We start from the raw sequence: 57,671 nt of genomic DNA, 5'->3' as shown, positions 1-57,671 counted from the left end.
TTTTTAAATGGTTATGAAGCTGTGATTAAACCGGGAGAAACACTATATATTCCTTCAGGTTGGTGGCATTATATTCAATATGAAACAGAAGGTTATTCTGTATCAGTTCGTGCCCTGCCTTCAAGTTTATTGGAAAAATGGCGAGGTTTCAAAAATTTAGTCATCATTAGACATTTTGATAATGCAATGAGGAAAATTTTTCAAGAAAAATGGTTTAATTATAAAGTAAAAATTGCCAATAAGCGCGCTGAAAGAGCAATAAAAAGGACTGTTTGAGTTGAACGCTGGAAGTTCGATGTTAAATAAGGCTTCAATTCAACAATTTTTTCGAAATAAATTTGTCTTTATTTCTGTAATAACATCCTGCTTCCCGTTTCTCCCTATTTCTTGATAAATTTTTTAGTAAATTCTGATGTAGCAGTTTTTATCTTAATCGTATAAATTCCACTTATTAAGTCTGAAACATTTAAAATTTTTCCGTTAGAAATTCCACCTTCCTGGATATTCTTAATCAAACTTCCTTTTGCATCAAAAATTGTAATAAAACTGATTTTTTCTTCTGTTTCAATATTCAATTTTTCAGCCGTCGGATTAGGGTATATTTTTATTGATTCTTTTTTTGTGATTTCAGAAGCAGAAAGTGCTGAAAGATTATTAATCTGAATATTATCAACTCTGAAACCTGAACCAAAATCATCATAAACGAAATCGATAACCTGTACGTTTTTATTCGTTCCCAAAGTTCCTGAATAAATTTGTGCACCATTCATAAAATACTGTAAAGTATTAGTAGACTGCTTAATAACAATTTTCAAATTATACCATTGATTTTCTGTAAGAACCGGCCCGTCAACAAAACCTGTAGCATTTCTGTAACTTAAAACTCCTGTAAGATAATCTATTCTGAAAGCAGCTGTATAATCTGAAATTAATGCATTGTTGTAAATTGCAATTTCGTAATCTGAGAATTCAAGATCCGAAAAACTGTAATCAAAAGAAACCTCTACATCACCACTTGTCACCAAACTTGTGATATTTTTTTCAATCCCGCAAACATCCTGAACAGTTTCACCGCTGATCATATTGAAAGACCGGGTTCCGTCTGTAGAATTTGAATTGATAACCTGCGCATATGCTGCAGGAAGTCCGCCCCAAAGTGTCCAGCCTTGTTGACCTCCCAAATTTCCAACCGTATATCCTTCACTGCTTTCAAAAGATATTTTTTGCATCTGCGCTTTGGTGTAAAACGCTCCAAATGACATAAATGCCAGTAAAGTAGATAGAGTTTTTCTCATAGAAATATTAATTATTAATGAATCAGCAACTTATGATTTTATAAAATACAAAAGTAGTATGTTATTTTAATAATTCAAATATTTCTTATTATATTTATTTAATAATCAGTTTTAATATATTATGAATTCTATATTACTAAATATTAATATTATTTTTAAAAATAAATACAATAGAGACGATACATAAATTTGCTATTAGCCAAAATATTTTAAACAAGTAAAAGCTTTCAAAATGAAAGCTTTAGATAATATATGAATGAGATTTTACTTTTTCACGTCAATTTTTCTAGAATACGCCATGTAATGATTTATTTGCCTGTGTATTTTCATTAAACGCTGCAAAGGAAAGTTTTAAAATAACCTCTGTTTTTAAAGTATTTTAAACCGATAAATTATTTTATTCTTTCACAAATTTTAAATTCAAATTATTGATCATAATAAAATAAACTCCTTTTTCCAACACCGTAATATCAATCTTCTGGTCGGCTTTTCCTTTTTTTACCAATCTTCCGTCAGCTGTGAAAATCTGATAATCTGTTTCATTTTTTAGACCCGAAATAAATAATTCATTCTTTGCAGGATTCGGATAAATGTTGAAATCCTGGTTTTTAATATCTTTTACGCTTAAACTATTATCCTGTACAACCGTAGAATTTTTCTCTAAAATCTGATATTCGTAATTAAACTGAACAGTTGCGATTGGAAAACTCACAGTTTCGTTAAAATATTGGTTGTTTGAAGTATTGTTTAAAGCAAAAAAAGCAGTTTGCCCGCCTGTTCCTGTGACTTTAATCGGCAATGGCATTTCAAAAAAGCTTACTGAAGAATGACTTTGTGTTTGTGAAGCTTTAAAAATGACCTGATTTCCGGTTTGTTTCCACCGTATATCATACGTAGGATAACCTTGTCCATAAATCCAGTCATTAAAAAATTCTGTGAAATTTATACCGGTTGAAGTTAAAAAAGAAGCACTTAAATCTGAAGTTTTCACATAATTATAAGCTAAATTCGGTCTTGCATGATAATCTTTTAAAGCCTGATAAAATACAGTATCACCTAAAATCCATTTCATCATTCTTACCACGTAGCCGCCTTTCGAATACGTTAATCTGCCATTGAAAATAGTACCGACACTTCCCAAATTACTGTCTGCAACATACACACTTCCCCCTGTATCGCTTGTAATATAATTTTTTTCGCCTAAAAGATAATTCAGAAATTCAGTATTCGTCATAACCAATTTTTCGTAAGCAACATGCTCTCCAAAAGTGGCAAAACCTTCATTTAGCCAAATGTCATTCCATACGCCACAAGTAACTTTATCTCCAAACCATTGATGTGCTAATTCATGGGCAATCAACTGTTTGCTCCAACCTCCCATTGAAGACATGGTTTGATGCTCCATTCCGCCTCCTGCTGTGAATTCCATATGACCGTATTTTTCATTTCGGAAAGGATAGACTCCAAAATAGGTTTCGAAAGTGTTCATGACCGTTTTTGTCCACTCAATATTGGCCATACTTCCAGCATCCGCATTCGTCGAAGGATATAGATAGTTTACAAATGGAAATGGCGGAGTTCCCATTGTATCATTTAATTTAACAAAATTTGTAATTGACAGCGCCACCAAATATGCCGCTACAGGATACTGTGTTCTCCAGAAAGTACGTTTCTGCCCGTTTCCTAAAATCGTTTCCGACATCAGTTTACCATTGGAAGCAACACTATATTGAGCCGGAGTGGTTACTTTTATATCAAATTTTTCAATCTTATCGTTTAAACTTTGCTTCGTAGGAAACCAATCCTGTGCACCATAAGGTTCACTTAAAGTAGCTAGAACGGCAGTTCCGCTTTGGGTATTGGTAAAAAAAGAATTATTTGCAGCAGAAGGAGCACCATTATATTGAATCGTAAGTGAATCTAAAACATTTGCAGCCAAAGCTGATGTAAAATTAATTTTTATTTCCTTTGTTGATAGCTGTTGAAAAGTAAGATTCTGACCATGATAATTAACCTGAGACACATTCATGTTATTATTTAAATCAAAATAAATACTGCTGATTGCCTGATTCGGTTTAAAATGAGAAGTGACGGAACCCGAAATGTTATAAACAGCAGGATCAATAGAAACATCCATTCTTTGGTACTGCAAATCGTAGTTTAAAGTATTGGGATTGATATTTCCTGCAGCCATTTTTGCCGCATAAGATTTCATTTCTTTTTTGATTAAACCTTTCTTTTCGATATTCTCATTTTCATATTGAGCCGAAAAAGTATGAAAAGCAAAGATGCTTAAGCATAAAAGGTAAACATTTCTCATAGTCAGATAATTAGGGAATAAAGATAAAAAAAACCTTTCAATCGGAGATCAAAAGGTTTATATATGAAATTAAAAATTTTTATAAGTCTAAAGCCGGTTTCAGAATTGCTTCCATTTTGCTTTTTACCTGACCAACAGATCCAGAATAATTATTAACCATCAATGAAAAACAAAGCGTTCTTCCAGAGTTGGTTTTTAAATATCCTGCCAAAGTTTTCACTTTATTTAAAGTTCCTGTCTTCGCAAAAACCTGTCCGTTTCCTTCAGTTAAAAACATACTTTTCAATGTTCCGGATTGTCCACCGATTGGTAAAGAATTGAAATACGTTTTGTAATGCTTTTCATCCATCAAAGAAGTCAAGAATTTCACCTGAGAAATTGGTGTTACGTGATTGCTTCTGGATAAACCGCTTCCATCCATATAATTTAAGCCTTCCAGATCAAAAGCAATATCTTTCAGGTGACTATTTACAACCATTCTTCCTGATTCTGAAGTCTGGTCACCCATTTTAAAGTAACCCACCGTTTTTAATAAAGCTTCGGCTAATGAATTATCACTTCTTTGATTTGTATAATAGATAATATCACCCAAAGTCGGAGATTTGTAAGCAGCAATCATTTTTCTGGCTTCCGGTGAAGATTCTGTGATTTTAGGCGTTACTTTTCCGGTAACTGCCACTCCACTTTTCACCAAGCTTGCTTTGAAAGAATTTGCTAAAAAAGCCGGTGCATCTGGTAATTTTGTAGTTAAAGTTCCATTTCCGTCATATTTCTCAGCATACACCATTTGATTGGCATATGGTGAAACATAAAAATATTTTTTATCTTCGGCTGAATTCATTGATTTTTTTACGATCAGTTTTTCATTTGCCGGATTAATTTCACGGGTTGTACCAACAGGAAGATAGTAATTATTGCTTTCTAGCCACACAACATTTTCCGGAAGTCTCGAAATATTACCTTTGAAAAGCGCTGTCTGAATAATAATATCACCATTTACCTTTTTGATGCCTTCGCGTGAAATACCGCCTGCAAAATCTGAAACAATATCTTTGTAAGACCAGGCTCCTGCTTTGTTGGTTCCCAAACTCGGGTCGCCACTTCCTACAATGTAAAGATTACCATTTAAAGTTCCGTTCTCGTCGATTTCTCCCGAATATTCCAATTGCGTCATCCAACGGTAGTTTTCACCCAACATACTCATTGCAGTTTCGGTGGTTAAAAGTTTCGTTGTAGAAGCAGGAACAAGCGGAGTTTTTTCGTTATACGAAGAAATTACCTTCTTCGTTTTCGGGTCGTAAACTACAAATCCCCAAGTTGCGTTTTTCAGCACCGGATCTGCCATCATCGTGTTGACACTGATATCTACAAGTTCCTTAGGCGACAAAATAGCTTTCTCCACATACGCAGCCGGCGAAGGAAGGTTTAAGCCAATTTTTGAATTGTCGTGATTCTGAGAGTAAAGAACTGTAGAAACGGTCGATTGAGCAAGGAGAAAACCAGTAGTCAAGACCGTAATACCTGAAATATATTTTCTGAAATTTACCATCTAATTTTTCTTTTTGTCATATTTTTTGGATAGTTAAAAAAACGATTGGTTAAATCATCAATAAAAACCCAAACATATAATCAACGCCCAAATGTAGAAATTATTGTTGTAGGGTAGTTCAGTAGACTGTTATAAAACAATATAAAGTTTGTTAAATTTTGTTAAAAATCTACAAATATATCTTTTTTAATACTTTGATATGCAGTGATTTCGTCAAATTCTTTTAAACTTAATAAAACCAAACCTTTAAATTTCTCATAGTTTTTACCTCTCGGAAGCTTTAGTAAAATCTGGAATTGATATAAATTGTTTAGTCGTGCAATCTGTGCTCTTTCAGGACCCAATATGCAATCTTCGGGAAGATATTTTCTTAAAATTGAGCCTAAAAACTGTGAAGCACGATTCACTTTATCGTCTCTTCGGTGTTTCAGTTCGATCATGATTAATTTTGTGAAAGGCGGATAATTGAATTTTTGTCTTTCTGTGAGAAAATATTTATAAATTTTAGAAATATTATTCATTTTAATCAACTGAAAAACAGAATGATCAGGATTAAAAGTCTGAATTAAAATTCTGCCTTTTCCGGAAACCCTTCCCGCTCTTCCGGAAACCTGAGTGATTAATTGATAGGCTCTTTCTTCTGCTCTAAAATCCTGCACATATAGCATAGAATCCGCTTTTGGAATTGCCACCAATTCGATATGATCAAAATCCAGACCTTTTGAAATCATTTGAGTTCCGACGATGATATCGGTTTCCCTGTCCTCGATTTTCTCGTATAATTTTTCGTAAGCAAACTTTTTCCGCATAGAATCAACATCCATTCTGTCGACTTCACTTTCAGTAAAAATTTTTGAAATTTCTTCATGTATCTGCTCTACTCCCACTCCTCTTTCGTTCAGGTTTTCAGAATAACATTTTGGACAGGCTTTCGGTTTTGACGCTCTCTGTCCGCAATAATGACATTTCATTTCATTGGCAGCTTTGTGATACGTCATTACCACATCACAATTGGAGCAGTAATTGACGTAACCGCAAGATTCACATTCCAAAACACTGGCATAACCTCGTCGGTTGTGAAGAATCATCGTCTGATTTTTCTCTTCTAAAGTTTTTTTGATTTCATCAATTAGTCTCAAAGAAAAGTTACCCGAAACTTTCTTGGAATCCTGGGCTTCTTTAAAATTTATCAGTTCGAATTCAGGAAGCTTTACATTTCCGAATCTTTCATTTAGAAATACATATTTTAATTTTTCTTTTCGGGCTAAATAATAACTTTCCACAGAAGGTGTTGCCGAACCTAAAATCACATTTGCACCATAAAAATTCGCCACAACCAAAGCTGCATCTTTCGCATTGAAAAACGGAGAAACTTCTCTCGGTTTATATCCGGAATCATGCTCTTCATCCACCACAATCAACCCTAAATTCTGATACGGCAAAAACAGAGAATTTCTTGTCGCAATAAGGATTCTAATGTCGTTATTTTTAATTCTTCTCCAGACTTCAACCTTTTCAAAATCAGTTAGTTTCTGATGATAAAAACCAAGCTGCCTTCCGTATTTTTTTTCTAACCGCTGAGTAATTTGTTTCGTTAAAGAAATTTCAGGAAGCAAAAACAACACATTTTTACCTTTCGAAATACATTCTTCAATTTTCTCTAAATAAATATGCGTTTTTCCGGATGACGTAACGCCATGAAGCAAAACATTTTTACCTTCCTCAAAGGCTTCATCCACTTCAGTTTTTGCAGATTTCTGAATTTCTGTAAGCTCTTCAACCTCTTCAATTTCACCTTCGTAACTTTCAATACGGTCTTTCTGCATGTAATATTCTTCAACAAGATTTTTATCTGCCAAAGATTTAAAATGTGATCCGGCAAAATACCCGTCTTCAAACAATTCTGATTTTTTAATAAGCAAATCAGGATTTTCGGTCTGTTTTTCTAAGATATGAAGAAAAAGGTCTTTCTGTTTCTGTGCTCTTTTTAGACTTAAAAGAACCTCGGTAAGATTATTATTTTTTAAAACCTCATCAGTGATTTTCACATAAGCAACTTCTTTTGCTTTGTATTTTTCAGCAATTTTTTCATCAATTTCAATGTATTGTAAATCAATCAGTGAATTGATGGTTTTAATAATATCTTTTTTAGGAATAAAAGCTTCGATATCTGTCAAATTAATCAGCTGTCGCACTTCCAATGCCTGAATAAGGTACATTTCGTTGACATCCAGATTCTCAAATTCAACAGTAACGTTTGGCTTTAATTTAAGATAAGTTTCACTTTCCAGTTTTAAAGAAGACGGAAAAGCAAATCTGTAAATCTCACCCAAATTGCACAAATAATAATCTGAAAGCCACTTCCAGAACTTAATTTGTTCTGACGGCAAAATAGGCTGTTCGTCTAAAATACTGATGACTTCCTTCGGATCAAATTGGGTCGGTTCTTCATCGTGCAGCTCAAAAACAATTCCAGTGTAGATTTTTTTTCCGCCAAACTGCACCAAAACCCTCATCCCGGGTTGGATTGTTGAAAATAATTCTTCAGGAACTTTATAAGTAAAAGTTCCTTTTAAATTGAGCGGTAAAATAATCTGAGCGTACTGCAAGGGAATAATTAAAGTGTAAAATTAGATTTTTCTTTATTTAAACACAAAAAAGTTATGTTGGTTTTTTAATAATTAAAATTTGTATTAAAATATTCATAAATTAAATAAGTCAGACATTCCTAATAAATTTCTAATTCAAAAAAACTTTATCTTTGCGACTATGATTTTACGAGGAGAAAACTTAATTAAAGAATACGGTCCCAAAAAAGTTGTAAAAGGCGTTTCTGTACAGGTTCAGCAGGGAGAAATTGTAGGTTTGCTTGGTCCGAACGGAGCCGGAAAAACCACTTCATTTTATATGATCGTAGGTTTGGTGAAGCCTACTTCAGGAAAAATTTTCCTCGATAAACAGGAAATCACAACCGATGCGATGTATCGCCGTGCCCAAAAAGGTATTGGTTACCTTGCTCAGGAAGCTTCTATTTTCAGAAAACTATCTGTGGAGGAAAACATTATGGGTGTTTTACAACTGACAAAACTCTCAAAAAGAGAGCAACAGATAAAATGTGATGAGCTGATTGAGGAATTTTCTTTGCAACACGTTCGTAAAAACAGAGGAGATCTTCTTTCCGGAGGGGAAAGACGTAGAACCGAGATTGCAAGATGTTTGGCAACCGACCCGAGTTTCATTCTTCTGGATGAGCCTTTTGCGGGGGTTGACCCGATTGCTGTGGAAGATATTCAGAAAATTGTAAGAAGTTTAACCGATAAAAACATCGGAATTCTGATTACCGACCATAATGTACAGCAAACTTTAGCCATCACCAACAAGACCTACATTATGTTTGAAGGAAAGATCCTGAAAGAAGGTCTTCCTGAAGATTTGGCAAATGATCCACAAGTAAGAGAGGCGTATTTGGGAGAAAACTTCGTTTATCAAAGTATTTTTGACAAGCCGAGTAAAAAAAGTTATGCGTATAATATTTGGGCTGGAAATTTCGATTCTAAATCTCAATTGCAGAGTTTTGTAGAGGAAAATTTTGCTCAGTTTGATGATTTAAGATTGATGTATGGTTTTGAAGACATCAGTTTTTCGTCACTCGTAAATTCTGAAATTCAGCATATTTTTAATGATGTTGTTGATAAAAACGCCAATAATTCTTTTGTTTTCCAGAAAAAAGAAATCAACTCCAATTATTCTTTGGAGCAAGCAGAAGCAAATTCTAAAGCAGCAAGCAAAAATGAATTACATTATCTGACGACGTATGTTTTTGAGGGGTAAAATGTAATTAATTCTTGCAAAAAATGTTATTTAAAAATTTATTTAATAAAAAGAAAACTACCATTTATTCTAAAACAAACGGTCTTTCTAAAATTGAATATGTTGAAAAACATCAACTCGAAAGCCTTTTTACATTATTACATCAAGCTGAAGATTTGATTCAAGCAGTTGCTTCAACAAATTCAGACATAAAATTCTTAAAGTTTAAAAATATTTTTATTGAGGAAATTTATGAAGTAGAAGGAGACAATATTGCAGAATTTACAAAGATTTGGAATTGGTTTAAACCAAATAAAGAATGGAGCGAATTTACTGGATCTAAAGGAATTGAACTAGGTTCTCAGATTTTTGATATTGTAGCTACCTGGAAATTAGATGATGATTTTATTCCCGGAACTAAAGTTTTATTGAACAATGAATATGGAGTAGTTCTTGATAAAACAAATCATTGTAATGCCGGAATAATCAGATGGGATACAGAAAAAGAAGTAGATGTAGAAAATTGGATTGGTATGTTTGGAACATTTATACAAATTGGAGGAATAATTATTACTCAAAATTATCAGTTTAAGTTTATTAATGATGATGGCAGTTTAAAAAATCATAATTAAAGTATCTCTATTAATTTTACATGTAAAAAATTATTAAAGCACTAATCTTAATGATTCACATCCGTAAAGCTAAAAAAATCTCAAGCATAGAAATTCTTAACAAATTAACTGCCTTAAAGGTTCAAAAAAGTTTTCATCGAATAGCCTAAAGTACTTGCTGAAAAATTTAATAGAACGTACCTTTTTTTCACAGAAACGGTACGTTTTTCATTTAAACTAAATCATGGCAAAACCTTTTAACAGAAAAGTTACTTTATTCGGGATTTACAAACAGTTTTTACTTCTGTAAAACCTTAACTGTTGTTGATTTTATTTTTCAACTAATTCACTTATAACAATATAACATCTCGATTATCTTTTATATAAATAATATTTGTAAATTTGAATATAAGAATACTAAATGGACATTCAAAGCAGAAAATTAGAATTTATTCAGGAGTTTTTGAAGGTAAAAAATGAGGAATTGATCTCTCGCCTGGAAAAATTATTGAAAACGAATAATGAAGATGAGTTTATTTCATTTACAATTGATGAATTTAACTCAAGAATTGATGAATCTATGCAAGATTCTAAAAATGAAAGCATTATTGAATCTAATGAATTACTTTCTGAAATTAAGCAATGGCAATAAAAATATTCTGGACAGATTTTGCAAAAAAAGAATTAAGGAAAATTTTTAGGTATTACAGAGAAAAAACAAGCTTACAGATCGCTCAAAATTTAGTTGAAGGAATCGTTTTAAAAACAAACTCACTAGAATTTCAGAGTAAAATTGGACAAAAAGAAGAACTTTTACATGACCAAAAACAAGAATTCAGGTATTTAGTTTTTAAAAGTTACAAAATCATTTATTGGTTTAACAAAGAAAAGAAACGGATTGAAATAGTGGATGTTTTCGATGTTAGGCAATATCCTGAAAAAATAACAAGAAGCAAATAGCTGGAATTTATACTTTATAAATTTTCCATCCTAAAAAATTTAATAGAACGTACCTTTTTTTCACAGAAACGGTACGTTTTTCATTTAAAATAAATCATGGCAAAACCTTTTAACAGAACAGTTACATTATTCGGGATTTACAGGCAGTTGGTTCCATTCATAAAACCTTACCGGCCGATGATTTACGGAACTTTGTTTCTCACTTTTCTTGGTGCTTTGGCAGCTCAGGTAAACCCTTTAGTTTTAAAATATACGGTGGATGAAGTGACAAAACTAACTCATTTACCCAATCCGATGCGGAAAGGAATTCATATTTTAATTCTCATTTCGATTATTTTATTGGGAAAAGAATTGCTGAATATCTTCATCAATTTCGGACAAAAATTCTATGGTGAGAAAATCAGGATAAATGTAAGTTCAGTTTTGGCACAATCGGCAATTGACAAGATTCTTACGTACAGAGTTGCTTATTTCAATGATGAAAATCATGCATCCGGAAAACTGCAGACAAGAATCGACCGTGGAATTGAAAGTTTAACAAGACTCGTTCAAAATTTTTTCATCGATATGCTTCCGTTGTTTTCAAATGCATTTATAGCTTTGATTATTATGTATTTGCAGAATGTTTACGTCGGTTTGGTTTCTACGGTTATAGTTCCCATTTACTTTTATATAAGCTCGTTACAGGCTAAAAAATTGGGTGGCGTAAGAAGAAGGTTGAGAAATCAGCGTGAACAGAAAACTTCAGGACTTTTAAATTTAATCAATTCCATTATGGTAATTAAAAGTTTTGTCCGCGAAAAATTTGAAGGCAAAAAACAGTACGATCTGCAAATGCAGTTGATGGACAGCCAGATGTTTACACGAAAAACGAGTTTCATTTATGACGGTTTAAAAACATTTATCGAGCAGTTTGGAGTTGTTTTAATTATTCTTCTGACGGTTTATCTCGTTTTAGACCAAAAGATGACCATCGGTGCAATCATGCTCCACATTATGCTTTTTAATAATGTTTCGTCTCCCATTCGTCAGCTTCACAGAATTTATGATGATATGAACGATGCGATGATTTATGCGGAAGGTTACTTTGAGATTTTAAATGCCGAAAACGAAGAAGAACCCAACGGAACTTTTGTAGAAAATAAAATTCAGGGTAATTTTGAACTTAGAAATGTGGATTTTACTTATCCAAATGGAACAAAAGCACTCAACAATGTTTCGATGACTTTTGAAAACGGAAAAACTACTGCTTTAGTCGGATTGAGTGGTGCCGGAAAATCAACAATTATCAATCTTTTGTGTAAATTTTATCTTCCCGATTCTGGTGAAATTATTTTAGATAAAGTTAATTTAAGCCAATACAACAACACTTTTTTGCGTGACGATTTAGGATTGGTATTACAGAAAAACCACATTTTCCAGGGAAGTATTGAAGACAACATCCGTTACGGAAATATGAATGCAGGTTTTGAAGAAATCGAAGAAGCTGCAAAAAAAGCATATCTTCACGAACAAATTTTAGATCTTCCTGAACAGTATCAGCACGATGCCACCCAACTTTCCGGAGGACAACAGCAGAGAATTGCCATCGCAAGATTATTTCTGAAAAATCCACCTATCATTTTCCTTGATGAGCCAACTGCAAGTTTGGACGCCATCGCAACGGAACAGATTAAAAATTCTTTGGATGCCATAAAAGAAGGCAGAACTGTTGTGATTATTTCACATTCTCTTTCACAGATCTTAGATTCAGATAAAATTTATGTCATGAAAAAAGGACATGTTGTAGAAAGCGGAACTCACGATGAACTGGTACAGATGAATGGAACTTACAAAGAAATTTTTGATGCTTCCGCAAGGAGTTTGAATCTGGATAAATTGATCAATACATTTAAGAATTAATGTAATAATTTACCGATAATTTGAACCAATAAGTTATTTTAGTTGATAAGATTTTTTTAAGTTTCAGATAAATCTGAATTAAGCAGTTCGCTTAATGAATATCTTCAGATAATTTCTTAACCCAACTTAACAACTTAATACATCTTAATGGGTTTAAAAATTTTCAGACCACATTTGTATAATAATGAACGACCATTACCTAAAAAAACTCGACCGCGTTACCGCCATTCTTACACAACTGCAATCAAAACCGATTGTAAGAGCACAGGATTTGGCAGAAAAATTTGAGGTGAGCGTAAGAACTATTTACCGTGACGTAAAAACTCTGGAAAATGCAGGGATTCCCATTATTGGCGAGGCCGGAAGCGGATATTCTCTGATGGATGGCTACAAACTTCCACCCGTCATGTTCACTAAAGAAGAAGTTCTAAGTTTTATTACCGCCGAAAAACTGATGCAGAAATTTTCACACGAAAGTCTGGGAAATCATTATCAGACCGCAATGGAAAAAGTACGTTCGGTGTTGAGAAATTCAGATAAAAACTTAATTCAAAACATTGAAAATCAAATTGGAATTTACAATTACAATCCGAAAAAAGAAGACACGATAAAAAATATTATTCCCACAATTCTGGAAAGTATTGCAGAAAAGCAGCAGATTTTAATAGAATATAAAACAGTTGACGACAAAATTTCTAAAAGAACAATTGAAGTTGTCGGTGTATTTTTTGAATTCAATTATTGGTATATGATTGCTTATTGTACGCTGAGAAATGATTTCAGACAATTTAGAATCGACAGAATTTTAAGCATCACAAAAACTCAAAACCCTTATTTCCAGGAATACGGACAAATTAATGACTATCGCCAAAATCCCAATGGAAATAAAACCATCGTGAAACTTTTGGTTGATCCCAAAATTATCGGACATCTCAATAATTCAAAAGTTTACTATGGTTTAACTGAAGAAAAAGAAACTGAAAACGGAACAGAAATGACTTTTGAAACCGATTGGATCGACGAAGGATTTCCCCGTTGGCTCATCACTTTCGCCGACTACGCCAAAATCATCGAACCTGAATTTTTGAAAATAACCATAAAAGATTTAATCTCAAAAGTTTCAAAAAATCTTTAAATTTAAAATATTCGTTAATTCGTGGTTGAAAAAAATCTCCCACGGAGTCCACAGATCTTCACAGATTTTAAATCTGTTTCATCTTCAAAATCTGTGAGAGATAATAAAAATATTCTCTATCATCCGTGTAAATCTGGGAAATCTGTGGGAGAAATTATTTGTACATTCGTGGCGACATTAGAATCTTTCCCAGAAAAACGGGGGTTCAATTCCCAAAGCTCTTAAATAGGTAAAGCCCTGTCCACGATGATGAACTTCATTGTCAATAAAATAGAGAATATTCTGATACACCGGAAATTCATATTGCCCGAATAAATTGAATGTTTCCTGAAATCTTTCTTCAGAGATCTGATTGAAATAATGGTTGATTACTTCCGTTTCAGAATCCCATTTTGCGAGAAGTTCCTCTTTGGTTTTTGGTTTAAAAGCTTCTTCAGAAAACTCTTCAACTTGTGCGTCTACGATTCCTTTCAAAGCCGGACCTGCAATGCTTATTAATTCCACTGCCAATTTGGCAAAAGGTCTCATTCCACCAATTGAAAATTCAAATAATTCTTTCTCAGGAAAAGCTTCGATTACTCTCCTCGTCAAGTTTCTGTGACCTTGCCAATGTTCTAATAACTGTGCTGTAGAAATAAAATTCTTAGTTGCTGTTGCGGTAGTTGTCATAACGTAATTTGTTTTATTTGTTAATGTTGATACAAAGGTAATCACGGTTTATGACAACAGTTTGTCAGTAGGATTTTAAAGTTTGAAAAAATGTTTTTGAAATTTTTAAAATAAATACATATTTCTCACGTTACAATGATATCCTATACACAAATGTTTTAATTGCAAATAATGTAGAGGTAGATAAATTTTTGAATCAGACCGGTTTTTTAACCGGTCTTTTTTATTCATTCATCGCATTCCATAAGCTGATCACCTCAACTTTTTCCAAAGATTCTGTAAGCTTAATTTTCTTTGAGATTTTCGGTAATAAATCGAAGAAATTATCACTAAAATGCGTATTTCCTATTAAATAAACGTCTTTCGCCAAAACATCTGTGGAAATTTCGATCTCTGTTGAAGAGATTTTTTTAATTTGAATATTGGGTTCTGATAATTTTAAATCTTTCGGTTTTGTGAAGAAATAATTGTTTTGAGCAATGATTTTTTCGTCTTTATCTTTTAAAGTTAGTTTCAAAAACACTTCATTCTTATTGGAATCTGGAATCAGGTTTTCAATTTTAATCGGGTTAAATTTTATGATTTCTTCTAAACCTTTTCCATCTGGAACACTTATAATTTTATTGATTACCTTACCATTAAAATCAATGGCTTCAATCTCAACAAAAACCTCATCAAATGTTTTCAAACCATCATTTATTCCGTAAAAATTTAGAATTCCGTCTTTTTCTTCTGTTAAAATTACCACATTTTCAAAACTTCTTTTTACCTGATAATGCAACGCTTTCCAGTTTCCTAAATAATCAATGGACGACCACGAAACAACCGGCCAACAATCATTGAGCTGCCAATATAACGTTCCCATATTGTAAGGTTTTTTGCGGCGATGCGCTTCAATCGCAATCTGCATTCCCCGAGCCTGAAGCAATTGTGAAACATAATTGTATTTCACAAAATCCTTAGGAATTTTATAATCTCGTTTCATATACAAATCAATGATATCCCAACCTCTGGAATGCTTTTCGTGCGCTTTTATCGTTTCGTTTTGTAAACTTAAATTTGGTTTTCCTGAAAACATTGAATTTGTTGTTTCCAAAGTCGGCATTCCCTGAAAACCGTATTCAGAAGCAAATCGCGGAACTTTTTCATTAAAAATCTCAAACGGTTGCTCGCCCCACCAAACGCCCCAATAATGAGAATCGCCTTCAGTTAAACTCTCTTTGTGACCCCAACCGATGGATGGCGAACTTTCCCAATAAATCTGCTTATCATTTGACGCATATCTTTTAATCGCTTCCGGAATTACTTCATGAAAAATTTTCTTATAATCTTTCCAAACCTGCAGAGAATCTTCTTTTGAATATTTGAATTGTTTTTGGTATCCCCAGTTAACAATAGCCTCATCAATTTCATTATTTCCGCACCATAATGCCAATGAAGGATGATTTTGCAGTCTTTCAACCTGATCTTTGACTTCCAATTCTACATTTTTCTGAAAATTTTCATCAGCCGGATAAAAACTTCCTGCAAACATAAAATCCTGCCAAACCAAAATCCCGTTTTCGTCGCAAGCTTTGTAAAATTCATCATCTTCGTAAATTCCGCCACCCCAAACCCGAATCATATTCATATTGGCCTCTTTGCAGTCTCTGATGAGCTTTTCATACTTTTCTTTGGTAATTCTTGGTGTAAAACTATCGGAAGGAATCCAATTTGTTCCTTTTGCATATATCGGATTTCCGTTGACTTTAAAATAAAAAGATTTTCCTTTTTCGTCTTTTTGCTGAATTAATTCTACAGTTCTAATTCCGGTATCAACAAGTTTCTGATCGAGAATTGTATTTCTGTTTAATAGAGAAAGAGCAAATTGATAAGAATAGGCATTTCCCAAGCCATTCGGTTGCCACAATTTGGGAGTTTTTATATCAAACGGAATTGATATTAAATTCTTTCCCTTTGTTAAATTATAATCTTTAAAGATACTATTAACACTTACTGAATAATCACCTTCTTTCTCGACAAAAATTTCCGTATGAAAAACCAAATTTGCAACTTCTTTTGATATTTTTTTCTGCTCGATTTTTATATTTTCAATTTTTGCCTGATTCCAAAAATTCAATTTTATATCCTTCCAGATTCCTGCTGTAACCAATCTCGGTCCCCAATCCCAACCAAACTGATACTGTGCTTTTCTGACAAAACTTCTGGGAGATTCAGGTGTTGTAAAAGGAATTTTTTTCGCTAAATCTTTTCCTATATTTACCGAAGATTTAAATTTAATCTGTAAAATATTTTCGCCAATTTTTAAATTTTTCTTTACTGAAATTGTCCATTTTCTGAACATATTATCTGTAGATTGTAACAGTTTCCCGTTTAAATAAATTTCTGAAAAAGTATCCAATCCATCAAAAATCAAATCAATATTTTGGTTTTTTAATTCTTTTGAAGAAATTTTGAAGAAAGTCTGATAATCCCAGTCTTCATTTTCAATCCACTGAACTTTTTTTTCGTTTTCATCTTTATAGGGATCGGGAATAATTTTGTTATTCATCAAATCCAAATGCACTGTTCCAGGCACTACAGCAGTAAACCATTTATTTTCTTTAGCATTTTTGAATTGCCATTTTTCAGAAGATAAATTTCGTTCTGAAAATTGTGCGTTAACTAATATTTGAATGAGAAGTAAAGTAAGAAGTAATATTTTGTTCATCAGTAATTTGATTTTAAATAAGATCTGAACATACAGTTTGTCATCCTGAAAGGATATTACCAATAAAAATAATAAGTAATTTTTCAGTGTTATAAATATTACAAACCTTGCCTAAATCCTTTCAGGATGATAAAATGAGCGCATATTTATTGAAATAATTTAATTAAAAATCAATAGCTACAAATTAACTTTTAATTTTTTGATTTCATCTGCATTGGCAAATGATTCATAAGATAACACCGCTGAAGAATGAAAATATTTACCGTGAGTTACATTTTTCAGCCCTGAAATATTACTGGAACGGACACCGCCACCAATTAAGATTTTGATGTCATCAGAATAATCCTCAATCATTTTTTTTAAATTTTCTTTTCCTTCAACTGCAGAATTTTCTCCACCTGAAGTGAGAATTTCTTTGAAACCAAGATCAATTAATTTTTCTGTGGATTCAAAAATATTTCTGGTTCTGTCGATTGCACGATGAAAAACACAAGGCTTTCCGTTGGCTAATTCAACCAGAATTTTATTTTTCTCAATATCAATTTCTTGATTTTCATCTAAAATTCCAAACACAAAACCGTCTGCATTAGCTTTCGAAAATTCAACAATACTTTTCTGCATTTGCATAAACTCTTTGTCACTGTACAAAAAATTTCCTCCGACGGGTCGAATCATGACATGAATAGGTTTTATATATTTATCTTTTAAATATCTTAATTCTTCAAGATCGGGCGTAATTCCGCCTGAATTAATGTCTGCGCAGAATTCAATTCTGTCGGCAACAGAATTTAAAGCAATTTCAGCAGAAGTAATATCAAAAGTGGCGATTTCTAGGAACATAAGTTGATTTGAAATTTGAGGTTTGAAATTTGAGATTGGGATTCGGTGTTAAAGATTTAAGATTAAGGATTTAAAATTAAAATCTTTTACTTTTCATTTGGTTCTTTTTACTTTTTACTTGCTCTTTCCTTACTTTAAAGCAAATTCAGGTTTTTCGAGACGGTTTCCTTTTTGATCGTAAACGGCAAAATTAAATCCGTTCTGAATACAATAGGAGCCGTATTCTCCTTTTTTATTGATCGCAATAAAACCTACCTGAATATCTTTTAATTTTTTGTTTCTGGCTTTTGTAATCTTTACAATTCTCTCCACCGCCTCTTTGCAAGCCTGTTGCGGATTTCTGCCTTGACGCATTAATTCAACAACAAGATGAGTTCCAACTGTTCTGATAACTTCCTCACCATGACCTGTCGCTGTCGCCGCACCTACCTCATTATCAACAAATAAACCTGCACCAATAATCGGTGAATCTCCTACTCTTCCATGCATTTTAAAAGCCATCCCGCTCGTTGTGCATGCTCCGGAGAGATTTCCTTTTGCGTCAAGAGCAATCATTCCAATAGTATCGTGATTTTCGATGTTGACGATTGGTTGATATTTGCTGTCTTTCAGCCATTCTTTCCATTCTTTTTCAGATTCTGCTGTAAGAATATTTTCTTTTTTAAAACCTTGAGAAACCGCAAATTGCAGAGCTCCGTCACCAACTAACATCACATGAGGCGTTTTTTCCATCACCGCTCTTGCCACAGAAATTGGGTTTTTAATATTTTCCAGAGCTGCAACCGAACCGATATTGTAATTTTCATCCATAATACAGGCATCCAGCGTAACCCTTCCGTCTCTGTCGGGACGGCCGCCATAACCTACACTTCTTTCCATTGGGTCATTTTCAACAAGACGCACACCTTTTTCTACAGCATCTAAGGCTCTTCCGCCTTTTGAGAGTATTGTCCAGGCTTCTTCATTGGCTTTTAAACCAAAATTCCATGTGGAAAGAACGATGGGTTTGTTGACCAAAGTTTTTTCGTTTTCTGGAACTTCTTTTGCAATTAAATCTAGGGGATTCAATAAGAATGTAGAAGATATTAATGCTGTATTTTTTAGAAATTTTCTTCTAGAGTTCATTTTTAATAGGTATTAAGTTACAGGTTTTAAACAAAAATTAATTTGCCCCGATTTCATCTACAAAAAGCCAAGCTTTAGAATCGGCTCCCGGATTTCCTATGGGAATAATTCCTGCGTTTTCTATTTTAATTTTAAGATATTTTGAGTTTTGACTGCCCACTTTAATATTGATTTTTCCTTTTTGAGAAAGAATTTCTTCTTTTCCGATTTCTTCGATCATTTTAAAATTCTTGCCGTCATCTGAAACAAAAATCTGAGCAGATTTTGCCAGATGAATCCAGCTTCCTTTATTATCTAACGTATTAAAATATACTTCCGAAAACTGAGTTTTCCGGCCGAAATTAATTGTTGCCACAACATCTTTACCCTGAAAACCTAACCATGTTTTGCCTAATTGTTTCACATTTCCAACAATTCCGTCAACCAGCGTAAATGCGCCTCCGAAAGAGTAATTTTCACTTGGCTGATGTTCTAGAGTAATTGTTTTTCCTGTTGTTTTTGATGTTGTAAAATTTTGAGAAGAAATGGCAGATTTTAATTGTCCGTTTTCAAAATAAGCAGATTTTATAATCATCTCCTTTTGAATAGAAATTGGATTTTCATACGTAAATGAATTGGCTTTTGGCTCGCTTCCGTCAACTGTAAATTTTATTCCGTTTGGATCTTGTGAAGTCGAAAGCTCATAAGAAACCCCATTTTTATCAGGAATCACTTTTCCGGCAATATTGTAGATACTTTTTGCGTAATTGATGTTCATTTGATCTAAAATTTTAAAATGCTCCACCACTCTGTTTTCAAATTCTTTATATTTTTCAGGTTTTGAAGTTCCCCAACCTACTTCTGAAAGCGCAAATAATCTTGGGAAAATCATGTATTGAACCTGTTTAAAATCAAGAATATATTCCGTCCATAAATTGGCCTGAACTCCTTTAATATATTTTGACTGTTCAGCATTTAATTCAGCCGGAATCGGGTTGTAAGAATACACTTTATCCAAAGGTGTAAAACCTCCGAAAGCATTTGGTTCCGTTGCCGGATCTCCCTGATAATGATCAAAATAACAGTATGCTCCCGGCGTCATTACAGCGTAATGATTGGTTTTTGCAGCTTCGATTCCGCCTTTAATACCTGTCCAGCTCATTACTGCGGCATTTGGTGCCAATCCGCCTTCTAAAATTTCGTCCCAGCCAATGATTTTTCTTCCTTTCGAATTTACATATTTTTCAATTCTCTGGATGAAATAACTTTGCAAACCATGTTCATCCTTCAGATTATTTTTTTTGATTAAATTCTGACAATGCGCACATTCTTTCCATCTGGTTTTCGGACATTCGTCACCACCAATGTGAATATATTGTGAAGGAAATAGCTGGATGACTTCCTCCAAAACATTTTCTAAAAAAGTAAAGGTTTCCTCTTTCGGACAAAAAACATCGTCGAAAACGCCCCATTTTGTTGCAGGTTCGAAAGGTCCTTTTGTACACGCCAATTCAGGATAAGCAGAAAGTGCTGCCAAAGCGTGACCCGGCATTTCAATTTCGGGAACTACGGTGATATGTCTTTCTGTTGCATAATTTACGACCTCTTTTATCTGCTCCTGTGTGTAAAAATATGGTCCATACGGTTTTCCGTCGAACGTATTGTCTACGTAAGCACCAATCATAGATTCTTTACGTTTTGAACCGATTTGGGTAAGTTTGGGATATTTTTTAATTTCAATTCTCCAACCTTGGTCGTCCGTGAGATGCCAATGAAAAGTATTCAGTTTATACATTGCAAGATAATCAATATACTGTTTCACTTCTTCTACCGTGAAAAAATGTCGGGAAACATCGAGATGCATTCCGCGCCAAGCAAATTTTGGTTCGTCTTCTATTTTTAAAGCCGGAATCTTTCCGTTTTTATGAGTTTCGAACATTTGAATCAAAGTTTGAACAGCTAAAAAATATCCTCGATCTGTGTACGACTTTATCAGAATCTGTTTTGGCGAAATATCGATTGAATAATAATCCTTATTGACATTTCCCTTCTCAATTAATTTAGAATATAAAAGATTGTCAGCTTGATTTTGGGCATTTGTAAATTTTAAATTTAATCTTTTCTTTAAAAAATCAGTTTCCTTTTTCGGTAAATTATTTGCCAAATTTAATGACTCTGGAATAATAAATTCCCCTTTCTGAAGCTCAACTTTTTGCGGATAAGGAATTAAATTCGGTTGAGTCTGAGAAAAAAAGAAACCCGAAATGAGTAAAGAAAAAACCAGAAGAAAATGCTTCATTTTTGGTGAAATTAGATTTCAGCGAATATAATTATTTTCTGAAAATTTTGGTCTATCATTTAACTATTTCAATTTTAAAATATCTAATTTTGCATAAAAATAGACGATGAAAAAAACAATTTTATTAGCAGCTACATTATTATTCTCTGTTTCAACACAAGCACAGATTTTAGATATTATAAAATCAACTGTTAAAAACCAAACCGGAGTGGATTTGAATAATCCTAAAATAACAACCACAACTACTCCAACAGCAACTCAGCAAACATCACCAAAAAGCAGTTCTCCCATCAATTTAGGAAGTCTAACATCAACACAAATTTCATCTGGTTTAAAAGAAGCTTTAAATCTTGGTGTAACTGAAGGCGTGAAAAAATTAGCTGTTACTGACGGCTTCCTGAAAAATGAAGCCGTAAAAATTTTAATGCCCGAAAAACTGAGAGTAATTGATACAAAACTTCGTGCTTTTGGTTTAGGAAGTTTGGCTGACCAAGGTGTAAAATTACTCAACAGAGCTGCAGAAGATGCCGTGACAGAATCTGCTCCGATTTTCACAAAAGCTATCACTTCTATGACAATTACTGATGCTAAAAATATTTTGTTGGGAGGCGACAATTCGGCGACAAATTATTTACAGAGCAAAACACAATCGCAACTTTTCACTGCTTTTCAGCCTAAAGTAAAAGCTTCTTTAGGAAAAGTAGGTGCCGATAAAGTCTGGACTCAGTTAATTTCAAAATACAACACTTTGACCGGACAAGCCGTTTCCACTGACCTTAATGAATATGTCACCAACGAAACCATCAACGGAGTTTTCAAAATGGTTGCCGAAAAAGAAAGCGGTATCAGAAATAATTCTGTGATGAGAACGACGAGTCTTTTGCAGAAAGTTTTTGGGGCGCAAGACTAAAACTGAAACATTAAAAATTTGAAAGATGTAAGATTGATTAAAGATGATGTTCCTTATTCCCTTTTTAATACAAATTTTTTATTACTACAGAAAATATAAAAAACCTTGTCGGTGCGACAAGGTTTTCGTTTTATTTAGAATTGCATTTCAGGAATCTCACCTTCGATGATTAAGTCGGCTTCGGTAGATTTGATGATGTGTTCTACGGAAACTCCCGGAGCTCTCTCAACAAGCTTAAATCCGGCTGGAGTTACATCTAAAACCGCCAATTCGGTTACTACTTTTTTTACACAGCTGATTCCTGTTAATGGAAGTGAGCATTTTTTAAGAATTTTGCTTTCTCCTGCTTTGTTTACATGCATCATCGCAACAATAATATTTTCTGCTGAAGCTACCAAATCCATTGCGCCGCCCATTCCCTTCACCATTTTTCCGGGAATTTTCCAATTGGCGATATCTCCGTTTTCTGAAACTTCCATGGCACCCAAAATTGTTAAATCAACTTTCTGTGAACGAATCATTCCAAAACTGAATGCTGAATCGAAAAATGAACCTCCGTCGAGAATCGTAATCGTCTGTTTTCCGGCATTGATGATATCTGCATCTTCTTCCCCCTCAAACGGAAACGGACCCATTCCCAAAACTCCGTTTTCACTCTGAAATTCAACAGAAAGATTGTCCGGAACGTAGTTGGCAACCAATGTCGGAATTCCGATTCCTAGATTTACGTAATACCCGTCTTTTACTTCTCTGGAAATTCTTTGTGCAATTTGTTCTTTCGTTAGCATATCATAATCTTATCCCGCCAAATTAACCATTTTTTCAGAATTACGAAATAGTTTCTTTCTTATCCTATGGTAAATTTTACTTGTCAAATTGTCGTAAATTTGTAGGCTTTTAATTTTACAAATGAAAATTTTATTAAATTATTTAAAACCATATAAATGGCTAATCTTCGCATCGTTGCTATTAGCATCTATCAATCAGGTATTTTCACTTTTTGCACCGGCAATTACAGGAAATATTTTAGATAAACTCGTAACACATCCTAATTTCTTTGATAAAGAAAAACTGATCCCAAGAACTTTAAATGAATATCTCTACGGAACCGATATTTATCACGGAGTTTTTTACTTTTTAACATTATTAATTGGAACTGCCATGATCAGCCGGATTGCAAAAGCTTTCCAGGACTATGTGGTGAGTGTAATTATTCAGAAATTTGGGGCTAAAATCTTCACAGACGGTTTACAGCATTCAATGAGACTGCCTTTCCAGGAATTTGAAGACCAGAGAAGTGGAGAAACGCTCTCAATTTTAACTAAAGTACGTGAGGATTCTGTAAAATTCATTAACAATTTTATCAATGTATTTTTTGGGATTTTGGTAAGTATAATTTTCGTTTCGGTATATGCCATTCGTCTTCACTGGTCAATTATGCCTGTTTACGTTGTTGGAATTATTCTCATTGCAGTTGTTACAAATTTATTGAGTAAAAGAATCAAGACCATTCAAAAAAATATTGTTACTGAAACCACCACTTTGGCTGGAAGCACTACTGAAAGTCTCAGAAACATTGAAATTGTAAAAAGTTTAGGTTTAACGAATCAGGAAGTTGAGCGTTTAAATAATAATACATACAAAATCCTGAATTTAGAATTGAGAAAAGTAAAAAGTATCCGTTCATTAAGCTTTGTACAAGGGACTTTGGTGAACTTCCTACAGCAAGTAATCACCTTCACTTTGCTATTATTGATATTTAAAAATATTGTAACTCCGGGACAATATTTATCATTAATGTTTTACGGATTCTTTATTTTCGGACCGATGCAGGAAATTGGGAACATCATTATTTCTTATCGTGAAGCCGAAGCATCACTTCAGAATTTTGACCGTGTGATGAAAAAAGAAGTAGAACCCAAACCTTTACTGCCAAAAAAAATCGGAGCTATTGAAGATTTAAAATTTGAAAAAGTTTCTTTTCAGCATCAATCGGCTCATTATAAAGCCATCAATTCTATTTCTTTTGATGTAAAAAATGGCGAAACGATTGCTTTTGTGGGGCCAAGCGGTTCAGGGAAAAGTACTTTGGTCAAATTACTTGTCGGATTATACAGACCACAGGAAGGAAGTATATTTTATAATAATGTTGACGGAAAGGAATTTGATTTTGACGAATTGAGAAATCAAATCGGTTTTGTAACGCAGGATACCCAACTTTTTGCCGGAACAATCCGTGAAAATCTTTTATTTGTGAATCCTTCAGCGACTGAGGAAGATTTACAGCTGGCTTTAAAAAAATCGAGCTGTACTGCACTTTTAGAACGTGCCGAAAAAGGAATTGAAACCGTAATTGGTGAAGGCGGATTAAAACTGAGCGGCGGTGAAAAGCAGAGAATTGCTATTGCAAGAGCATTATTAAGAAAACCGCATCTTTTGATTTTTGATGAAGCAACTTCTGCTTTGGACAGTATTACTGAAGAAGAAATAACAACAACCATCAAGGAAATTTCGAAAGAAAAAGAACAGATTACGGTTCTGATTGCCCATCGATTGAGTACGATTATGCATGCGGACAGAATTTATGTTTTGGAGCGTGGGCAAGTTATTGAAACAGGTTCGCATTTAAAATTGATTGAAGAGAAAGGATTATATTATGCGATGTGGAGACAGCAAATCGGGGAAAGGAAGATTAGTTTTTAGTTAAATGTGCTGAAAATATTTAGAGCACATAAGATTGAAAATCAAAAGATTTTCTGAGAGAGTGGAATTTTGGATGAATTAATATCAATCTAAATAACTAAAATAAATACCCCGAAATTAATTTCGGGGTATTTATTTTTTAAGAAACTCATTAAAAATTTTAGTCTCTTTTTCTAACGGTTCTCTGTTCAATTCTTTTTTCAAATTTTTCTCCCTGGAAAATTCTCTGAATCATAATTCCCGGAATGTGAATCTGGTTGGGGTCTAATTCTCCCGGCTCAACCAATTCTTCTACTTCAGCAATTGTGATTTTCCCTGCTCCCGCCATCGGATGATTGAAATTTCGGGCTGAACCTTTGAAAATCAAATTTCCAGCGTAATCCCCTTTCCAGGCTTTTACGATGGAATAATCTGCTTCGTAAGCGTGCTCTAAAATATGTGGTTTTCCTTTGAAATTTTTTACTTCCTTCCCTTCTGCCACTTCGGTTCCGAAACCTGCCGGAGTATAAAAAGCAGGAATTCCCGCCTGTGCAGCCCTGCATTTTTCTGCCAAAGTTCCCTGTGGAGTCAGCTCTACATCCAATTCGCCAGAAAGCATCTGTCTTTCAAACTCTGCATTTTCTCCAACATAAGAAGAAATCATTTTCTTGATTTGTTTTTTGTGAAGTAATAATCCTAAACCAAAATCGTCTACTCCTGCGTTATTTGAAATACAAGTCAGATCTTTTACATCGCTATCTACCAATGCATTGATTGAATTTTCAGGAATACCGCAAAGCCCGAATCCGCCCAACATTAAGGTCATTCCGTCCTGGATTCCTTCGATTGCTTCGACCGCATTTTTTACTCTTTTATCTATCATTTTTAAGTATAAAATTTGAAGGTCTTAAATTAGTATTTTTATTTGAAATTGAAAATGTTTTTATTACTTGAGAAAATGTAAATTTCAACGCAAAGCTCGCTAAGTTTTTTTTAAGTGATTATGCATATTTTTTGTTTGCAATGGCGTTTCACCAAGCTAAGTCTAAAGCATTTAACTTTTCGATTTGAAAAATTTTATTTTCCACAGATCACATAAATTTACACAGATTTTTAATTGAATTGGTTCAGATAATTTTTCACATGGTTTGTCATGCTGTAAGCATCTCAGTATAGATTTTGTCGGAAAATAGATTAGATTGTCTTACGTAATCAATCGAGTGAAAAACTAATTTTGTTTTGCGTGAGGGATGGAAGCGGCATCCTTTTTTGGGCTTGGGGAAGTTGCGGCTGCGAAAAAAAGATATAGCGGACAGCCCGACCTGAGTGAGGAAATGCAGCGAAGCAGAATGACCGAGCGAAGGGCACGCCCATACAATATAAGTAATAGGTAATGAGCAATTTAAAAATACTGATTTTCTATAAATATTTAATAATAAATACTTGCTAAATTAATTTTTAATTGTATTTTTGCAATCTGTTATTCAACCTCTGACGATGTCCGTGTAAGTTGCTTAGCCTAAACATTTTTTATATTATTAATAATGGATTTATTAAAGTACGTACAAGACAAGTACATCACAAAAAAAGAATTCCCTGAATTCAAAGCAGGTGATACAATCACTGTTTATTACGAAATTAAGGAAGGGCAAAAAACCAGAACTCAGTTCTTTAAAGGAACTGTTATCCAATTGAGAGGTACTGGTTCTACAAAAACTTTCACGATCAGAAAAATGTCTGGTGATGTAGGTGTAGAAAGAGTTTTCCCTATCAATATGCCGGCTTTACAAAAAATTGAAGTTGACAGAAGAGGTAAAGTTAGAAGATCTAGAATCTATTACTTCAGAGATCTTAGAGGTAAAAAGGCTAGAATTAAAGACGTTCCTTACAAGAAATAATTCAGACAACAACACATACGAAAAGAGGCTTTCTAATTTAGAGAGCCTCTTTTTATTTTAATAAATCATAATGATTATGATGCATTATTTTAATAGGATTTCATCCTATCCTTTAGAAAGGAATCCCTTTGGGAATTATTTTATATATACCCCAAAAAATTATTTTCAATTTTGTAGACTTTCAGTATCCCGCTTCCAGCTTCCCTCCTATTTAATAAACTCATACAAAGCATTCCAGAATTTATCGTAGACTTCAATGTGCGGAAGATGACCAACGTTTTCTAATTCTACGAGTTTTGAACCTGCGATTTCTCGTTGTGTTTTCTTTCCTAACTCTTGATATTGTCCCATCATTAGCTGAATTTCTTTGGGAGCACGATCTTTTCCGATTGCGGTTCTGTCTCTTGTTCCGATGATTAATAAAGTGGGAGTTTTTATGTTTTTAAATTCATAAACAACAGGTTGATTGAAAATAATATCGCTTGTTAATGCTGAATTCCAGGCAACTTGTGGGTAGTCTTTGTGTAAAGTCCAGCCCGCAATTAAATCGAGCCAAGGTTGATATTCCTGTTTCCATTTGTTGTCGTAGTAGAATTTTAACTGATAATTTTTGTAGGTTTCAGCGGTATTTTTTAATTCGGACTGATACGCTTCATCCACCGTCTGATATTTTGCTAAAGTTTTATAATCTTCCAGTCCGATTGGATTTTCAAGGATTAATTTTTCTACGGTTTCAGGATACATTAATGTGAATCTTGTAGCAACCATTCCGCCCATCGAGTGTCCTAAAACGATGACTTTATTGATTTTCAACTCATCTAAAATCGCTTTTGTATTATCCGCTAATTGCGCAAAGGAGAATTGATAGCTTTGAGGTTTTGAAGACTTTCCAAATCCGATCTGATCCGGAATAATGACTCTGAAACCTTTATCTGAAAGATCTTTTGCTGTCTTCTCCCAATACGCTCCGTTGAAGTTTTTTCCGTGAAGAAGCATTATTGCTTTTCCGTTGGATTTTTTTGGAGCAACATCCATATAAGCCATTTTTAAATTCTTTTTTTGGGAATTCAGGTTTAAAAAATGAACTTCAAAAGGATATTGATAATTGGAAAGTGTTGCGTCTAAAGGTTTTGTCTGTGAAAAAGCGAACGTTGTGGTGATTGTTAATGAAAATGCCGTGACAATGTTTTTGAAATGGTTCATGAAATTGAATTTAGATATAAATTTAAAAAAACCGCTTCAAAAGAAACGGTTTCGGTTGTTATTTATAATTTAATTATGATTACTTGGTTCTGATTTTTAACGCAAAGTTCGCTAAGTTTTTTTTAAAATGTTTAAGAATATTTTTCGTTCGCAAAGGCGTTTCACTCAGCTAAGACCGGAAAGTTTTTCAAATTAAATTTTAATGTTCGTTTTAAGAAATGGTTTCGGTAATAAGTTTTTCTTTTTTTGAAGGTAAATTCATCAAGATGATTGCCATTAAAATTAAGACAATTCCAATCCATTGAATGAGGATTACTTTTTCGCTTAATAACATAAAAGCCATTGTTACGGAAACCGGAAGCTCCAAGGATGAGATTATACTTCCCAATCCTAAACCTGTATTCGGAAAGCCTAAATTGAATAAAATTGGTGGGATGATTGTTCCGAATAATGCCAAAATAAAACCGTACGTCCAGAAAATAGAGTAATCAAAAGGTCGGATGTGTTCCGTATTTTCAGTAAAATTTAAGTAAAAAGATTTTAAATTTTCAGAATACAGCGGTCCGATTTGAGCGAAAAATAAAAAAATTAGAATAATTACAGATCCTCCTGTTAACATGATGATACTTTTTCTGAGCACCGGTAAATGTGTCGCCAATGTATTTGATGTAAACATCGTCATCGTAAATGAAGCTGCCGCTAAAAGCCCCCAAAAGATGCCGTGCCAATCTAATTTCACTTCTATATTAATAAGATTTGTAGCTAAAACAGTTCCTAATAAAACGATTAACGTGGCAATTACTTTTTTAGCATTCGGAAATTTTCTAGTGATAAAACTTTCCACAACAACACTGAACCAAACCGACTGCATCAACAAAACAATCGCAATAGATACCGCAATATATTGAACAGCGATATAGTAAAATAAACTTGTACACCCCAGAGAAGTTCCTGCCAATAACAGCATTCTGAATTCTTTACGGTTCGGTGACGATAATCTTTTTTTTGAAGTTATGGTCTGAATGAAATTCAGAATTAAAAGTCCGACTAAACCTAATACAAATTGAGCAGTTGTAACTTCAGACGTTGTAAATCCTTCGTTGTAAGACATTTTAACGAAAGTTGCAAGCATTCCGTAAATACTAGCGCCAACGCCAACAAATAATACCCCTTTTAAAATATTTTTCTTCTTCATAATTTTTTTCGCAGCCGGCAAAGTTACAACATATTATTCTAAAATTCAGACAAGCTTATCATAACAAAAATCACTTTAGAAAATTCTAAAGTGATTTTTGTTATGAAGTTTTTAACTCTATTTTTTAACAATAATTTTTTTACTGAAATCAATTCCGATGCCTTGTAATTTCACAATATAAACGCCACTTTCTATATTTTTAGTTGAAACAGGTATTCTTGAATCCTGTGAAGACCTGTTTTCAGAAAGAACTAATTTTCCTGACATATCATAAATCTGTAAATGAAGGCTTCCGATGGTAAAATCTTTCAAATAAATAAAAAATTCATCTTTTGCGGGATTCGGATAAATTGATAGTAAACTTTTATCGGGCTGAATATTAGAATTTCCATCCGTACAGTCTTTAGGAACAGAAAAATCTTCTTTTTGATCATTAATATTCATTTTATCTCCCGGTAAAGCATTTAACCCTAAACCTCTTTTGGCAAAAGTTTTCCAAATCATACATCTGTTTTCTCCTTTGGTTGTTAACATTTCGGCTGATAAAATAGCATTTCGTCCGTCGATAAATGTTGGATTGCAAGCCTGTAGCTTTAAAGCATCTGTCACCAGTTGTAAAACTCGGGCACTTCCGCTGTTTGTATCTGAAGTAACATCTGAAGAATACCCGTATTTTGCAGCATATTGCCAATGAAGATCCCAAAGCATTGATGCCCAGATAAAACCTATTCTGTGTACATCCGGGACAATTTCTCCATCTTCCTCAATTTCCATTCCGTTTGTATCTCCGTAAGTGTAATCGTTGACAGAAAAATCAGGAGAATATTTTGCAGGTCTGAATCCTGCTCCATTTGGCGATTGTCCACTTGCGTAAGTTCCTATACTTCTAGGAATATTAGCGGTTGCATTGGGTTGATTGGTAAGCATTAAAGCAAAAAAATCTGACCAGCCTTCTCCCATTTGCTCCTTGCTTGCAGATTTTAGAAGACAAGTGTAACCATTTCCTGTTAATCTATTTGAGATTCCGTGTCCGTATTCGTGGGTGATAATTCCGTTATCGAAACTTCCATCCGGTGTAACTGCAGTTGTGGGATCACTTTTTAAAGTAACATTTACTGTTAATGAATTATTAAGTTGTGTTTTGATAAATTCACCTTCGCTATTTGCAATTAAAACTGACGGAATCGTGATTGTAGGATCAGTTCCGCCCATTGAAGATGGGAAATTTACGGCAGTCGGATTATTATAAATGATTGCCGCAATTGCACCTGCATTTTGAGCATTTTTAACTTTTAAGACAAATGTACAGTTTGCGCCGCCGCCTCTTTCAATTAATCCTATTCTTCCGGCTAAAGAACCGGAAGGCAAAGCTGAACAACCATCGATTACAGAAGCTAAGACAACATCTCCTGTAACTCCGGTTCCGTTTAATTGGGGACCAAATTGTGCCGGACTTGCCTGTGGAACTCTCGGAATTGCTGTAACTGGTGCATTGTAAAAGAAATAGCGGTTAATGGTAGACCAAAGATACATCTGCATTAAAGGTTTATTTCCATCTGCGGGTGTGGTGAAATTGGCATTATTTAAACTACCTCCATCCTGGGATTCTGCAGCAACGTAATCATTTCCTATTCCACCTTTTCCAAAATTATTCTGTTGAAAATTTCTTGCTGATTCTGTAAATCCGAATTTGTAGAAAATATCGTGAACCTTATTATTGATATAAAATAAATTGGTGATTGCCGCACTTCTGTTAAAAGAAGGCGTTCCGTTTATTGAAAAAGGAAAGTCAAAATTTCTGTTTACACCACCATCTGGAGAGAAACCGGGTTCATTTTTATTTGCGGCATCTTCATAAGCAAAGACATTATTTCCTCTTGTTATTGTATAACTTGTAGTTCCTGTAGAATGCCAACCTTCCGGAGAGGATGCTAAAATCCACGGATTTGAAATAACAGAGCGACTTCCAAAAGTTGGCGCTTCAACTGGTAATGGAAAAACATTGTAAGTAGCATTATCAACTAATTTTAAATAATTTTTCTGAGTATTTTGAGATGTTATAATATCTGCAAATCCGCTTGAATAAGCATCTGAATGAAAATTACATGATAAATTTAAATTTTCCTTGGAAATAATTTCACCGGAATTTGCATCTACTAAAATATTCCAGTAATCTGAAGATTTTGGTTCCTGAAAAGAAAATTCATAAGCCAATTTTAAATTAGAATTAACTTCAACAAAAGTCAGTTTTTGTTTTACATAATTTTTTTGTTCTGAACCAGGAGAAATACTTTCTAAAATTTGGAAGTTTGCTATTTCATTATTTTTTAAAGCTAAAGCTATATTTTTAAGTGCTTTTTCTTTCGTAATTGATACATTTTCTGAACCTGAAGAATCGTAGTTTTTAATAAATGAATCTGAATAATACTCTACTTTTCCATTTTTAACCAAAGCAGTTCCAACAGCATTATAAACCGGATAATTTTTAAATTTTTGCTGAATTTTTACAATTTCACCTTTTAAAGATTCAGAAAAATCTACATTGTCAATCTCAAAATCTATTAAATCTGATTTTTTAAATTCTTGTGAGTGTTTAGTAGAAATATGGTTTTTAATCAGTCTTTTATTCTCCTGAGAAAAAAAAGAACACGGTAATAAAACAAAAAGCGTAAACAGAATCTGAACGCTTCTATTTTTTATTTTAAAAGTAAAATTGTTAGTCATGATTTTAGTTATTATTACTACCTGTTGTGCATTTAAGGGTGAAATGTTAAATAAACTAAAAATCAATCATTTGTATTTCTTTGATAAGCGAAGCGCCATTGTTTTACTTAGTTCAGCATAGTTTTGAAGTTTCTTTCGTTTAACCTTGCGTTTATTTTATCGCAAAGAATGACAAAGTTTTACAATAAATTCTTTTTTAAAACAAACAATGGCGTTTCACTTACTGAAGTAAAACAAATTTGTAAATGCACAACAGGTTATTACTGTATAAAAATAAGAAATCGCATTCGATTTACATAAAATATTATCACATTAAATACAAAAAGACTGCTTCAAGTGAAACAGTCTCAATTATTATTATTTTAAAAGAAATTATTTGCTGATAATAACCTTTGAAGTGGTATCAATTCCTAAACCTTTTACTTTTACGAGATACGTTCCGTTGATTAATCTGTCTGTAGAAATTGCTTTTTTAGAATCCGGAGAAACTTTGCTTTCAGAAGAAACTAATTTTCCGGACATATCGTAGATTTCAACATTCACTTTTCCTAAAGTGCTGCTTGGGAAGTTGATGTAAAACTCATTTTTAGCAGGATTTGGATAGATTGAGATTCCAACATTTTTCACATTATCTGTCTCAGATGTAGAAAGAAAACAATCAGCGGGAACCGTAAAATCTTCTACCTGATCATTGATATTGGTTTTAACTCCAGCCGAAGCATTCACTCCAAGACCTCTTTTTGCAAAAGTTCTCCAGATCATACATCTGTCGGCTCCGCCTGTTTTAGCTAATTCTGCTGCCAATATAGCATCTCTTCCATTAACAAATGTAGGATTACATGCTTGAAGCTTCAATGCATCTGTCACCAATTGTAAAACTCTTGCACTTCCGCTTGTTGTACCTGAAGTCACATCCGAAGCATATCCATACTTGGCAACATATTGCCAATTTAAATCCCAAAGCATTGTTGCCCAAACAAATCCGATAGAATGCACATTCGGAACTATCGCAGAACCGTTGTTATACTGCATTCCGTTTGTGTCACCATATGTATAATCATTGATTGTAAAATCCGGAGAATATTTTGCCGGTCTGATTCCCACTCCCGTAGTTGCCTGTCCTGCAGCATAAGTTCCCATTCCTCTTGGCACAGAAGCATTATCTCCTGGTTTATTAGTCAGCATTAAAGCAAAGAAGTCTGACCAACCTTCACCCATCTGCTCTTTACTTTGAGAAGAAGAAAGACAACCATAGCCGGTACCAGTAAGTCTTGTAGAAATACCGTGACCATATTCATGAGTTACAATACCATTATCAAAACTTCCATCCGGAGTTACCATTGTAGCCGGATCATCTTTTAGCGTAACATTTACGGTAGTATTTGCATTAATTAAAGCTTTGATATATTCGCCTTCAGCATTTGTAACTAAAACTGACGGAATTGTAATCGTAGCATCAGTACCAGACATTCCACCTACATTCGATCCGTTTGCTGAATTATTATAAACTATTACTGCAGCAGCTCCTGCATCTTGTGCATTTTTTACCTTAACCGTAAAAGTACATGTACCTCTTTCAATTAAACCTATTTTTCCAGTCATAGAACCAGCTGTTAATGCACTACAACCATCAAGAACGTTTGCCACTTGTACATTACCTGTAACACCGGTCGCGTCTAAAGGTAATCCGAACTGTGCAAATCCTACAATCGGTTCTCTAGCAACTGCGGCAGTAGGTGCATTATAGAAAAAATTACGATTTACAGATGACCAAAGATACATCTGCATGTAAGAAATATTACCATCAGGAAGGGTTCCAAAATTGGCATTATTTAAACCACCCCCATCTTGAGCCTCGGCTTCTACATAGTCATTCTGTGCACCTCCTAAGCCAAAATTATTTTTCTGAAAATTTTTCGCAGTCTCTGTGAAACCAAATTTATAGAAAACATCGTGAATACGATTATTTAGATAAAAAAGATTAGTAATTGAAGCATTTTGATTATCTAATGGATCTGCGGTTAAACTAAAAGGAAAATTGAAGTTTCTGGAAGCTCCTCCATCTGCTGACATTCCAGAATCTATTGCTGAAGTGTCTTCATATGCATGAACATTGTTACCTCTGGTAATTGTGTAATGAGTAGTGCCATCAGAATGCCATCCTTCCGGAGACGAAGCTAAAATCCAGGGATTTGTAAGAATTGCTCTGCTCCCAAATGTTGGTGCTTCTATAGGTAATGGGAAAACATTGTAACTTGCATTATCTGCTAGAAGAAAATTTGAAGATGAATACGATTTATTGAGGGGGCCAACGAATTTCTCATCTGAATGATCGTGGCCATAAGCTCCAGGATGAAAACTGCAAGATAAATTAAGATTTTCTTTGTTTAAAATCTCACCCGAATTTGCATCAATTAAAACATTCCAAGTATTTGCAGATTTTGGCTCACGAAGAAAGAATTCATAAGCAAACTTTAAGCTACCTTCATGTTCTATGTATACTAATCTTTGCTTTGCAAATCTTTTATGATTTGGAGTAATATCAGTATAATTAAGTATCGTAAAATCTTTAATATCACTGTTCCCAATAATATCTGCAATTTTGTTTAGAGCACTTTGTTTATTTAAAGAATTAGTATTGTTTTCTGCAGAATAATAATCTTTAATAAAGTTGTCTGTGTAATAAGTAACCTTACCTTCTTTAATCAAAGCAGTAGAAACAGCATTATATATTGGATACCCTTTATAAGTTTGCTGAGTCTTGACTATATCACCATTTAATGATTTTGAAGAATCCACATTATCAATGATGAATTGATTAAGATCTGATTTTTTATATTCTCGTAATTTATTTTGAGAAATATAATTTTTTATGATCGTTTCGTTCGATTGAGCAAACGATTTTGAAGGTATTATTGCTAAAATTGCAATAACTAGTGGTAGAATTATTTTTTTCATTTTGACTTTTAAAGGCGCAAATGTACAATTAAAACAATAATGAAAGTAATTTTTTTTTGAATTATTCATAAAATGAATTAAAGCGAATAATTCGAATGATTTTATCTAAATATTAAAGCAAAAAAACCACTCTTTCGAGTGGTTCTTATAGATAAAAATGATTGGCGTATTATTTACCTCCTTCCATTTTCTTTTTCAATTCTGCTAAAGCATCGATATCTCCAAGAGTTGATCTTTCTTCATTGTTTGAAGAAGATGAAGTATTGTTAGATCTGTTGTTAGAGTTTTCTCTTACATTTTTCTTTTCTTCGTCTCTAAAAATACCCGTATGAGATACTACTACTCTTTTGAATTCTTTGTTGAATTCGATTACTTTAAACTGAGCATCTTCACCTTTTTTGATTTTAGATCCGTCTTCCTTCTCTAATAATCTTGATGGGCAGAAAGCTTCAACTTCAGCATCTTCGAATTGTACAGAAGCACCTTTATCGTGTACTTCTACAGCTTTTCCAGCATGTACAGTTCCTTCAGCATATTTAGTTTCAAATTTATCCCATGGGTTTTCCTGAAGTTGTTTGTGACCTAGAGATAATCTTCTAGCCTGGATGTCTAATTCTAGAACTACAACATCTAATTTATCACCAACTGCACAGAATTCTGATGGATGCTTGATTTTCTTAGTCCAAGAAAGGTCAGAGATATAGATTAATCCATCAATACCTTCTTCCAATTCTACGAATACACCGAAATTTGTAAAGTTTCTTACCGTTCCAACGTGTTGAGAACCTACTGGATACTTAGCTTCGATATTTTCCCATGGATCTTTAGATAATTGTTTCATACCTAAAGAAATTTTTCTGTCTTCTCTGTCAAGAGTAAGTACTTCAGCTTCCACTTCGTCACCTACTTTTACGAAATCTCCTGCGCTTCTCAAGTGAGTAGACCAAGACATTTCAGAAACGTGAATTAATCCTTCTACACCTGGAGCGATTTCTACAAATGCACCATAGTCAGCAAGAACTACTACTTTTCCTTTTACTTTATCACCAACTTTCATGTCAGCAGAAAGAGCATCCCAAGGATGAGCTTCTAATTGCTTCATACCCAATTGGATTCTTGTTTTCTCGTCATCAAAGTCAAGGATAACAACTTTTACAGTTTGTCCGTCCTCTAGGATTTCAGATGGGTGGTTCACTCTAGACCAAGAAAGGTCTGTAATGTGGATCAATCCGTCAACACCTCCTAAGTCGATGAATACACCGTAAGAAGTGATATTCTTAACAGTACCTTCAAGAACCTGTCCTTTTTCTAACTGCGCGATAATTTCTTTTTTCTGACCTTCGATATCTGCTTCGATCAATGCTTTGTGAGATACCACTACGTTTTTGAACTCAGGGTTGATTTTCACAACTTTGAACTCCATAGTTTTACCTACGAACTGATCGTAATCTTTGATTGGCTTAACATCAATTTGAGAACCTGGTAAGAATGCTTCGATTCCGTGTACATCTACGATCATACCACCTTTAGTTCTAGACTTCACAAAACCGTTTACGATTTCTCCTGTTTCGTGAAGTTCATTTACTTTATCCCAAGCTTTAAGCGTTCTGGCTTTTCTGTGAGATAACTGTAACTGACCTGTTTTGTCTTCTCTTCTGTCAACCATTACTTCAACCTCATCACCTACGCTCAGGCCTTGGTTGTAACGGAATTCGTTAAGAGAAATAACACCTTCAGATTTGAAGTTGATGTCTACGATAGCTTCTTTATCTGTTAATCTTACAACTCTACCAACTAAAACGTCATTGTCGTTTAAGCTGTTAAGAGATCCGTTGTAGATTTCTTCAAGATCGCTTTTTTCTTTTCTCGCATCTGCATCAAGACCTGATTCGAAAGAATCCCAGTCAAATTGTTCCGGTGCTACGTTTTGGTTTAAAATAACCTCTGCTGAATTTGTCTCTTTTGACATTTTCTAATAAAATTTGTATTCCATCTTTTTTAATGGTCTGAGTAAATGTGGATTTAAAAAATACGGAAGTAATTAATTAATAATAATTTACCTTTTCAGACCTGCTCCACAAAAAGTGGTGCAAAATTACAAAATAATTCGATTTCTACAATACATTTATAAAGTTTATTTTAAAAACTTATCTACTAATTTCCAATAGGTTACCGTAAAAAGGAAACGTTTTATTTCAAAAAATCTTGCACGCTACAAATAAAACAAGATCAGAAGTCTTGATCAGATTTCATTCAAAATAGTAAAAAACTAGCTTTACTGAAAATCGGTAAAGCTTATTTTAATGAGAATATGTGAATTTTAATCAAAAGTTTTGCTGGAATCTTCCAAAAGTAAATTTAAAGCAGACAATTCATCCTCAGAAAGATCTCGCCATTTTCCGATAGGTAAATCAAGCTTAATATTCATGATTCTGATACGCTTCAATTTTATAACCTCATAACCAAGAAATTCACACATTCTACGGATTTGCCTGTTCAGACCTTGTGTTAAAACAATTCTGAAAGTCATATCATCAATTCTCTCTACCTCACATTTTTTGGTAACTGTATCTAAAATCGGAACACCATTACGCATTTTTTCAAGAAATTTTGAGTTGAGAGGTTTATCTACTCTCACCAAATATTCTTTTTCATGGTTATTTTTACCCCGAAGAATTTTGTTTACAATATCTCCGTCATTGGTTAATAAAATCAAACCTTCACTTGGTTTATCTAATCTGCCGATCGGGAAAATTCTTTTCGGATGATTTATATACTCTATAATATTGTCGATTTCACGTTTTGTATCTGTGGTACAAACAATTCCAACAGGTTTATTAAATGCAATATAGATCGGTTTGTCTTCTGATTCACGAATTGGTTTTCCGTCAACTTCTACAACATCGTCATCCGAAACCTTTGTTCCCAATTCAGGAATCTGACCGTTTATTTTTATTCTGCCTTCCTCCAAAAGCTTATCTGCAGCTCTTCTTGAGCAATAACCTACTTCCGAAAGATATTTATTTATACGCGTTTTTTCCATTAATCTATTCCTTCTACTGTATAATTTTTATTACTGAAAACTGTAATTCCGTAACTTAATCCTATAAATACGGCACTTGAATTTCCAAGTTGAAATCCTTCTAAAACCAAACCTCCTTCCTGGCTTAATCTTTTTGAATAAGAAACCTGCAGACCAGCTTTCAAACTCCAAAAATCAGAATTGGAAACTGCAGATTTATTAAACTGTTTTCCATAAGTAACATCGATAAAAAAAGCCTCATCTCCCGGATTAAAAATAATTTTAGGCTGAATCAACCAATACATCATGTGAAAATCAGGATCTATGTAGCTGTATTTCAAACCTGTGCCCAATGCAAAATTAGGAAGAAAATTATAACCACCAATTACGGAAATCCCATAAGTCAGTTTATTAGGAAGATAGGGCGAAATATATTGCTGATAATATTGCGAATCTTTATTTTGATTGTCTTTAATTTGATTTCCTAAATTGTACCCAATATTCAAAGTCGGATTTACATAAAAATTCATTTTTGGCTTTCTGGAATCATCAACCTGGGAAAATATCTTCAATGATAAAAACAAAAATGAAATCAATAATACATTTTTAACCATAATTTTCAAATCTGTAGTCGTTGTTTAAAAATTCAGAAGTTCCATCTTCAATTTTGTAATCACCGATTTTTGTTCTTCTCAACTGCGTAAGATAAGCTCCTACATTCAATTCCTGACCAATATCGTGTGCCAAACTTCTGATGTAGGTTCCTTTTGAACATCCAACAGTAAAACTTATTAATGGAAAATTAATTTCAACATCTTTAATGTAATGAATCGTTGTTTTTCTTGATTTCATTTCAACCTCCTCTCCTGCTCTTGCCAAGTTGTACGCTCTTGCTCCGTCAATTTTTATGGCTGAAAAAACCGGTGGCTTCTGATCTATTTCACCTAAAAACTTGTCTAAAGCATTTTTCACATCCTCTTCATTAACATTTGAAAAATTGTGATGAAGAATTTCTGGTTTTTCGGTGTCATAAGATTCGGTCTGAGCTCCGATTTTAATTTCCGCCCAGTATTCTTTGGGAGCATCCTGAATTTCAGGAATTTTTTTTGTGAATTTTCCTGTGCAGACAATTAATAATCCTGTTGCTCTCGGATCCAAAGTTCCGGCGTGACCGATTTTAAATTTTTTCGGAAGATCAAATTCACGTTTTAGCTTGTATTTCATTTTATTGACAGCCTGAAAAGAAGTCCAATCCAAAGGTTTGTCTAATAAAAATATGTGTCCTGACTGTAATTCTTCTGCGGTCATTATTGTAAAATTTCGGTAATAGAAACCAGTTTAGGTTGTTGACTTATTTTTTGCACACAGCTTTCAGAATTAATATCATTTATAAAACATTTTTTTCCGTTAACTAAATAATATATTTTTTGATAAGGATATATAGAATTATTTGGAGTAATATTAACAGTATACTTTGCAGGAATTTTAATCTTATAAATTTTATTATCAACAATATTTATGTTTTCATGAAAACATTTCCCATTTTTATAATACTTAGGGAAATTTTCATAAGACAAATTTTCATCTGAAACCAACTCTTTACATAACAAGATCCTTTCTGGAAATTTATTCTCAATTAATTCTACAAAAATTTCTTTTTCAGAATTTGTATTATTCTTTACAAAGAGTGTATGTGCAGGAGAACAAGAAAATATAAAAACACAGAAAAATACTACACTAAAAACTTTTAAATAAAACTTCATGAATTTATTTAAAAAAATAAAAATAAATCAACAAAGCAATCCCAACAAAAATACGGTACCAACCCCAAGGCTTGAAACCATATTTATTTAAAACTCCTATGAATGCTTTGATGGCAATCAACGCAACGATAAAAGCAACAATGTTTCCAACAATAAAAATCATGATGTGATCCTGAGATTCCAGAATCATTTCGTACCCTTTCATCGGATTAGCAGTTTCTTTACCCCAGGTTTTTACAAAAACTGAATAAACCGTCACCGCCAACATCGTAGGAACTGCCAAAAAGAAAGAAAATTCTGCAGCAGCTTTTCGAGATAAACCTTGCGTCATTCCACCAATAATTGAAGCAGCACTTCTACTCGTTCCGGGCATCATGGCAAGACATTGCCAAAAACCAATGGTGACAGCTTTTTTAATTGAAAGCTCTTTTTCATCATGAATGACAGGATTTTTAAACCATTGATCAGCAAAAAGTAAAACAACCCCACCTAAAACCAAAACCGATGAAATTGCAATCTGATTTCCTAAGACAGATTCAATCATATCATCGAAAATATATCCTAAAACCAACGCAGGAATCACGGCGAATGCTAATTTATAGTAGAATTGAAGGTTTTTAAGATCGAAAAACTTTTTCCAGTAAGCCACCACAACCGACAAAATGGCTCCAAACTGAATGGAAACCTGAAACATTTTTAAAAATTCTGTTTCTTCCAAACCCATCAGATTTGCAGTAAAACCCATATGCGCCGTTGAAGAAATCGGCAAATATTCTGTAAGTCCTTCTATAATTGCAATGATAATTGCTTTGATTAAATCCATTTTATGTAATAAAAATTAAAAAGACTAAGAAAGCCGGAGATTTAGCAACAGAGTCTAAATTTCCAAATTTCTTAATCTTTAAATAAAAATTGTACTTCTATTTTCTTTTTAAAATTGCATATACTTCAATCACGAAGCCAATGACAACAAGCAACGGCGCAATTCTAATTCTTCTGATCGAAAAAATACCGTCATTCCAAACATTCGGATCGAGTTTTCCGTCAACGGTGTTTGCATCGGGACCCATCATCAGAAGGAAACCTACAACGATGCACGCAAGACCAATCAGCATCCATTTAAAGTTTTCTTTACCGAAATAAAAATTACTTTCTTCAGACACTTTTGTTTCGTTACCATAATCTGATGCCGAAAATTTATTTGTTTTTTTGCTCATTTTTAAGAATAGTATAAATCGTCAACATTAGATCTCAAGAATCTCCAGGTTGCAATAATTGTACTTAATATCGTGATAAAAATTCCCAATCCAAAGATAGAAATAACCAACCAAATGTATTGATTTGTATCTTGTACGAAAGGAGTTTTGATAGTCGTGGTAAAATAATACCAAATTCCGAATAGTGCCAAAAGACCAATTATCGCACCTAATAACCCTAAAACAAGAGCTTCTTTTATAAACGGTGTCAAAATAAATCTTCTTTTTGCACCAACCAACTGCATAGTTTTGATAATGAAACGTTTAGAGAAAACCTTCAGACGTATAGAGTTGTTAATCAATACAATTGCCAAAACTAGAAACAATAGACAGAATGCTAAAATCCATTTTAAGATTTTATTTAAATTGTTATAAATTTTCTGGGAATCTGTATCGTTTTTTACATCGATAATTCCGGGAACGGCTTTTATCTCTTTTAAAACACCAGCAATTTTTGTAGAATCAGTAAACTCTGCCTTAAGAGCAACTTCAACTGATGCCGGATAGATATCTTCTTCGAAAAGCGCTTCCGTATCAATTCCCAAACTTTTTTTAGCTTCAGATGTAGCCATTTTCTTGGAAATATATTTAGTACGTTTTACAGACGGCATTGCTTTAATAACTTCAACGGCAACCGCTTCCTGTTTGGCTATTTTAGCAGAATCTTTAACATCGTAGTTTTCGTCGAAATAAGCGTTTACCACCAATTGCTCTTTTAAATAATCAGAATATTTTTGAGCATTGATTAAAATAAGCCCCATTAATCCTAACAAAAACAGCACTAATGCGATACTTACCACGACCGTAATATTGCTGGACCGAAGCCTTTTTTTATTAAACTCTTCTACAGATTTAGCCATTAATATTAAAATTTTTGGCTAAATTAGAAAAAATCTTCCGAAATTTGGGACGAATTAAAGAAAATCACTGTTAACAAAATCATAAAAAACATTGAGTGTAAAAGCAAAAAAACATCTTGGTCAACACTTTTTGACTGATGAAAATATCGCAAAAAAAATAGTTGACGGACTAAGTTTTGAAAATTATAAAAACGTACTTGAAGTAGGTCCCGGAATGGGAGTTCTTACTAAATATCTGATTGAAAAAGAACAAAGAATATTTCTCGCAGAGATTGATAATGAATCAATTGATTATTTAAAACAGAACTATGATAAAATCACAGAAGAAACTTTTGTCGGAGATTTTCTGAAGCATGATTTTGCAGGTTTGGATAACGAGCAAATTGCTATTATCGGGAATTTTCCGTATAATATTTCTTCACAGATTTTATTTAAAATTATTGATCATTACCAACAAATTCCGGAGATGGTGGGAATGTTCCAAAAAGAAGTGGCAGAAAGAACTGCGGCTGTTCCGAGAACAAAAGACTACGGAATATTGACAGTTTTAATTCAGGCTTATTATGAGGTAAAATATCTTTTTACAGTTCATGAAAATGTTTTTAATCCGCCACCGAAAGTAAAGTCGGGAGTCATCAGACTGACAAGAAATCCGAAAGAAGGTTTAGCCGGAAACGAGATTCTTTTTAAGCAAATTGTAAAAGCAGGATTTAATCAAAGAAGAAAAAAACTCTCAAATGCTTTGAAAATTCTAAATATTCCTGAAGCTTTAAAAACGCATGAGTTTTTAGATAAAAGAGCTGAAGAACTCAGCGTATCAGATTTTATTTCTTTCACTCAGCTTTGGAAAGAAAATCAGTAAACAAAAATGCCTCTCAGATCTGAAAGGCATTTTTTTATTTCATATTGAGAATTACTCTCTGTTTTTCAACATAATCCAACCCGATCTGCTCATCTGAGTTTTAGATTTATTGTATTCAAAATTAAATTTGTACCAATACGTTGCAGTCGGCAATCTTTTTCCACCCACCGTTCCGTTCCAGATTGGTGTTTCTTTTGAAAATCTGAACATCTCAACGCCGTATCTGTCATATATAGAACCTGTGAAGTTTTTGAAACTTCCTAAAGATGTAAGATCTAAAACATCGTTTACGCCATCATTATTCGGGGTGATCACATTGGTAATATTAAAGGTGAAGAAATCTATTGTGCCATAACAGCTTGTTCCTTTAATTCTCACTTTGATCGTGTAATTTGTATTGTCTAAAAGGCCAGGAAAAACGGTAGATTCCTGCCAAAAAATTCCGTCAATAGAATATTCAAGCGTTTGAGGAATATTATTAATCGTTGGATTGTGAGCTGTAACCGTTAATGTGTTTCCAGCATAATCGAGATTAGTAAAATACGGCAAAGCTGCAGCCTGAACTTTTACTTTAAATTCTTCCTGACAAACAGCATTATCTACTACTACGGTATAAATCCCTAATTCCGTTGCTACAATTGTTTGAGTAGTTGCACCGGTATTCCAAAGGTATGTATAATTTTCGCCTGCACCTGCATCTAAAGTAATTTTGTCTCCCACACACATTTCTACATCCAGCAAAGGCGTTTTGATTTCCGGTAAAACTTCTATTCTCACTTTTGCAGGCTGAAGTGACTGACAGCCTTTTGTACCAATTGCATATACCGTAAAATCTGTAGACTGGTGAAGTGTTACTGTTTGAGTATTACCAGATCCTCCGAAATTATTCCAAAGATAAGTAACACCACCTGCTGCTGTAAGTGTAACTGATTCTCCGGCACAAATTCTATACTGTGAAGACGCAAGCTGTGCAACCGGAGTTACTTCTCGCTGTAATGTAAGTTTCACCATCTTACTGCAGAAAATTCCGTTAGAGACTACTACATAAAGTATTTGTCCGTCTGTACCGTTATAATTATAAACATTAGTTATATAGTTGTTGTTTTGAGCCACTGCATCTGCCTGGTTTTCGTAAAAACGGAAAACTGCTGTCTGGCTATCAAGACTGATTGATGCTTTTGTTGCATTCAAATCGAAAGATGTAACAGTTGGCGTTGTGCAAAGCAAATAAGTACCGTCATGTGCTTCCGGAGTGGTTCCTCCAACTATTTTTATACTCGCAGATCCGGGACAAGGATTACCCGGAACACTTACTTCTATCTTGTAATCTCCTGGTTGTGTTGCTGTGATGGTATTGGTATTAGCATTAGGAATTACAGCTCCGTTGAAAAACCACTGATAATTTAAATTTGGTCCGCTTGTAGATGCAGTAATTACTTGCGGTACATTGTCACATACATTAATTTCTGCAGGCAACTGCGCTCCGGCAGGATCTAACAAATTTACTCCGATATCAAATGAACCCGCTTCTAAAAATACTGCGGAACCATAACTGCTATCTCTAGCATCCGCAACCACCATTTTAATATGGTAAGATTGGCCAGGAATTACAGTGGCTTCTGCAGTAAGTGGTGCTGTGATCCCGTTATAATTGGTTGCGTTTGGAGATAATGAGCCAAAATACTGCCCGTTTATAGGTCCGCAAGCGAAACTTGCCGGTAAAATATTGGGTACAGAAACAGGTCCTGCACCTCCAGGTAAAACAGCCAAATTAGTATAGGTAGAACCTGGTGTATTCGGTCTTAGTAACAAAGCAAAAGCGTCATCGTACTGAAGCGGAGGACAAGGATAAATACCTTCATATTCTTCAGATGCGAAAATATATCTGAATTTCATCTGAGAACTTGTAGGTACAAAATCAAATTCTAAAATAGCAGCATTACTAATCTGAGTAGTTACTCCAATCGCTGCAATAAGATCTGCATCACTTCCTCCACCGTTACCATCGCTTAATGTGTTAGGTTCATTGGTATTACCTGCCTTTCTTGCCCAACCTGTCGTTAGTACAATCCCTTCCTCAAAAGGGAATGTTGAAGTTGTTTTATTAAAATATCCCCAGAATCTATTGTTGTTTGTTACCGGTTGATTGGGGCTGACTGTCACGTTAGAAATATTAGGTGTTCCGCAAGAACCTGAAGTTCCAACCAATACATCTGTAACCAATTGTGTGGGAGTATAATTACTTTCAGGATAAGGGGTAACGTTTACATCAATATAATCTCCTGCTTTTTTTGAAGCTGAATTATTTTCTTTAATCGGCTTTCTTGACTGAATTTTCTGAGCATTAATAACATTAGTAGTGAATAAAAATAACGAAAACAGCAGTAGATATCTCTTCATAATAATTTTGTTTCAACAAATTTAACAGTTTTTTAAACATACGCTATCAATTATTCTGTTTTTAACATAATAAAAAAACACATCTTTCGATTTTTGAAAGATGTGCTTTTAAGAAGGTTTTGCAAATTAATTTCTGTTTTTAAGAAGTATCCATCCAGATCTTAATTCAAGTTTTTTACTTGCAGGGTTTTCCCATTGTACCCGATACCAGTAGGTCGCAGTAGGTAAATTAATACCTTTAAGAGAACCGTTCCACATTGTGTTTGATTTATCTGCTTTGAATAGCTCTGCACCATATCTGTCAAATATTGATGCTGCAAAATTTTTGTAACTGCTAATTCCAGAAAAATCAATATAATCATTTATACCATCATTATTCGGACTAATTGCATTGCTCATCAGAAATGTGAAAAACTGCAATGAAGTGCCGCATTTTGCTCCTATTACTCTTACAACCAAACTGTAATTGGTATTCTTCATTACATTATAAAATATATTTGAAGGCTGCCAAGTTACACCCCCATCAATTGAGTATTCTAATACACCTCCTGAAGGATTAGTTGTAGATATAGTCAAAACATCTTTATCGAAAACTATATTGGTAAATTGTGGCAGATCGGGATTAATGATTTGTGCTGTAAATAATCTTGAGCAGGTACCGTTACTTATTGTCACAGAATATGATCCCGGAATATTAGTCGTAATGGTTTGTGTAGTTGCGCCTGTACTCCAGAGATAAGTATAGTTTGGGCCAGCTCCCGCATCTAATGTCGCAGGATCTCCCGCACATACATTTACATCTTTTAAAGAAGAAACAATTGCAGGAACTACTTCTATCGTAATTGTAGCAGGGGTAGTAGATACGCAACCATTTCCACCCAATGCAAAAACCTGATAAGGTGTAGTGACTGTTGGTGTAACAATTTGTGTATTCCCTGTTCCTGTAAGACCTACCCAGTTGTAAGTAAATCCTCCACTTGCTGTTAATGTCACTGATTCACCTGCACAGATTTTTAGTTTAGAAGCTACAACAGAAGCAGTTGGCGGTCCCACAACAATAGTTATTGAGGCAGGATTTGCAGAAATACATCCATTTGCTCCTACAGCAAAAACGGTGTACGTAGTATTATTTGTGGGAGAAACTACCTGAGTTGCGCCATTGCCAGTAAGACCATTCCCCCAATTATAAGTTACGCCACCAGAAGCTGTTAGTGTAACCGATTCACCCGGACAAATTTGCAGAAATGTAGAAGATAAATTTGCAACCGGTAAAACCTTATCCTGAACTACAGTTACAGAAGTAGTAAAAGTACACGTTAAGTTTCCAGGTTGTGTAATGTTAGTCACTGTTAAAGTATAAAGACCTCCTGCATTCACTACAGGGTTTAAAGTATTAGCTCCGGACACGATATTTCCTCCAGTCGTTGTCCACAAAATTGTTGATCCTGTGGGAATTGTTGATGCCGAAGCATTTAAAGTTATTTGCGGAACTGAACAGGTGATCGTTTGAGGAGTTGCTATTGTTAAATTTGTTACGGCTGTTGTCTGTAGTTGTAAGATTACCACATAACTGCAGCCACCATTTTTTACAAGCACATAGATCGTTTGGTTTCCTGTGCTTGAAAAAGTTGTGGGAGTACCAATCGTGCTTGTATTTCCTGCATTAGCATCTGCCTGATTGATGTAGTAAGCAAAAGTTGCCGTTCCTGAAGAGGTTATCTGAGTTTGGGCAGATGTAAGATCATATACAATGCCTCCTTGCTGATAACATTTCAGAAGGGTTGCATTCTGTACAGTAATAGGTTGCGAGACTTCAATCGTTATTGTTGCAGGAGTAGTAGAAACACATCCATTTGCACCAGTTGCCAAAACAGTGTAAGTTGTCGTTGTTGCTGGAGTAACAGTTTGAGTATTTCCCGTGCCTGTAAGTCCGGTCCAATTGTATGTTGCACCACCAGAAGCAGTAAGGGTAACGGTTTCGCCTGCACAAATCAATATTTTACTTGCAGTGAGTCCTGTGGTAGGCGCATTGCTGTCTCCAACAACTGTAACTGTTGATGTAGCTGTACAAACTACATTTCCGGGTTGGTAGGTGTTGCTTATTGTTAAGGTATAAGTTCCTGCCGTATTTACTACAGGATTTAAAGTATTTCCGCCTGAAACGATATTTCCGCCCACTGTAGTCCAGGCAAAAGTAGAACCCGTTGGATAAACCGATGCAGAAGCATTTAATGTAATCTGAGGATTCGTACATGTCAAAGAAGCAGGTGCTGCAATAGTTGCTGTTACCTGTGGTGCTTTTACCAATTGCAGTTGCGCAACTTTTGAGCAAAATCCATTTTTAACTAAAACATATATTGTTTGACCTCCCGAACTTGGATAAGTTGTAGGAGTGGCAATAGTACTTGTATTTCCCGCATTAGCATCCGCTTGATTTTCATAATAAGAAAATGTTGCTCCGGGAGTTGTACTGATTGCGTTTTGAGCAGCTGTCAGATTAAAGTTAACATTTCCTGCTGCATAACAACTTGTAAGCGTAGCGTTCTGAACTGTAGGTGAAGTTCCGCCAACAATAGTGACGGTGGCGGTTCCAGGACAGGAGTTTCCGGGGATAAGTACCTCCACTTTATACACTCCGGGTAAAGTGGCTGTGTAAGAAGCAGAAGTAGCTCCGGGAATAACTGTATTGTTTAAATACCAAACATAGGTTGCACCAGAAACCTGAGTAGAAGCTGTAAAAGTTTGTGGCGCGTTGTCACAAACATTTATTGAAGCAGGAAGCTGAACTCCAGTCGGTCCTAAAATCTGTACACCGATATCAAATGAACCCGCTTCCAAAAACACACCCGAATCATAAGCAGAATCATCATAATCTGCTAAAACCATTTTAAAATGATAGGACTGTCCGGGAACAACCGTTGCTTTAGCTGTTAAGGGAACTGTACGCCCATTAAAATTTGTTTCAATAGAAGAGGTGTTGTATCCTCCAAAATATGAAGCATTTAGCGCTCCGCAAGCAAGAGGTGCTCCGCCAAACTGGAATGCAGGCCGTATATTTTTTGTACTTACGGCTCCGGCACCACCCGGTAAAACCGCTAAATTTTGATAAGAAGAACCTGGCGTATTCGGTTTTAGCAAAAGAGCAAACCCATCACTATAATCACACGGAAAACTACCATTGTATTCTTCTGAAGCAAATAAATATCTGAAAGTAACTTCTGTAGAAGTAGGAACAAAATCAAATTCGATGTAACTGGCATCACTCAGTAAAGTATTTGATAACCCTAATGCGGCGGCTAAATCAACATCACCTTGAGTAGGAAGCGCATCACCGATAGGACCTGATATGAAATTATTACCCGCTTTACTGGCGTGTCCTGTAGTAAGTACAATCCCTTTTGCGAATGGAAAATTGGTAGTTCCTTTATTAAAAAAACCCCAGCTTCTATTAGGATCTCCGGAAGTAAGATTGGGTGACACAACTACATTCGAAACATTTGCTGTCGCACATGTAGATCCGCCCGCAATAAGTACATCTTTCACCAATTGACTTATACTGAAAGAGGATTCTGTATAATTTGGAGTATTTACATCGATAAACGAACCCACTTTGTTGGTTTGAACAGATGGTTTCGCAAGATTTTGACTCTGACTTCTTTTCTGTGAAAAAGTAAAATTACCTAAAAGCAGTAAAATTAAAACCGGAAGTAAATTTTGTAATCTACTATTTAACATTTTAAACTATTTTAAACAAAAATACTATTTTTTTTATTCAAAATTCAAGCAAAATTCATTTACATTAGTTTTAACACAATTATATAAAATTCAGATTTTCAGTTTTGTACAGTTTAAAACAAAAAAGACCGAAAAATTTCGGTCTTTTTTGTTTGTATAATTTTTGCTATTCAAAGTTTTTAAGTAAAATCCAGCCTGTTTTTACTACTAATTTTTTACTTGCAGGATCTTCAAATGTCACTTGATACCAGTAAGAAGATGTAGGCAATTTTTTACCTTGGAAATATCCGTCCCAATAAGGTCTTGTTTTCTCAGCTTTATAAACTACTTTACCATAGCGGTCGGAAATCTGAGCCTGAAATTGTTTATAATCACTTACCCCTCTGAAATCGATCATATCATTTACTTTGTCTCCGTTTGGAGTAATTACGTTTTGCATTACGAAAGTGAAATACTCCAGGAAACCAACACAACTTGTACCTTTCACTCTTACTCTTATAGAAACTATTGTATTATTAGGAATATTATTAAATACATTAGAACCTTGCCAGGTAACACCGTTATCAACAGAATATTCAAGAACTCCACTCCCAAGATTTGTAGCGGTAATTACTAATGTACCATTTTGACTGTAATCAACATTTATAATTTCTGGGACAAGAGCCAGTTTTACTTCTGTTGTATATCTCTTAGAACAAACTCCATTGTTAATATCTACAAAATACATTCCGGGACCATCCACAGCAATAGTCTGTGTAGTAGCTCCGTTATTCCATAAATAGCTGTAATTCGGTCCAACTCCGGCATCCAGAGTTATAGTATCGCCAATACAGATTATCCCTCCTGTCATATTAGAAGTAATTGCCGGAACAACTTCTACAGTCACCGAGATAGGCTGAAGTGATTTACAACCTTGTGCACCGATTGCATACACTGTATAAGTAGTTGTTTGAGTAGGTGACAATGTACGAACAGCAGTAGAAACAGCCGTATCATTCCATTGATAGATAACACCACCGCCTGCAGTTAATGTAACAGATTCCCCAACGCAAATCTTTAATCTTGAAGCGGTAAGCTCAGCGACCGGAGTTGCCTCTTTTCTTAAAGTTAATGTAACTAATTTGCTACAAAATGCCCCGTTAGATACAACAACATGTAAAACCTGACCGTCAGTTCCATTATAAGCAGCTAAATTGGCATCTGGTATGTAACTGTTGTTCTGAGCCTGTGCATCAGCAAGATTTACGTAAAAACGGAAAACTGCTCCGGCAGTAGTACTCATCTGAGGTTTAGCATTATTTAAATTAAAAGTACTCAGAGTTGGTGTTGTACAAATTTTCATTGTAGCATTCTGAGCTACAGGACTTGTACCGCCCACAATTGTTATAGTTGCAGATGCCGGACAATTATTACCCGGAACCATTACTTTCACTTCATATTTACCAGGCGTAGTAGCAACATATGTTGCTGATGTTGCACCAGGTATCAGAACATCATCTTTATACCATTGATACAGAGCTCCGGGAACTGCATTCAGCTGTGCAACTAAAGTTTGAGGTACATTATCACAAACATTTAAAGTAGAAGGTAACTGTACTCCATTACCGTCAACAAGTTTAATACCTATATCAAAAGATCCTCCCTCAAGAAACACGGCAGAATCATAGCTCCAGTCTCTGTAATCAGACAAAACCATTTTAAAATGATAAGCCACACCCGGCGTTACATTTCCCACTGCCGTTAAAGGAACAGTTCTTCCATCATAATTGGTAACAATGTTTGGTGAAGAATTGTATCCCGCAAAATATATTTCATTAATTGCAGGACAACCTGAAATTCCACTAATCAAAGGGTGAATATTGGTCATCGCTACAGGTCCTGCATTATTTGGCAAAACAGCAAGGTTTACATAAGGACCTCCGGAAACCGGTTTTATTAACAATGCAAATGCATCTGAATACTGACAAGGAAAGGTTCCGGAATATTCTTCAGAAGCAAAAATATAATTAAATTTCACCTGACTGGAGTTAGGTACAAAATCAAACTCCAGCATAACATTATCATTATAATTATTAGATGGAGTAGGATTTGGAACAGCTGCTAAAAGATCGGCATCATTTTGTCCCGCTCCGGGAATAGTGTAACTTGCACTTGATGCTACATTTCCTGCTTCTCTTGCACGCCCCGTTGTTAATACAATTCCGTCTGTAAAGGGAAAATTGGTTGTTCCTTTATGAAAATAACCCCAGAACCTGTCGGTACTTGAAATGGGTTGCGAAGGTGTAATTGTTACATTCGAAACATCAGGAACAGAGCAGGTAGAACCTCCGTTAATTAAAATATCCTTTACCAATTGTTCCGGAGTATACGTAGAAGGAGCATATCCAGCAGCATTCACGTCTATAAAAACTCCTGCTTTTTTATTCGTCTCGTTTACCACATTTTTTGGTGGTTTTCTTTGCGCCGAAACAGATGCAGAAACAAACAAGAGTGCAGTAAGAAAAAAATAATTTTTCAGTCTATATTTTAACATTTTGTTGTTGTTTGCCCAAAAATACTACTTTTAAATGATTTAAAATGCACTTCAGAGGATATTATTAGCAGTAATATCACTTTTTATTTAAATTCTAATGAAATTTTAATTAATTTTTAATTTCAGGAAATAAAATGACCGTCAAGGTGACAGTCAGTAGATATTCTTTTTGATTTAATCTTTCTTCATTTCATCAATTTTATGTTGAAGCTCTGCAATTTTATCTTTTAGAAATTTAATTTCATTCTTATTAGAATTCACATTGCTTTTCAAAATGGTATTTTTTGCCCGTTCATTGTGGTCATCATCGTCATCTTCATCATTAATTTCTTCAATATCCTCTTGAATATCTTCAATATCTTCGCTGATCTCTTCCAAATCCTCAGAGATTTCTTCAATATCTTCGCTGATCTCCTCAATATCTTCCTGTATATCTTCGATATCTTCCTGAATATCTTCAATTTTCTCATGACTTTTATTGACAGACATCTGAATTAAAATTGATAAATAAATTGCCTCCAGAGACAAAACCGTAGTCAGCACAAGGAGCATCTTGTCAAAATCTATCAAACCAAATACTGGAAGCAAAAATGATGTTAAAAAGAGAAGAGTATGCAGAATTAAAGATGGTATTGATCCTATCCATGAAGTAATTCCGTCTGCAAGTTTTTCTAAAAATTCTATTTTTTCGTGCGGTGTTTTCATTATTTTCTTTTTAAAACAATTCTTTTGTTACTCCCAATCCAAACAGAGCAAAGTCATATTTTGCAGGATCTTTTGCGTCAAATTTTCTTATGATTAAATCTAATTCTTCTACCGTTTTCCAGTCATTTTGAGTTCGGGATACTAAGCCTAATTTTCTAGAAATATTGCCGGTATGTATATCCAGAGGAATCGATAAAAATCTCGGATCAATATTTTTCCAGATTCCAAAATCTACGCCACGATTATCATTTCTTATCATCCATCTCAGAAACATAATTATTCTTTTTGAAGATGAATTTTTATATGGCGAACTGACGTGTTTATGCGTTCTGTGTTTTTCAATTCCTAAAAATTTCTTTCTGAATCTTTCAATAGAATGTTGGAAATTGCTTTCGTGATTACTAATTAAAAATAAATCTTCAAGACTTTCATTTTCAGTATAAATCTTCCGAAACTGTCTGATAAAATATAAAAAATCTTCCCCGTTAAACGTTCTGTGAATACTTTTATCTTTAATAAATTCCAAATCTTTTTCAGAATAGTTTATCACAAAATCATAGGGAGAATTGCCTATAATATCGAGCATTTTTTCAGCAGATTTAATGATTGATTTCCTGTTTCCCCATGAAATTGTTGCCGCCAGAAATCCTGAAATCTCAACATCCTGTTTCAAAGAAAAACGATGCGGAATCTGAATCGGGTCATCCTGAATAAATTCAAGATTATTGTAAACATCAGCTTTTTCGTCAAGAAAATCTTTTAGCTCAGAAAAATTTAATTTCATTATTTTATTGGGTCTTGAAATTTTAAACCATTAACATTTCAAAGATTTTAACCTTTGGTTGAAGAAATATTTAAAATATTCATTAAACATTTCGCTGAATTAAGATTTATCTTACTATTTACATCTAATGTTTCAATTCTTTAAATTTTTACCGCTTCCAATGCCTTAGGTAAAAAAGTATTTGGGAAAATCTGTCTGGCTTCGTCTGTAAAAACCGTCAAATCTCCGTAACGGTTTGAAAAATGTCCCAAAATCAATTTTCCGACTTCCGCTTTTTTCGCAATGATTGCCGCTTCCTGAGCCGTAGTATGACCTGTATAATCAGCCATTTCTTTTAAATCATGCAAAAAAGTTGATTCATGGTACAAAACCGTAACATTTTTAATTATCGGAATGACAGATTCCAAATATCTTGTATCACTGCAAAATGCGTAAGAAACTGACGGCGCAGGAGTTGTGGTTAAAATTTCATTTTTCAGAACATATCCGTCACTCAAAACGAAATCTTTTCCGGCTTTCAAATGGTGATAATCACAGGTCTCAATCTCGGCATATTTTGAAACTTCTTCCATATTAATATGACGATCCTTTGATTTTTCTTTAAATAGGTAGCCGTTGCAATAAATCCTGTGATCAAGCGGAATAGTATACACTTCTACCCTATTATCTTCATAGATTTTCTCTGAATAATTTTTGTCAAGCTCATGATAAACCACCTCAAAACCACGATGCGTTTCAGACATCGTAAAAATAGTTTCCAGCATTTTTTTTATTCCTTTCGGACCATAAACATGCAGCGGAACTTCCCTTCCTAAAAGCCTGAATGAGGCAATTAATCCGGGCAAACCAAAACAATGGTCACCATGAAGATGCGAAATGAATATATGATTGATTTTTGAAAATCTTGCTTTTGCTTTTCTCAACTGAACCTGCGTTCCTTCACCACAATCGATCAGAAAACAGCGCTCTTCCATTTCCAGAAGCTGAGCTGTTGGTGACGTATTAACTGTGGGTATTGCCGAATTAAATCCTAATATCGTTAAATAAGTACTCAAATCAATAGTTTATTAAAGCAAATGTACAATAATTGAGGTAAAGGTTAAGGCGGAGATCGAGTTTTAAAACAATTAAAAAACATGAGGCACATAAGATTTCACATATTTATTAAAAATATTATGAAACCATCAGAAAAAGTCAAAGATTTTAAAATGTATTGTCTAAAATCTTTCTAATCATATTATCTACAGATTTTCACACAAAAAATCTTTGATTTTTAAACTTATATGATCTGTTGTGCATTTAAGGGGGAAATGTTAAATTAACTAAAAATCAATCACTTGTATTTCTTTGATAAGCGAAGCACCCTTGTTTTACTTTATTTCAGCATAGTTTTGGAGTTTCTTTTGTTTAACCTTGCGTTTATTTTATCGCAAAGAAAAACAAAGAATTTAAATCAAAAAAGCTTTTTAAAGATAAACAAAGGTGTTTCACTTACTGAAGTAAAACAAATTTGTAAATGCACAACAGGTCTTATATGATCTAAATATCCCAAATTACTAAACTTAAATCTAATGTGACTGATGTGTCAAAAAACTTTTGTCACTTTGTGGCTAAACCTTTTTAGTAATACTTTATTTCTTATTCAAAAAATCAAGAAACAAGTCCAAAGCCTGTTTTCTGTGGCTGATTTTATTTTTATCTTCAGGATTCATCTCCGCAAAAGTCATTTCGTATCCTTCAGGAACAAAGATAGGATCGTAACCAAAACCTTGATGACCTTTATTTTCATTAAGTAAATTTCCGTGAGCTCTGCCATCGAAATATTTTGCACCGTTTTCGTCATAATAGCATAAAACTGTTATGAAATAAGCTTTCCTGTTTTCTACATTTTCCATTTCGCTTAAAACTTTTTCGATGTTTTTGGCAAAATCGTGATCACCGGCATAACGTGCCGAAAAAATTCCCGGTCTTCCATCTAAAGATTCTACAACCAAACCGCTGTCGTCACCCAAACTTGGAATTCCCGTCTTTTCAAAACAATATTTTGCTTTGATTAATGCATTGGCGTTGAAAGAATCTCCATCTTCAACAATTTCGTCATGTAGATCATAGTCAGCAAGACTCTTTACGAAGAATTCATTCCCTAAAATCTGTTGTATTTCTTCCTTTTTATGAAGATTGTGAGTGGCTATTAATATTTCCATTTTTATTTTTTATTAAAATCGAATTTATATCGAATTTTTATTTATTATAATTTGAATGTGACACATAAGTCATATAAGAGATTTTTTACTAATTTGTTCTAAAATATCCAGAATAATTCTACACTAAACTTATGTGACTGATGTTTAAAAACACTCTATGCTTCAGAATACCGAACTTTATTTTGAAAGGTAAAGAGATAGAAAAATACTGAAAACAGCACAATTCCTATACCTAAAATCATCCATTCCTGAATTTCCAGTACTTCTGCAAAACTTTCTTTTTTTGTGTAAAAAATTAAAACCGCAGAGCAAAGATTATTGAATCCGTGTAAAAGCATTGGTAAAAGCAAAGATTTTGTTTTGTAATATACCAAACCCAAAACACATCCCAGTAAAGTAGCTCCCACAAACTGCCATGGGTTTCCATGTATCAAGCCAAATAAAACACTGGCCAGCAAAATTGCTTTCCAGGGTTCTACTCCTTTATTAATCAATCCTTTTTGAATAATCCCTCTAAAAATAATTTCCTCAAAAATCGGTGCCATAATCACTGCTGTGATAATCATTACAGCGGGATCGTCAACTAAATTTGCCATCAGATTTTCGAAAAACTTATAAAAATCTCCAAAAAAAGGACCCGTTGTAGGAATTTGTGATGTAATAAATTCCCCGATAAACATCATTCCCAACATCATAGGAAAAATGAGAAAATATGTATAAAAGTTAGTAGAAGAAAAATTGAAATTTAATTTTTTTCCTGTTTTCTGTCTTACAATCACAAAATCGAAAGCGGCAATCATCAAGCAAAAAACCACTGCATTGGCAAACATCATAAACCAGGGCTTTTGCATAAAATCCAGTTTAAAAACAAATTTACCTGCAAGACCGAAAAAACCAACGGCCATACTTCCTATAATATAACCTGTGAAAAGAATTAAGCCTCCCATCCAGTCGAAAATGTACCTTGGATATTTTGAGTTTTCCATGTATAGTAACTAATTTTTAGCAGAACAAAGATAATTGAATTTATATAAAACAAAAACTTCAAATGAGTATAAAGCCTTTTAATAATGATAAATGTTACCTTTTTTAAAGCAACAATTTTAAAACTTAAACTTATTTCTAAAGTATCTTTGCAGTCTAATTTTTTCTTCAGATGAACAGCTTTGTAAACCAATCAAAAAATACCAATCTCCAAATCATTTTTTACGTCTGTTTTACTTTTGTAGGATACTTTATTATCGGTTTATCGCTTTCTGTATTACCTATTTTTATTACTAAAAGCTTAAATTACAGCCTTTTGGCGGCAGGAATTGTAATCAGTCTACAATATATTTCCACCTTTTTTCTAAGAGCGTATTCCGGAAAAATGATTGACGGAAAAGGTCCGAAACCAGCAGTACTATTGAGTATGCTCGGATTTTCATTAACAGGAGTTTTCCTTATTTTTGCGTATTACTTTAAGTTTTCTCCGGTTTTTAGTCTTGCATTTTTAATAATCACACGGCTTCTCACAGGTTGCGCAGAAGGGTTGGTTGGTGCAAGTCCGATTAACTGGGCGATTATGACAGTAGGAGAAAAGCACACTGCAAAGATTATTTCTTATAATGGCGTTGCTTGTTACGGAGCTTTGGCGATCGGAGCATCATTAGGAATTATTATCGAACAGAAATTTAGTCTGTACGGAATAGGAATTCTATCCATTATTTTAGGAATTACCGGATTTTTATTTGCTAAAACCAAGGAAAACAAAACCAACGAAAATAAAAAAGAAACCCAGTCTTTCTGGAAAGTATTGGGAACAGTTGCTCCTTTCGGAGTCTGCCTGGCTTTGGGCGGAATAGGTTTTGCAAGCATTTCTACTTTTATCACTCTATACTACAATCATTTTCACTGGAATAACGGTGCATTGTGTTTAAGTGTTTTTGGTGTATTATTCGTTGCCGGAAGATTGGTTTTCAGTAATGTTATTAATAATTATGGCGGAATTAAAGTCGCCATTGCCTGTCTTTCCGTAGAAACAACCGGCTTACTCATCATTGCTTTTGCGACAAATGCACAGATAGCGTTAATTGGCGCAGGTGTGACAGGATTAGGATTTTCACTTATTTTTCCGGCTTTAGGAGTAATGGCCATTAAAAGTGTTGCACCATCAAATCAAGGTTCTGCATTGGCTGGTTATGGACTTTTTATTGATATTTCTCTCGGTGTTGCAGGCCCCATCATCGGAAGTGTGGCCGATTTTTTCGGAATGCAGTTTATTTTTCCTTTCAGTGCTGCAATGGTTTTTGCAGGATTGGGATTGGCGTATTTTCTGAAGAAAAAATCAAATCTGAAAAAACTGAGTGAAATTTGATTTATTATTAAAATTGGAAAAATATCCTGAACACGGATTACAAACTATTGAACCACGCTGTGGTTTTAATTTCGTTCGCATTCTGCGAATGATTCATTTGTTGTAATTTTTTATATCTGTAATCTTTTGAGAATTTTTTAAGACAACAAATAACATATGGTTATCAAGAAACGGTTTCCACTCCCATACAAAAATCTTTGATTTTTAATCTTATGTGATCTAAATAGTCTCAGTCATTTAACTTAAATCTCATTTAATTCATGTGTCAAAAAACCTTTGTGACTTTTGTGTTTAGTCTCATCCGTTTTTCCAACCAAAATCCAATTTTCAAAATCCGATTAAATTCACGATTTTTGCAAACTCAAACAACGATATGTCAGACTTAATCAAAGAAATAGAAAAAAGAAAAACCTTCGG

At 34.1% G+C, this 57,671-nt stretch carries 43 protein-coding genes and 1 pseudogene (2 of these 44 cut by a window edge); 13 read left to right on the top strand and 31 right to left on the bottom strand.

Going from position 1 to position 57,671, the window contains the following annotated elements:
• Positions 1–276, top strand: the 3' portion of a protein-coding gene (locus ACOOWA_RS03100; protein ID WP_421373148.1) for a cupin-like domain-containing protein. 591 nt of this gene lie to the left of the window's left edge; the window shows 276 of its 867 coding nt (coding positions 592–867); its start codon lies beyond the left edge, outside the window; its stop codon occupies positions 274–276.
• Positions 277–380: 104 nt separating this feature from the next.
• Here the strand turns inward: ACOOWA_RS03100 and ACOOWA_RS03095 are convergent, their stop codons facing one another.
• From ACOOWA_RS03095 to priA, 4 genes are all read right to left on the bottom strand, one after another.
• The gene (locus tag ACOOWA_RS03095) at positions 381–1,295 is read right to left on the bottom strand and encodes a T9SS type A sorting domain-containing protein (protein ID WP_421373146.1); all 915 of its coding nucleotides are present in this window, start codon (positions 1,293–1,295) and stop codon (positions 381–383) included.
• A 397-nt stretch (positions 1,296–1,692) separates the two neighbouring features.
• Entirely contained in the window at positions 1,693–3,615 is a 1,923-nt protein-coding gene (locus ACOOWA_RS03090) for a M1 family aminopeptidase (protein ID WP_421373144.1), read from the bottom strand.
• Positions 3,616–3,694: 79 nt separating this feature from the next.
• Positions 3,695–5,164, bottom strand: a complete 1,470-nt coding sequence (gene dacB / locus ACOOWA_RS03085; RefSeq protein ID WP_421373142.1) for a D-alanyl-D-alanine carboxypeptidase/D-alanyl-D-alanine endopeptidase — start codon at positions 5,162–5,164, stop codon at positions 3,695–3,697.
• Between the two features lie 161 nt (positions 5,165–5,325).
• Positions 5,326–7,773, bottom strand: coding sequence for a replication restart helicase PriA (gene priA, locus ACOOWA_RS03080; RefSeq protein ID WP_421373140.1), 2,448 nt, complete (start codon positions 7,771–7,773; stop codon positions 5,326–5,328).
• 160 nt (positions 7,774–7,933) lie between these two features.
• Between priA and lptB the strand changes: the two are divergent.
• The 6 genes and pseudogenes from lptB to ACOOWA_RS03050 all read left to right on the top strand — a co-directional run.
• Positions 7,934–8,659, top strand: a pseudogene (lptB, locus tag ACOOWA_RS03075) (LPS export ABC transporter ATP-binding protein); the annotation flags it as partial.
• Positions 8,660–9,018: 359 nt separating this feature from the next.
• Complete coding sequence (locus tag ACOOWA_RS03070) at positions 9,019–9,606, top strand: hypothetical protein (protein WP_421373138.1); 588 nt, start codon at positions 9,019–9,021, stop codon at positions 9,604–9,606.
• 400 nt (positions 9,607–10,006) lie between these two features.
• On the top strand, positions 10,007–10,237 hold the full coding sequence (locus tag ACOOWA_RS03065) for a hypothetical protein (protein ID WP_421373136.1): 231 nt from the start codon (positions 10,007–10,009) through the stop codon (positions 10,235–10,237).
• Complete coding sequence (locus ACOOWA_RS03060; RefSeq protein ID WP_421373134.1) at positions 10,228–10,545, top strand: type II toxin-antitoxin system RelE/ParE family toxin; 318 nt, start codon at positions 10,228–10,230, stop codon at positions 10,543–10,545. Before ACOOWA_RS03065 ends, ACOOWA_RS03060 begins: the two co-directional genes overlap by 10 nt.
• Before the next feature lie 177 nt (positions 10,546–10,722).
• Positions 10,723–12,447, top strand: coding sequence for an ABC transporter ATP-binding protein (locus ACOOWA_RS03055; protein WP_421374636.1), 1,725 nt, complete (start codon positions 10,723–10,725; stop codon positions 12,445–12,447).
• Positions 12,448–12,631: 184 nt separating this feature from the next.
• Positions 12,632–13,582 (top strand): helix-turn-helix transcriptional regulator, encoded by a 951-nt coding sequence (locus ACOOWA_RS03050; protein WP_421373132.1) that lies wholly within the window; start codon positions 12,632–12,634, stop codon positions 13,580–13,582.
• A gap of 177 nt (positions 13,583–13,759) precedes the next feature.
• On the opposite strand, the gene ACOOWA_RS03045 is transcribed toward ACOOWA_RS03050, so the two are convergent.
• From ACOOWA_RS03045 to ACOOWA_RS03025, 5 genes are all read right to left on the bottom strand, one after another.
• Positions 13,760–14,251, bottom strand: coding sequence for a DinB family protein (locus ACOOWA_RS03045; RefSeq protein WP_421373131.1), 492 nt, complete (start codon positions 14,249–14,251; stop codon positions 13,760–13,762).
• Between the two features lie 223 nt (positions 14,252–14,474).
• Positions 14,475–16,961 (bottom strand): beta-mannosidase, encoded by a 2,487-nt coding sequence (locus ACOOWA_RS03040; protein ID WP_421373129.1) that lies wholly within the window; start codon positions 16,959–16,961, stop codon positions 14,475–14,477.
• Positions 16,962–17,138: 177 nt separating this feature from the next.
• Positions 17,139–17,801 (bottom strand): copper homeostasis protein CutC, encoded by a 663-nt coding sequence (locus ACOOWA_RS03035; RefSeq protein WP_421373127.1) that lies wholly within the window; start codon positions 17,799–17,801, stop codon positions 17,139–17,141.
• Between the two features lie 129 nt (positions 17,802–17,930).
• Positions 17,931–18,926: an isoaspartyl peptidase/L-asparaginase family protein gene (locus tag ACOOWA_RS03030; RefSeq protein ID WP_421373126.1), complete on the bottom strand. Its 996-nt coding sequence runs from the start codon at positions 18,924–18,926 to the stop codon at positions 17,931–17,933.
• A 37-nt stretch (positions 18,927–18,963) separates the two neighbouring features.
• Positions 18,964–21,204 carry a beta-N-acetylhexosaminidase gene (locus ACOOWA_RS03025; RefSeq protein ID WP_421373125.1) on the bottom strand — a complete coding sequence of 747 codons (2,241 nt, stop codon included), beginning with the start codon at positions 21,202–21,204 and terminating at the stop codon, positions 18,964–18,966.
• 106 nt (positions 21,205–21,310) lie between these two features.
• On the opposite strand from ACOOWA_RS03025, the gene ACOOWA_RS03020 reads away from it, so the two are divergent.
• A complete protein-coding gene (locus tag ACOOWA_RS03020) occupies positions 21,311–22,114 on the top strand; it encodes a DUF4197 domain-containing protein (RefSeq protein ID WP_421373124.1) in 804 nt (267 codons plus the stop codon).
• 134 nt (positions 22,115–22,248) lie between these two features.
• On the opposite strand, the gene ACOOWA_RS03015 is transcribed toward ACOOWA_RS03020, so the two are convergent.
• On the bottom strand, positions 22,249–22,902 hold the full coding sequence (locus tag ACOOWA_RS03015; protein WP_421373123.1) for a CoA transferase subunit B: 654 nt from the start codon (positions 22,900–22,902) through the stop codon (positions 22,249–22,251).
• A gap of 121 nt (positions 22,903–23,023) precedes the next feature.
• Here ACOOWA_RS03015 and ACOOWA_RS03010 point away from each other — a divergent pair, with 121 nt between their 5' ends.
• Positions 23,024–24,817, top strand: a complete 1,794-nt coding sequence (locus ACOOWA_RS03010) for an ABC transporter ATP-binding protein (RefSeq protein ID WP_421373122.1) — start codon at positions 23,024–23,026, stop codon at positions 24,815–24,817.
• A gap of 160 nt (positions 24,818–24,977) precedes the next feature.
• Here the strand turns inward: ACOOWA_RS03010 and ACOOWA_RS03005 are convergent, their stop codons facing one another.
• Entirely contained in the window at positions 24,978–25,679 is a 702-nt protein-coding gene (locus tag ACOOWA_RS03005; RefSeq protein ID WP_421373121.1) for a CoA transferase subunit A, read from the bottom strand.
• 661 nt (positions 25,680–26,340) lie between these two features.
• On the opposite strand from ACOOWA_RS03005, the gene rplS reads away from it, so the two are divergent.
• Positions 26,341–26,694, top strand: coding sequence for a 50S ribosomal protein L19 (gene rplS / locus ACOOWA_RS03000; RefSeq protein WP_267265038.1), 354 nt, complete (start codon positions 26,341–26,343; stop codon positions 26,692–26,694).
• Positions 26,695–26,901: 207 nt separating this feature from the next.
• Here the strand turns inward: rplS and ACOOWA_RS02995 are convergent, their stop codons facing one another.
• The 12 genes from ACOOWA_RS02995 to ACOOWA_RS02940 all read right to left on the bottom strand — a co-directional run bounded on the left by ACOOWA_RS02995 (position 26,902) and on the right by ACOOWA_RS02940 (position 41,675).
• The gene (locus ACOOWA_RS02995) at positions 26,902–27,897 is read right to left on the bottom strand and encodes an alpha/beta fold hydrolase (RefSeq protein ID WP_421373120.1); all 996 of its coding nucleotides are present in this window, start codon (positions 27,895–27,897) and stop codon (positions 26,902–26,904) included.
• Between the two features lie 211 nt (positions 27,898–28,108).
• Positions 28,109–29,092, bottom strand: a complete 984-nt coding sequence (locus tag ACOOWA_RS02990) for an EamA family transporter (RefSeq protein ID WP_421373119.1) — start codon at positions 29,090–29,092, stop codon at positions 28,109–28,111.
• Between the two features lie 117 nt (positions 29,093–29,209).
• Positions 29,210–31,816: a T9SS-dependent M36 family metallopeptidase gene (locus ACOOWA_RS02985; RefSeq protein WP_421373118.1), complete on the bottom strand. Its 2,607-nt coding sequence runs from the start codon at positions 31,814–31,816 to the stop codon at positions 29,210–29,212.
• A 372-nt stretch (positions 31,817–32,188) separates the two neighbouring features.
• On the bottom strand, positions 32,189–34,774 hold the full coding sequence (locus tag ACOOWA_RS02980; protein WP_421373117.1) for a T9SS-dependent M36 family metallopeptidase: 2,586 nt from the start codon (positions 34,772–34,774) through the stop codon (positions 32,189–32,191).
• Between the two features lie 169 nt (positions 34,775–34,943).
• Positions 34,944–36,743 carry a 30S ribosomal protein S1 gene (gene rpsA, locus ACOOWA_RS02975; protein ID WP_421373116.1) on the bottom strand — a complete coding sequence of 600 codons (1,800 nt, stop codon included), beginning with the start codon at positions 36,741–36,743 and terminating at the stop codon, positions 34,944–34,946.
• A gap of 351 nt (positions 36,744–37,094) precedes the next feature.
• Positions 37,095–37,817, bottom strand: coding sequence for a 23S rRNA pseudouridine(2604) synthase RluF (gene rluF, locus ACOOWA_RS02970; RefSeq protein ID WP_421373115.1), 723 nt, complete (start codon positions 37,815–37,817; stop codon positions 37,095–37,097).
• Complete coding sequence (locus ACOOWA_RS02965; RefSeq protein WP_421373114.1) at positions 37,817–38,410, bottom strand: hypothetical protein; 594 nt, start codon at positions 38,408–38,410, stop codon at positions 37,817–37,819. The genes rluF and ACOOWA_RS02965 overlap by 1 nt, the downstream gene beginning before the upstream one ends.
• A complete protein-coding gene (gene truB / locus ACOOWA_RS02960; RefSeq protein ID WP_421373112.1) occupies positions 38,403–39,104 on the bottom strand; it encodes a tRNA pseudouridine(55) synthase TruB in 702 nt (233 codons plus the stop codon). Before truB ends, ACOOWA_RS02965 begins: the two co-directional genes overlap by 8 nt.
• Entirely contained in the window at positions 39,104–39,559 is a 456-nt protein-coding gene (locus tag ACOOWA_RS02955) for a hypothetical protein (protein WP_421373111.1), read from the bottom strand. Before ACOOWA_RS02955 ends, truB begins: the two co-directional genes overlap by 1 nt.
• A gap of 4 nt (positions 39,560–39,563) precedes the next feature.
• A complete protein-coding gene (locus ACOOWA_RS02950; protein WP_421373110.1) occupies positions 39,564–40,382 on the bottom strand; it encodes an undecaprenyl-diphosphate phosphatase in 819 nt (272 codons plus the stop codon).
• Between the two features lie 97 nt (positions 40,383–40,479).
• Entirely contained in the window at positions 40,480–40,776 is a 297-nt protein-coding gene (locus tag ACOOWA_RS02945; RefSeq protein ID WP_421373109.1) for a DUF3098 domain-containing protein, read from the bottom strand.
• A 2-nt stretch (positions 40,777–40,778) separates the two neighbouring features.
• Positions 40,779–41,675 carry a cell division protein FtsX gene (locus ACOOWA_RS02940; protein WP_421373108.1) on the bottom strand — a complete coding sequence of 299 codons (897 nt, stop codon included), beginning with the start codon at positions 41,673–41,675 and terminating at the stop codon, positions 40,779–40,781.
• A 91-nt stretch (positions 41,676–41,766) separates the two neighbouring features.
• Between ACOOWA_RS02940 and rsmA the strand changes: the two genes are divergently transcribed.
• The gene (gene rsmA / locus ACOOWA_RS02935) at positions 41,767–42,537 is read left to right on the top strand and encodes a 16S rRNA (adenine(1518)-N(6)/adenine(1519)-N(6))-dimethyltransferase RsmA (protein ID WP_421373107.1); all 771 of its coding nucleotides are present in this window, start codon (positions 41,767–41,769) and stop codon (positions 42,535–42,537) included.
• A 51-nt stretch (positions 42,538–42,588) separates the two neighbouring features.
• Here the strand turns inward: rsmA and ACOOWA_RS02930 are convergent, their stop codons facing one another.
• From ACOOWA_RS02930 to ACOOWA_RS02895, 8 genes are all read right to left on the bottom strand, one after another.
• On the bottom strand, positions 42,589–44,937 hold the full coding sequence (locus tag ACOOWA_RS02930; RefSeq protein WP_421373106.1) for a choice-of-anchor L domain-containing protein: 2,349 nt from the start codon (positions 44,935–44,937) through the stop codon (positions 42,589–42,591).
• A 126-nt stretch (positions 44,938–45,063) separates the two neighbouring features.
• Positions 45,064–48,672 (bottom strand): choice-of-anchor L domain-containing protein, encoded by a 3,609-nt coding sequence (locus tag ACOOWA_RS02925; RefSeq protein WP_421373105.1) that lies wholly within the window; start codon positions 48,670–48,672, stop codon positions 45,064–45,066.
• 166 nt (positions 48,673–48,838) lie between these two features.
• Entirely contained in the window at positions 48,839–51,205 is a 2,367-nt protein-coding gene (locus ACOOWA_RS02920; protein WP_421373104.1) for a choice-of-anchor L domain-containing protein, read from the bottom strand.
• Between the two features lie 174 nt (positions 51,206–51,379).
• Positions 51,380–51,910, bottom strand: coding sequence for a DUF1003 domain-containing protein (locus ACOOWA_RS02915; protein ID WP_421373103.1), 531 nt, complete (start codon positions 51,908–51,910; stop codon positions 51,380–51,382).
• A gap of 10 nt (positions 51,911–51,920) precedes the next feature.
• Complete coding sequence (locus tag ACOOWA_RS02910; RefSeq protein ID WP_421373102.1) at positions 51,921–52,694, bottom strand: TIGR02757 family protein; 774 nt, start codon at positions 52,692–52,694, stop codon at positions 51,921–51,923.
• Positions 52,695–52,834: 140 nt separating this feature from the next.
• Positions 52,835–53,749 carry a ribonuclease Z gene (locus ACOOWA_RS02905; protein ID WP_421373101.1) on the bottom strand — a complete coding sequence of 305 codons (915 nt, stop codon included), beginning with the start codon at positions 53,747–53,749 and terminating at the stop codon, positions 52,835–52,837.
• Positions 53,750–54,325: 576 nt separating this feature from the next.
• A complete protein-coding gene (gene rdgB / locus ACOOWA_RS02900; protein ID WP_421373099.1) occupies positions 54,326–54,898 on the bottom strand; it encodes an RdgB/HAM1 family non-canonical purine NTP pyrophosphatase in 573 nt (190 codons plus the stop codon).
• 155 nt (positions 54,899–55,053) lie between these two features.
• Positions 55,054–55,884 (bottom strand): CPBP family intramembrane glutamic endopeptidase, encoded by an 831-nt coding sequence (locus ACOOWA_RS02895; RefSeq protein WP_421373098.1) that lies wholly within the window; start codon positions 55,882–55,884, stop codon positions 55,054–55,056.
• A gap of 170 nt (positions 55,885–56,054) precedes the next feature.
• Between ACOOWA_RS02895 and ACOOWA_RS02890 the strand changes: the two genes are divergently transcribed.
• Complete coding sequence (locus tag ACOOWA_RS02890) at positions 56,055–57,254, top strand: MFS transporter (RefSeq protein ID WP_421373096.1); 1,200 nt, start codon at positions 56,055–56,057, stop codon at positions 57,252–57,254.
• A 373-nt stretch (positions 57,255–57,627) separates the two neighbouring features.
• Positions 57,628–57,671, top strand: the 5' end (the start) of a protein-coding gene (locus tag ACOOWA_RS02885; RefSeq protein WP_421373095.1) for a peptide chain release factor 3. The gene runs 1,552 nt beyond the window's last position; 44 of the gene's 1,596 nt are visible here — the first part of the coding sequence; it begins with the start codon at positions 57,628–57,630; the stop codon falls past the right edge of the window.

This window comes from Chryseobacterium sp. GP-SGM7, assembly GCF_049166575.1.
Classification (GTDB): domain Bacteria; phylum Bacteroidota; class Bacteroidia; order Flavobacteriales; family Weeksellaceae; genus Chryseobacterium.
The sequence above is the reverse complement of the archived record's forward strand: the minus strand, read 5'-3'. Positions and strand labels throughout refer to the sequence as shown.

Bases quoted from the DNA above. Each gene is read 5' to 3' on its own strand.
- ACOOWA_RS03095 (WP_421373146.1), bottom strand. From the start codon at position 1,295: ATGAGAAAAACTCTATCTACTTTACTGGCATTTATGTCATTTGGAGCG.
- ACOOWA_RS03090 (WP_421373144.1), bottom strand. From the start codon at position 3,615: ATGAGAAATGTTTACCTTTTATGCTTAAGCATCTTTGCTTTTCATACT.
- dacB (WP_421373142.1), bottom strand. From the start codon at position 5,164: ATGGTAAATTTCAGAAAATATATTTCAGGTATTACGGTCTTGACTACT.
- ACOOWA_RS03070 (WP_421373138.1), top strand. From the start codon at position 9,019: ATGTTATTTAAAAATTTATTTAATAAAAAGAAAACTACCATTTATTCT.
- ACOOWA_RS03065 (WP_421373136.1), top strand. From the start codon at position 10,007: ATGGACATTCAAAGCAGAAAATTAGAATTTATTCAGGAGTTTTTGAAG.
- ACOOWA_RS03060 (WP_421373134.1), top strand. From the start codon at position 10,228: ATGGCAATAAAAATATTCTGGACAGATTTTGCAAAAAAAGAATTAAGG.
- ACOOWA_RS03055 (WP_421374636.1), top strand. From the start codon at position 10,723: ATGATTTACGGAACTTTGTTTCTCACTTTTCTTGGTGCTTTGGCAGCT.
- ACOOWA_RS03050 (WP_421373132.1), top strand. From the start codon at position 12,632: ATGAACGACCATTACCTAAAAAAACTCGACCGCGTTACCGCCATTCTT.
- ACOOWA_RS03045 (WP_421373131.1), bottom strand. From the start codon at position 14,251: ATGACAACTACCGCAACAGCAACTAAGAATTTTATTTCTACAGCACAG.
- ACOOWA_RS03040 (WP_421373129.1), bottom strand. From the start codon at position 16,961: ATGAACAAAATATTACTTCTTACTTTACTTCTCATTCAAATATTAGTT.
- ACOOWA_RS03035 (WP_421373127.1), bottom strand. From the start codon at position 17,801: ATGTTCCTAGAAATCGCCACTTTTGATATTACTTCTGCTGAAATTGCT.
- ACOOWA_RS03030 (WP_421373126.1), bottom strand. From the start codon at position 18,926: ATGAACTCTAGAAGAAAATTTCTAAAAAATACAGCATTAATATCTTCT.
- ACOOWA_RS03025 (WP_421373125.1), bottom strand. From the start codon at position 21,204: ATGAAGCATTTTCTTCTGGTTTTTTCTTTACTCATTTCGGGTTTCTTT.
- ACOOWA_RS03020 (WP_421373124.1), top strand. From the start codon at position 21,311: ATGAAAAAAACAATTTTATTAGCAGCTACATTATTATTCTCTGTTTCA.
- ACOOWA_RS03015 (WP_421373123.1), bottom strand. From the start codon at position 22,902: ATGCTAACGAAAGAACAAATTGCACAAAGAATTTCCAGAGAAGTAAAA.
- ACOOWA_RS03010 (WP_421373122.1), top strand. From the start codon at position 23,024: ATGAAAATTTTATTAAATTATTTAAAACCATATAAATGGCTAATCTTC.
- ACOOWA_RS03005 (WP_421373121.1), bottom strand. From the start codon at position 25,679: ATGATAGATAAAAGAGTAAAAAATGCGGTCGAAGCAATCGAAGGAATC.
- rplS (WP_267265038.1), top strand. From the start codon at position 26,341: ATGGATTTATTAAAGTACGTACAAGACAAGTACATCACAAAAAAAGAA.
- ACOOWA_RS02995 (WP_421373120.1), bottom strand. From the start codon at position 27,897: ATGAACCATTTCAAAAACATTGTCACGGCATTTTCATTAACAATCACC.
- ACOOWA_RS02990 (WP_421373119.1), bottom strand. From the start codon at position 29,092: ATGAAGAAGAAAAATATTTTAAAAGGGGTATTATTTGTTGGCGTTGGC.
- ACOOWA_RS02985 (WP_421373118.1), bottom strand. From the start codon at position 31,816: ATGACTAACAATTTTACTTTTAAAATAAAAAATAGAAGCGTTCAGATT.
- ACOOWA_RS02980 (WP_421373117.1), bottom strand. From the start codon at position 34,774: ATGAAAAAAATAATTCTACCACTAGTTATTGCAATTTTAGCAATAATA.
- rpsA (WP_421373116.1), bottom strand. From the start codon at position 36,743: ATGTCAAAAGAGACAAATTCAGCAGAGGTTATTTTAAACCAAAACGTA.
- rluF (WP_421373115.1), bottom strand. From the start codon at position 37,817: ATGGAAAAAACGCGTATAAATAAATATCTTTCGGAAGTAGGTTATTGC.
- ACOOWA_RS02965 (WP_421373114.1), bottom strand. From the start codon at position 38,410: ATGGTTAAAAATGTATTATTGATTTCATTTTTGTTTTTATCATTGAAG.
- truB (WP_421373112.1), bottom strand. From the start codon at position 39,104: ATGACCGCAGAAGAATTACAGTCAGGACACATATTTTTATTAGACAAA.
- ACOOWA_RS02955 (WP_421373111.1), bottom strand. From the start codon at position 39,559: ATGAAGTTTTATTTAAAAGTTTTTAGTGTAGTATTTTTCTGTGTTTTT.
- ACOOWA_RS02950 (WP_421373110.1), bottom strand. From the start codon at position 40,382: ATGGATTTAATCAAAGCAATTATCATTGCAATTATAGAAGGACTTACA.
- ACOOWA_RS02945 (WP_421373109.1), bottom strand. From the start codon at position 40,776: ATGAGCAAAAAAACAAATAAATTTTCGGCATCAGATTATGGTAACGAA.
- ACOOWA_RS02940 (WP_421373108.1), bottom strand. From the start codon at position 41,675: ATGGCTAAATCTGTAGAAGAGTTTAATAAAAAAAGGCTTCGGTCCAGC.
- ACOOWA_RS02930 (WP_421373106.1), bottom strand. From the start codon at position 44,937: ATGAAGAGATATCTACTGCTGTTTTCGTTATTTTTATTCACTACTAAT.
- ACOOWA_RS02925 (WP_421373105.1), bottom strand. From the start codon at position 48,672: ATGTTAAATAGTAGATTACAAAATTTACTTCCGGTTTTAATTTTACTG.
- ACOOWA_RS02920 (WP_421373104.1), bottom strand. From the start codon at position 51,205: ATGTTAAAATATAGACTGAAAAATTATTTTTTTCTTACTGCACTCTTG.
- ACOOWA_RS02915 (WP_421373103.1), bottom strand. From the start codon at position 51,910: ATGAAAACACCGCACGAAAAAATAGAATTTTTAGAAAAACTTGCAGAC.
- ACOOWA_RS02910 (WP_421373102.1), bottom strand. From the start codon at position 52,694: ATGAAATTAAATTTTTCTGAGCTAAAAGATTTTCTTGACGAAAAAGCT.
- rdgB (WP_421373099.1), bottom strand. From the start codon at position 54,898: ATGGAAATATTAATAGCCACTCACAATCTTCATAAAAAGGAAGAAATA.
- ACOOWA_RS02895 (WP_421373098.1), bottom strand. From the start codon at position 55,884: ATGGAAAACTCAAAATATCCAAGGTACATTTTCGACTGGATGGGAGGC.
- ACOOWA_RS02890 (WP_421373096.1), top strand. From the start codon at position 56,055: ATGAACAGCTTTGTAAACCAATCAAAAAATACCAATCTCCAAATCATT.